The 55,808-nt window shown below is 67.3% G+C and carries 51 protein-coding genes (1 of these 51 running past the window's edge); 34 read left to right on the top strand and 17 right to left on the bottom strand.

What is annotated here, in order from left to right; genetic code table 11:
- The 8 genes from A9G05_RS20705 to A9G05_RS20670 all read left to right on the top strand — a co-directional run.
- Positions 1-604: the 3' portion of an AraC family transcriptional regulator gene (locus A9G05_RS20705; RefSeq protein ID WP_069562738.1), read on the top strand. 233 nt of this gene lie to the left of the window's left edge; 604 of the gene's 837 nt are visible here — the last part of the coding sequence; its start codon lies beyond the left edge, outside the window; its stop codon occupies positions 602-604.
- A gap of 47 nt (positions 605-651) precedes the next feature.
- Entirely contained in the window at positions 652-1,245 is a 594-nt protein-coding gene (locus A9G05_RS20700) for a LysE family translocator (protein ID WP_069562737.1), read from the top strand.
- An 80-nt stretch (positions 1,246-1,325) separates the two neighbouring features.
- A complete protein-coding gene (gene pcaQ / locus A9G05_RS20695) occupies positions 1,326-2,270 on the top strand; it encodes a pca operon transcription factor PcaQ (RefSeq protein ID WP_069562736.1) in 945 nt (314 codons plus the stop codon).
- A 130-nt stretch (positions 2,271-2,400) separates the two neighbouring features.
- Positions 2,401-3,123: a protocatechuate 3,4-dioxygenase subunit beta gene (gene pcaH / locus A9G05_RS20690; RefSeq protein ID WP_044399542.1), complete on the top strand. Its 723-nt coding sequence runs from the start codon at positions 2,401-2,403 to the stop codon at positions 3,121-3,123.
- A 12-nt stretch (positions 3,124-3,135) separates the two neighbouring features.
- Positions 3,136-3,741, top strand: a complete 606-nt coding sequence (gene pcaG, locus A9G05_RS20685; RefSeq protein WP_069562735.1) for a protocatechuate 3,4-dioxygenase subunit alpha — start codon at positions 3,136-3,138, stop codon at positions 3,739-3,741.
- A 13-nt stretch (positions 3,742-3,754) separates the two neighbouring features.
- Entirely contained in the window at positions 3,755-4,822 is a 1,068-nt protein-coding gene (gene zapE / locus A9G05_RS20680) for a cell division protein ZapE (protein WP_256548472.1), read from the top strand.
- Between the two features lie 336 nt (positions 4,823-5,158).
- Positions 5,159-6,001: an IclR family transcriptional regulator C-terminal domain-containing protein gene (locus A9G05_RS20675; protein WP_069562733.1), complete on the top strand. Its 843-nt coding sequence runs from the start codon at positions 5,159-5,161 to the stop codon at positions 5,999-6,001.
- A 221-nt stretch (positions 6,002-6,222) separates the two neighbouring features.
- Positions 6,223-7,572 (top strand): MFS transporter, encoded by a 1,350-nt coding sequence (locus A9G05_RS20670; RefSeq protein ID WP_069562732.1) that lies wholly within the window; start codon positions 6,223-6,225, stop codon positions 7,570-7,572.
- 7 nt (positions 7,573-7,579) lie between these two features.
- On the opposite strand, the gene A9G05_RS20665 is transcribed toward A9G05_RS20670, so the two are convergent.
- The 4 genes from A9G05_RS20665 to A9G05_RS20650 all read right to left on the bottom strand — a co-directional run bounded on the left by A9G05_RS20665 (position 7,580) and on the right by A9G05_RS20650 (position 13,211).
- On the bottom strand, positions 7,580-8,980 hold the full coding sequence (locus tag A9G05_RS20665) for an efflux transporter outer membrane subunit (RefSeq protein ID WP_069562731.1): 1,401 nt from the start codon (positions 8,978-8,980) through the stop codon (positions 7,580-7,582).
- The gene (locus tag A9G05_RS20660; protein WP_069562730.1) at positions 8,977-10,941 is read right to left on the bottom strand and encodes a MacB family efflux pump subunit; all 1,965 of its coding nucleotides are present in this window, start codon (positions 10,939-10,941) and stop codon (positions 8,977-8,979) included. The genes A9G05_RS20665 and A9G05_RS20660 overlap by 4 nt, the downstream gene beginning before the upstream one ends.
- Positions 10,938-12,068, bottom strand: coding sequence for an efflux RND transporter periplasmic adaptor subunit (locus A9G05_RS20655; protein WP_069562729.1), 1,131 nt, complete (start codon positions 12,066-12,068; stop codon positions 10,938-10,940). The genes A9G05_RS20660 and A9G05_RS20655 overlap by 4 nt, the downstream gene beginning before the upstream one ends.
- Before the next feature lie 120 nt (positions 12,069-12,188).
- Positions 12,189-13,211 carry a FecR family protein gene (locus A9G05_RS20650; RefSeq protein WP_069562728.1) on the bottom strand — a complete coding sequence of 341 codons (1,023 nt, stop codon included), beginning with the start codon at positions 13,209-13,211 and terminating at the stop codon, positions 12,189-12,191.
- Between the two features lie 178 nt (positions 13,212-13,389).
- Here A9G05_RS20650 and A9G05_RS20645 point away from each other — a divergent pair, with 178 nt between their 5' ends.
- From A9G05_RS20645 to A9G05_RS20630, 9 genes are all read left to right on the top strand, one after another.
- Positions 13,390-13,869 (top strand): sigma-70 family RNA polymerase sigma factor, encoded by a 480-nt coding sequence (locus tag A9G05_RS20645; protein WP_069562727.1) that lies wholly within the window; start codon positions 13,390-13,392, stop codon positions 13,867-13,869.
- Positions 13,870-13,981: 112 nt separating this feature from the next.
- Positions 13,982-15,316 (top strand): lysine N(6)-hydroxylase/L-ornithine N(5)-oxygenase family protein, encoded by a 1,335-nt coding sequence (locus A9G05_RS20640; protein ID WP_069562726.1) that lies wholly within the window; start codon positions 13,982-13,984, stop codon positions 15,314-15,316.
- A gap of 60 nt (positions 15,317-15,376) precedes the next feature.
- Entirely contained in the window at positions 15,377-17,629 is a 2,253-nt protein-coding gene (locus A9G05_RS20635) for an acylase (protein ID WP_305879755.1), read from the top strand.
- A 395-nt stretch (positions 17,630-18,024) separates the two neighbouring features.
- The gene (gene cdiI, locus A9G05_RS27400; RefSeq protein WP_171902734.1) at positions 18,025-18,435 is read left to right on the top strand and encodes a ribonuclease toxin immunity protein CdiI; all 411 of its coding nucleotides are present in this window, start codon (positions 18,025-18,027) and stop codon (positions 18,433-18,435) included.
- Between the two features lie 4 nt (positions 18,436-18,439).
- Positions 18,440-19,048: a hypothetical protein gene (locus A9G05_RS26750; protein WP_083272622.1), complete on the top strand. Its 609-nt coding sequence runs from the start codon at positions 18,440-18,442 to the stop codon at positions 19,046-19,048.
- 11 nt (positions 19,049-19,059) lie between these two features.
- Positions 19,060-19,476 carry a hypothetical protein gene (locus A9G05_RS27395; RefSeq protein ID WP_139131201.1) on the top strand — a complete coding sequence of 139 codons (417 nt, stop codon included), beginning with the start codon at positions 19,060-19,062 and terminating at the stop codon, positions 19,474-19,476.
- A gap of 161 nt (positions 19,477-19,637) precedes the next feature.
- A complete protein-coding gene (locus A9G05_RS27390) occupies positions 19,638-19,937 on the top strand; it encodes a hypothetical protein (RefSeq protein ID WP_139131200.1) in 300 nt (99 codons plus the stop codon).
- Positions 19,938-20,144: 207 nt separating this feature from the next.
- The gene (locus tag A9G05_RS27385; protein WP_139131199.1) at positions 20,145-20,498 is read left to right on the top strand and encodes a hypothetical protein; all 354 of its coding nucleotides are present in this window, start codon (positions 20,145-20,147) and stop codon (positions 20,496-20,498) included.
- Between the two features lie 70 nt (positions 20,499-20,568).
- Entirely contained in the window at positions 20,569-21,432 is an 864-nt protein-coding gene (locus tag A9G05_RS20630; protein WP_069562725.1) for a LysR family transcriptional regulator, read from the top strand.
- Between the two features lie 9 nt (positions 21,433-21,441).
- On the opposite strand, the gene A9G05_RS20625 is transcribed toward A9G05_RS20630, so the two are convergent.
- The 6 genes from A9G05_RS20625 to A9G05_RS20600 all read right to left on the bottom strand — a co-directional run bounded on the left by A9G05_RS20625 (position 21,442) and on the right by A9G05_RS20600 (position 30,657).
- Positions 21,442-23,388, bottom strand: coding sequence for a hypothetical protein (locus A9G05_RS20625; RefSeq protein WP_069562724.1), 1,947 nt, complete (start codon positions 23,386-23,388; stop codon positions 21,442-21,444).
- A 105-nt stretch (positions 23,389-23,493) separates the two neighbouring features.
- Positions 23,494-25,104 carry a GMC family oxidoreductase gene (locus A9G05_RS20620; protein WP_069562723.1) on the bottom strand — a complete coding sequence of 537 codons (1,611 nt, stop codon included), beginning with the start codon at positions 25,102-25,104 and terminating at the stop codon, positions 23,494-23,496.
- A gap of 92 nt (positions 25,105-25,196) precedes the next feature.
- Complete coding sequence (locus tag A9G05_RS20615) at positions 25,197-26,414, bottom strand: mandelate racemase/muconate lactonizing enzyme family protein (RefSeq protein WP_069562722.1); 1,218 nt, start codon at positions 26,412-26,414, stop codon at positions 25,197-25,199.
- Positions 26,411-27,715: a nitrate/nitrite transporter gene (locus A9G05_RS20610; protein WP_069562748.1), complete on the bottom strand. Its 1,305-nt coding sequence runs from the start codon at positions 27,713-27,715 to the stop codon at positions 26,411-26,413. The genes A9G05_RS20615 and A9G05_RS20610 overlap by 4 nt, the downstream gene beginning before the upstream one ends.
- 95 nt (positions 27,716-27,810) lie before the next feature.
- Positions 27,811-29,235 carry an aldehyde dehydrogenase gene (aldA, locus tag A9G05_RS20605; RefSeq protein WP_069562721.1) on the bottom strand — a complete coding sequence of 475 codons (1,425 nt, stop codon included), beginning with the start codon at positions 29,233-29,235 and terminating at the stop codon, positions 27,811-27,813.
- A gap of 90 nt (positions 29,236-29,325) precedes the next feature.
- Positions 29,326-30,657, bottom strand: coding sequence for an OprD family porin (locus A9G05_RS20600; RefSeq protein WP_083272621.1), 1,332 nt, complete (start codon positions 30,655-30,657; stop codon positions 29,326-29,328).
- A gap of 423 nt (positions 30,658-31,080) precedes the next feature.
- Here A9G05_RS20600 and fae point away from each other — a divergent pair, with 423 nt between their 5' ends.
- From fae to A9G05_RS20580, 4 genes are all read left to right on the top strand, one after another.
- The gene (gene fae / locus A9G05_RS20595) at positions 31,081-31,593 is read left to right on the top strand and encodes a formaldehyde-activating enzyme (RefSeq protein WP_069562719.1); all 513 of its coding nucleotides are present in this window, start codon (positions 31,081-31,083) and stop codon (positions 31,591-31,593) included.
- Between the two features lie 10 nt (positions 31,594-31,603).
- Positions 31,604-32,638, top strand: coding sequence for an aldo/keto reductase (locus A9G05_RS20590; protein ID WP_069562718.1), 1,035 nt, complete (start codon positions 31,604-31,606; stop codon positions 32,636-32,638).
- Positions 32,635-34,077 carry an NAD-dependent succinate-semialdehyde dehydrogenase gene (locus A9G05_RS20585; protein ID WP_069562717.1) on the top strand — a complete coding sequence of 481 codons (1,443 nt, stop codon included), beginning with the start codon at positions 32,635-32,637 and terminating at the stop codon, positions 34,075-34,077. Before A9G05_RS20590 ends, A9G05_RS20585 begins: the two co-directional genes overlap by 4 nt.
- Before the next feature lie 98 nt (positions 34,078-34,175).
- Positions 34,176-35,525, top strand: a complete 1,350-nt coding sequence (locus A9G05_RS20580) for an MFS transporter (protein WP_069562716.1) — start codon at positions 34,176-34,178, stop codon at positions 35,523-35,525.
- 66 nt (positions 35,526-35,591) lie between these two features.
- Here A9G05_RS20580 and A9G05_RS20575 read toward each other — a convergent pair whose 3' ends face one another.
- Genes A9G05_RS20575 through A9G05_RS20565 form a run of 3 tightly spaced genes read right to left on the bottom strand, consistent with a single transcriptional unit; the run spans position 35,592 to position 38,667 of the window.
- The gene (locus A9G05_RS20575; RefSeq protein ID WP_069562715.1) at positions 35,592-36,479 is read right to left on the bottom strand and encodes a LysR substrate-binding domain-containing protein; all 888 of its coding nucleotides are present in this window, start codon (positions 36,477-36,479) and stop codon (positions 35,592-35,594) included.
- Entirely contained in the window at positions 36,472-37,428 is a 957-nt protein-coding gene (locus A9G05_RS20570; RefSeq protein ID WP_069562747.1) for a LysR substrate-binding domain-containing protein, read from the bottom strand. The genes A9G05_RS20575 and A9G05_RS20570 overlap by 8 nt, the downstream gene beginning before the upstream one ends.
- A 60-nt stretch (positions 37,429-37,488) precedes the next feature.
- Positions 37,489-38,667 (bottom strand): HPP family protein, encoded by a 1,179-nt coding sequence (locus tag A9G05_RS20565; protein ID WP_069562714.1) that lies wholly within the window; start codon positions 38,665-38,667, stop codon positions 37,489-37,491.
- 234 nt (positions 38,668-38,901) lie between these two features.
- On the opposite strand from A9G05_RS20565, the gene A9G05_RS20560 reads away from it, so the two are divergent.
- From A9G05_RS20560 to A9G05_RS20545, 4 genes are all read left to right on the top strand, one after another.
- Positions 38,902-39,612 carry a lipoate--protein ligase family protein gene (locus tag A9G05_RS20560; protein ID WP_240920384.1) on the top strand — a complete coding sequence of 237 codons (711 nt, stop codon included), beginning with the start codon at positions 38,902-38,904 and terminating at the stop codon, positions 39,610-39,612.
- Between the two features lie 233 nt (positions 39,613-39,845).
- Positions 39,846-41,939 (top strand): LTA synthase family protein, encoded by a 2,094-nt coding sequence (locus A9G05_RS20555; RefSeq protein ID WP_139131203.1) that lies wholly within the window; start codon positions 39,846-39,848, stop codon positions 41,937-41,939.
- A 151-nt stretch (positions 41,940-42,090) separates the two neighbouring features.
- A complete protein-coding gene (locus A9G05_RS20550) occupies positions 42,091-42,342 on the top strand; it encodes a hypothetical protein (RefSeq protein WP_069562711.1) in 252 nt (83 codons plus the stop codon).
- 131 nt (positions 42,343-42,473) lie between these two features.
- Positions 42,474-42,782: a DUF2892 domain-containing protein gene (locus A9G05_RS20545; protein ID WP_069562710.1), complete on the top strand. Its 309-nt coding sequence runs from the start codon at positions 42,474-42,476 to the stop codon at positions 42,780-42,782.
- A 74-nt stretch (positions 42,783-42,856) separates the two neighbouring features.
- Here the strand turns inward: A9G05_RS20545 and A9G05_RS20540 are convergent, their stop codons facing one another.
- Together A9G05_RS20540 and A9G05_RS27715 are read right to left on the bottom strand one after the other, a co-directional pair.
- Positions 42,857-43,411: a hypothetical protein gene (locus A9G05_RS20540; RefSeq protein ID WP_069562709.1), complete on the bottom strand. Its 555-nt coding sequence runs from the start codon at positions 43,409-43,411 to the stop codon at positions 42,857-42,859.
- Positions 43,412-43,504: 93 nt separating this feature from the next.
- A complete protein-coding gene (locus tag A9G05_RS27715) occupies positions 43,505-43,645 on the bottom strand; it encodes a hypothetical protein (RefSeq protein ID WP_165672199.1) in 141 nt (46 codons plus the stop codon).
- Here A9G05_RS27715 and A9G05_RS20535 point away from each other — a divergent pair.
- The 5 genes from A9G05_RS20535 (at position 43,644) to A9G05_RS20515 (ending at position 47,160) form a co-directional block, all read left to right on the top strand.
- Positions 43,644-44,345: a DsbA family protein gene (locus A9G05_RS20535; RefSeq protein ID WP_069562708.1), complete on the top strand. Its 702-nt coding sequence runs from the start codon at positions 43,644-43,646 to the stop codon at positions 44,343-44,345. The genes A9G05_RS27715 and A9G05_RS20535 overlap by 2 nt on opposite strands.
- Positions 44,346-44,355: 10 nt before the next feature.
- Positions 44,356-44,745 (top strand): nuclear transport factor 2 family protein, encoded by a 390-nt coding sequence (locus A9G05_RS20530; RefSeq protein WP_069562707.1) that lies wholly within the window; start codon positions 44,356-44,358, stop codon positions 44,743-44,745.
- Positions 44,746-44,889: 144 nt separating this feature from the next.
- Positions 44,890-45,249 (top strand): response regulator, encoded by a 360-nt coding sequence (locus A9G05_RS20525; protein WP_069562706.1) that lies wholly within the window; start codon positions 44,890-44,892, stop codon positions 45,247-45,249.
- On the top strand, positions 45,249-45,851 hold the full coding sequence (locus tag A9G05_RS20520) for a chemotaxis protein CheC (RefSeq protein ID WP_069562705.1): 603 nt from the start codon (positions 45,249-45,251) through the stop codon (positions 45,849-45,851). Before A9G05_RS20525 ends, A9G05_RS20520 begins: the two co-directional genes overlap by 1 nt.
- A gap of 1 nt (position 45,852) precedes the next feature.
- A complete protein-coding gene (locus A9G05_RS20515; protein WP_069562704.1) occupies positions 45,853-47,160 on the top strand; it encodes an ATP-binding protein in 1,308 nt (435 codons plus the stop codon).
- A 15-nt stretch (positions 47,161-47,175) separates the two neighbouring features.
- Here A9G05_RS20515 and A9G05_RS20510 read toward each other — a convergent pair whose 3' ends face one another.
- Positions 47,176-47,853: a hypothetical protein gene (locus A9G05_RS20510; protein WP_139131198.1), complete on the bottom strand. Its 678-nt coding sequence runs from the start codon at positions 47,851-47,853 to the stop codon at positions 47,176-47,178.
- A 120-nt stretch (positions 47,854-47,973) separates the two neighbouring features.
- On the opposite strand from A9G05_RS20510, the gene A9G05_RS20505 reads away from it, so the two are divergent.
- From A9G05_RS20505 to A9G05_RS20490, 4 genes are read left to right on the top strand one after another with little or no spacing between them, the layout of a single operon-like run.
- Complete coding sequence (locus A9G05_RS20505; protein ID WP_240919477.1) at positions 47,974-49,260, top strand: ATP-binding protein; 1,287 nt, start codon at positions 47,974-47,976, stop codon at positions 49,258-49,260.
- Complete coding sequence (locus A9G05_RS20500; protein WP_069562701.1) at positions 49,253-50,602, top strand: HD domain-containing phosphohydrolase; 1,350 nt, start codon at positions 49,253-49,255, stop codon at positions 50,600-50,602. The genes A9G05_RS20505 and A9G05_RS20500 overlap by 8 nt, the downstream gene beginning before the upstream one ends.
- A 4-nt stretch (positions 50,603-50,606) precedes the next feature.
- Positions 50,607-51,149, top strand: a complete 543-nt coding sequence (locus tag A9G05_RS20495) for a response regulator (RefSeq protein WP_069562700.1) — start codon at positions 50,607-50,609, stop codon at positions 51,147-51,149.
- Entirely contained in the window at positions 51,149-52,792 is a 1,644-nt protein-coding gene (locus A9G05_RS20490; protein WP_069562699.1) for an EAL domain-containing protein, read from the top strand. The genes A9G05_RS20495 and A9G05_RS20490 overlap by 1 nt, the downstream gene beginning before the upstream one ends.
- A gap of 70 nt (positions 52,793-52,862) precedes the next feature.
- Here A9G05_RS20490 and A9G05_RS20485 read toward each other — a convergent pair whose 3' ends face one another.
- A complete protein-coding gene (locus tag A9G05_RS20485) occupies positions 52,863-55,448 on the bottom strand; it encodes a TonB-dependent receptor (RefSeq protein WP_069562698.1) in 2,586 nt (861 codons plus the stop codon).
- Between the last annotated feature and the right edge of the window lie 360 nt (positions 55,449-55,808).

Here is a 55,808-nt window from a genome sequence, read left to right as displayed (position 1 = left end):
CGAGGATGGCTTCACCTATTCCATGCTCTACCTGGAGCCGGACTGGCTGGAGCGCGAGCTGCGCAGCCTGTTCGAGGACGCTCCGGCCCATTGCCAGCCCAGCTTCGCGGGCACCCTCGCCAGCGACCCGCAGCTGGCGCTGGCGACGCTGACCGCCTTTCGCGCCCTGCACCAGCAGGAGCTGCGCATGCTGCGCCAGGCCGCGGTGGACCAGTTGCTGGTACGCATGACCGACCACCTGCACTGGCGCAGCCGGCAGCGCCAGGACCCGCGCCTGCCGCTGGTGGCGCTGCGGGCGCGGGACTACCTGCAGGCCCACCTGGGTGAGGACATCGGCCTGGACGACCTGGCGCTGGCCGTGGGGGTGGACCGCTTCCGCCTCAGCCGCGCCTTCAAGGCCGCCTTCGGCCTGGCACCCCACGCCTACCTGATCCAGCTGCGCCTGAGCCGGGCGCGGCAACTGCTGGCCCGGGGGCAGACGCCCGCCGAGGTGGCCAGCGCGCTCGGCTTTGCCGACCAGAGCCACCTGGGGCGCTGGTTCCGCCGGGCCTACCGGCTGACCCCGGCGGACTACCGTCGGCGCTGCACACGTCTTCCAGACTGAGCGGCCGACGGGCCGGAAGATGGGGACTCCCCACTCCGGAGCCCACCATGGACACGCTGTCACCCTTCGCACTCTTCGCCGTCGTCGCTTCCATCACCCCCGGCCCCACCAACCTGCTGGTGCTGGGCAACGCCGCGCGTTTCGGACTGCGCCGGGTGTGGCCCATCGTGCTCGGTGCCTGTTCGGCGGCCACCGCTGTCCTGGCCCTGGTCGGCCTCGGCCTGGGGGAGGTGCTGCTGCGGCTGCCGGCCCTGCAGCTGGCGATGAAGGTCGCCGGCTTCGCCTGGCTCTGCTGGCTCGCCTGGGGCCTGTACCGCAGCGCCGGCAGCGACCTCGGCCCGGACGCCGGCCGGCCCCTGGGCGTGGCCGGCGCGATGGGACTGCAACTGGTGAACCCCAAGGTGTGGATGACTGCGCTGGTGGTGATGGGCGTGTACCTGCCCGGCGCCGGGGACCTGGCCATCCGGGTGCTGCAGCTGGCGCTGGTGTTCCTGCTGGTGTCGCTGCCCTGCATGGGGGCCTGGGCCCTGCTGGGGGCGGGCAGCGCACGGCTGCTGCCGGGGCACCGGGCGCAGCGGCGGTTCAACCGGGCCATGGCGGTGCTGCTGTTCCTGTCGGCCTGCCTGGCGCTGGGAGGCTGACCGCTTGGCCATAACCAATTGGTTGGCCTGAGACCCATCTGACGCTAGGCTTGCGCGCATTGCCCTGCCTGGACCTGCCCGTGAATATCGACACCCGCATCAAGTTCCGTCACCTGGTGTGCTTCCTCGAAGTGGCGCGCCAGGGCACCCTGGCGCGCGCGGCGGACAAGCTGGCGGTCAGCCAGCCGGCCATCTCCAAGACCCTGCGCGAACTGGAGGACCTGCTGGGCGCCAGCCTGTTCGTGCGGGGTCATGGCGGGGTGACCCTGAGCGAGGCGGGGGTGGCCTTCATGCGCTACGCCGGGCCCTGTGTGCAGGCGCTGCGGGACGGGGTGAACAGCCTGCGCAGCGGCGAGCACGAGTCGGCCACGTTGCGCCTGGGGGTGCTGTCCACCGTGGAGAGCCTGCTGGTGCCCGAAGCGGTGCGCCGCCTGCATGCGCGCCACCCGTCCCTGGTGGCCAGCGTGGTCACCGGCCCCAGCGCCTGGCTGCTGTCGCAGTTGCACCTGGGCGAGCTGGACCTGGTGGTGGGGCGGATGACCGACAGCCCGCAGATCCAGGGGCTGGTGTTCGAGCACCTGTACAGCGAGTCGATGACCCTGGTGGTGCGCCCCGGCCACCCGCTGCTGGCGGCGCCCGTGATGCGCGAGGCCCTGCAGGGCTTCCCGCTGGTGCTGCCGCTGGCCGGGACCACCATCCGCAAGTACGCCGATGCTTTCTTCGTGCAGTGCGGTGTGGCGCAGCCGCGCCAGCGCCTGGAGACCCTGTCGGTGGCCCTGAGCCGGCGCTACGTGCAGACCGGCGAGGCGATCTGGATCGCCCCCTACGACGCGGTGCAACTGGACCTGCGTCGCGGTGAGCTGGTGGAGCTGGACCTGGGCATCCGCGAGCCCGGTGGCTCGGTGGGCATCTGCAGTAACGCCGCGCTGCCGCTGCCCCTGGCCGCCCACTGGTGCGTGGAGGTGCTGCGGGAGCTGGGGCAGGACTACCGGGACGGCAGCTATCCGGAATCGAGCGTCCCTTAGAGTGGTTGGCCATAACCAATTGGTTATGTCTGGCGGGCGTCTTTTCAGTTCACGGGCTGGGCTCCAGCGGCGAGACTGCCACCCGCCCGCTGCCTGGCAGCCTCCACAACTCGAACAACAGGAGACCGACATGGCCGATCTTCCCTCGGAAAGCCGTTTTGTCATCCGCGACCGTAATTGGCACCCCAAGGCCCTGACCCCCGACTACAAGACCTCCGTGCCGCGCTCGCCGCGCCAGGCGCTGGTGAGCATCCCGCAATCGCTGTCGGAGACCACCGGCCCGGACTTCTCCCACCTGAAGATGGGCGAGCACGACAACGACCTGCTGCTGAACTTCAACCACGGCGGCTTGCCCATCGGTGAGCGCATCGTCGTCTCCGGCCGGGTCATGGACCAGTACGGCAAGCCGATCCCCCACACCCTGGTGGAGATGTGGCAGGCCAACGCCGGCGGCCGCTACCGCCACAAGAACGACCGCTACCTGGCGCCCCTGGACCCCAACTTCGGCGGCGTCGGCCGTGCCCTGACCGACAGCGAGGGCCGCTACATCTTCCGCACCGTCAAGCCGGGCCCGTACCCCTGGCGCAACGGCCCGAACGACTGGCGCCCCGCGCACATCCACTTCTCCATCAGCGGCCCGTCCATCTCCACCCGGCTGATCACCCAGCTGTATTTCGAAGGTGACCCGCTCATCCCGCTGTGCCCCATCGTCAAGAGCATCGCCAACCCCGATGCCGTGCAGACGCTGATCGCCAAGCTGGACATGGGCAACGCCAACCCCATGGACTGCCTGGCCTACCGCTTCGACATCGTGCTGCGCGGCCAGCGCAAGACCCACTTCGAGAACCGCTGAGGAGCCACCCGCATGCCCATCGAACTGCTGCCGGAAACCCCTTCCCAGACCGCCGGCCCCTACGTGCACATCGGCCTGGCCCTCGAAGCCGCCGGCAACCCGACCCGCGACCAGGAGATCTGGAACCGCATGGCCAAGCCCGGCGCGCCGGGTGAACACATCGTGCTGATCGGCCACGTCTACGACGGCAACGGCCACCTGGTGCGCGACTCCTTCCTGGAGTTCTGGCAGGCCGACCACGAGGGCGTGTACGACACCGCCTTCGACCTGGAGAAGCCGTTCAACAGCTTCGGCCGCACTGCCACCACCTTCGACGCCGGCGAGTGGACCCTGCACACCATCAAGCCCGGCGTGGTGAAGAACGCCGCCGGGGTGCCCATGTCGCCGCACATCAACATCTCGCTGTTCGCCCGGGGCATCAACATCCACTTGCAGACCCGCCTGTACTTCGAGGACGAGGCCCAGGCCAACGCGGCCGATCCGGTGCTCAACCTGATCGAGCAGCCGCAACGCCGCGAGACGCTGGTGGCGCGCCGCTGCGAAGTGGAGGGGCGCCTGGCCTACCGCTTCGACATCCGCATCCAGGGTGAAGGGGAAACGGTGTTCTTTGACTTCTAGGGAACCGGCCCCCGTGCCCGACGCGCTGACCGAACCCATCGGGCAGCGCATCCAGCGGCATTTCGAGTCTGCGCTGGAGGCCCGGGGCTACCGGACCGACCCCGCGCAACGCACCGCCATTGCCCGTCTCGGCCAATGGCTGGAGGCGCTTGTGGCGAGGCGCAGCGGCTGGCTGCGGCGCCTGCCGGCCGGGCTCTACCTCTGGGGCGGCGTGGGGCGTGGCAAGAGCTTCGTCATGGATGCCTTCTTCGACGCGGCCCCGGTGCCGGGCAAGCGGCGGGTGCATTTCCACGCCTTCCTGCAGGAACTGCAGGGGCGCATCGCCGCCTTCGCCGGCCAGCCGGACCCGCTGGCCCTGGCCGCCCACGCGCTGGCCCGGGAGGCGCCGCTGCTGTGCTTCGACGAGTTCCACGTCCATGACATCGGCGATGCCGTGCTGCTCGGGCGCCTGCTCAAGGTGCTGGTGGAGGAGGGCGTCGGCCTGGTGTGCACCTCCAACTACCACCCGGACGGTCTGTGCCCGAACCCGCTGTACCGGGAGCGCTTCAAGCCCGCCATCGCCCTGATCGAGAAACGCTTTGAGGTGATCCACCTGGACGGCGGCGAGGATTACCGCCAGCGCGGCGGCGAGCGGGAAGCCTGGGGCGAGTACGCCTGGCCGCAATCGGCCTTTCCCGAGGGCTGGCTCGCTGCCCGCCTGGGGCTGACGGAGGTGGGCGCCCAGGTGCTGACGGTCAACCACCGGCTGCTGCCGGTGCAGGCGGCGGGCGCCGATCGGGCCTGGATCGCCTTCGACAGGCTCTGCCGGGACCCGCGCTCCAGCGCCGACTTCCTCTGGCTGTGTCGGCAGTTCCGGCACCTCGCCATCAGCGAGGTGCCGTGCCTGGGCGAGGAGGCCATCGACGTCCAGCAACGCTTCGTCAACCTGGTGGACATCGCCTACGACGCCGGCACGCGCCTGCTGTTGGCCAGCGAGGCGGACCTCGACGCCCTGTGCCGGGGCAGGCCGCACATGGATTTCTCCCGCACCCGCAGCCGGCTCCGGCAACTGCGCTCGGTACAACCCGACTCCATGGACTGAACATGCTGCAGAGTCCCGCCATCGTCGCGCCGATCTTCATCCCCATCGGCATTGGCCTCCTGTCTGCCTGGGGGGCTTCGGCATCACCCGGGCAAACATGTGCCAGCCCCGGACGCGCGGGTGGCGCGTCGGGGTGGTGGCGTCTGCGGGGGGAAGTGGGCACCGCCTTGTGGGCGTGACCCGACCGAGAAACGGCGCGGCACCTGACCGGACCGCGTGCTCCCCCGGCGGCGCAGAACCTACGGATGTCCGTACCAGGGGTCAATTGCGATTATCGAACTTCGGTTCGATAATCGGCCACCTGCTGCGACCGCGATTCCATACAGGACAACAACAATGACCGAAGAAACGCGTGCTCCCCTGACCCCCCTGGCGCCGCCTATCGTCGCCTCGCCGGCCAAGCGCATCGAGGCCTTCACCGGGGACCCCAACTTCATGACCTCCCTGGCGCGGGGCCTGGCGGTGATCCATGCCTTCCAGGAGCGCAAGCGCCACCTGACCATCGCCCAGATCAGCCACCGCACCGAGATTCCCCGTGCCGCTGTGCGCCGGTGCCTGCACACGCTGATGAAGCTGGGCTACGTCACCACCGATGGGCGTACCTACTCGCTGCTGCCCAAGGTGCTGACCCTGGGCCATGCCTACCTGTCTTCGACACCCTTGGCGGTGACGGCCCAGCCGATCCTCGACCGCCTCAGCGAGCAACTGCATGAGGCTTGCTCCATGGCCACCCTGGAGGGCGACGAGATTCTCTACATCGCCCGTTCCGCCACGCCCCAGCGGCTCATCTCGGTGGACCTCAGCGTCGGCAGCCGCCTGCCGGCCTACTGCACCTCCATGGGGCGCATCCTGCTGGCCGCCCTCGACGACGCGGCCCTGGAGGACTACCTGGAGCACGCCGACCTGCAGGTGAAGACCAGTCGCACCGTCTGCACCCCCGACGGCCTGCGCGCGAGCATCGACGAGATCCGCCGCCAGGGCTGGGTGATCATCGATCAGGAGCTGGAAATGGGTCTGCGCTCCGTCGCCGTGCCGCTGAAGGACTCCGCCGGCCAGGTGCTGGCCGCACTCAACGTGGGCACCCACGCCGGCCGCGTGTCCCGCCAGGAGCTGGAGAACCGCCTGCTGCCGGTGCTGCTGGAAGCCAGCAAGGAACTCAGTACCCGTCTGTTCCACTGAGGGGATGCGTGCACAGCCAAGGCGGCTGCGTCCGCCTGGCTGAACCTGTTCGTCTATCGAACGCTTTGCCGATTATCGAATTGAATGCTCCCGGCACTCTCCGTAACGTCTGCCCAGCCCGCGGCCAACGCCCGGGCGAATAACAACAACGAGAGTCCGAGCCTGCCCGGGCCGTGCCATCGCATGAGCGCGGGGTGCCAGGCTCCAGCAGGAATCCTTGCATGACCAGCCAAGCCCACGTCCCCGTTGCGGGCATCCTCGATGTCCAGCGCTTCATCAATGCCCAGCCGTTGTCCGCCTACCAGTGGCGCGTCGTCCTGCTGTGCTTCCTCATCGTCTTCCTCGACGGCCTCGACACCGCCGCCATGGGCTTCATCGCCCCGGCCCTGACCCAGGAGTGGGGCATCGACCGTGCCAGCCTGGGCCCGGTGATGAGCGCCGCGCTGATCGGCATGGTCTTCGGCGCCCTCGGTTCCGGCCCTTTGGCCGACCGCTTCGGGCGCAAGCTGGTGCTGGTGGGTGCGGTGTTCCTGTTCGGGCTGTTCAGCCTGTTCTCTGCCTTCAGCGCCAACGTCGAGCAATTGCTGGTGCTGCGCTTCCTAACCGGCCTGGGGCTGGGGGCGGCGATGCCCAACGCCACCACGCTGCTCTCCGAGTACACCCCCGAGCGCCTCAAGTCGCTGCTGGTGACCAGCATGTTCTGCGGCTTCAACCTGGGCATGGCGGGCGGCGGCTTCGTTTCCGCCAAGCTCATTCCGGCCTTCGGCTGGCACAGCCTGTTGCTGATCGGTGGCCTGCTGCCGCTGCTGCTGACCCTGGTGCTGCTGCTGTGGCTGCCCGAGTCGGCACGCTACCTGGTGGTGCGCAACAAGGGCGATGAGCGCGTTCGCCGCGTGCTGGCGCCCATCGCCCCGAGCGAAGTGGCCGTGGCCACCGGCTTCAGCGTGCCGGAGCAGCAGACGGTGCAGAGCCGCAACGTGTTCCGGGTGATCTTCTCCGGCACCTACAGCGCCGGCACCCTGCTGCTGTGGCTGACCTATTTCATGGGGCTGGTGATCGTCTACCTGCTCACCAGTTGGCTGCCGACCCTACTGCGCGACAGTGGCGCGAGCCTGGAGCAGGCCGCCTCCATCGGCGCGCTGTTCCAGTTGGGCGGCGTGCTCAGTGCGGTGGGTGTGGGCTGGGCGATGGACCGCTTTGACCCGCACCGGGTGATCGGCGTGTTCTACCTGCTGGCCGGGGTCTTCGCCTGGCTCGTCGGCCAGAGCCTGGGGCAGATGACCCTGCTGGCCACCCTGGTGCTGGTGGCGGGCATGTGCATCAACGGCGCGCAATCGGCCATGCCGTCCCTCGCGGCACGCTTCTACCCGACCCAGGGCCGCGCCACCGGCGTGTCCTGGATGCTCGGCATCGGCCGCTTCGGCGCCATCCTCGGTGCCTGGATCGGCGCCACCCTGCTGGGCCTGGGCTGGAACTTCGAGCAGGTGCTTACCGCCCTGGTACTGCCGGCCGCCCTGGCCACCGCCGCGGTGCTGGTGAAGGGACTGGTCAGCCACGCCGACGCCACCTGATCCCGCCTCAGCCCTCGGGCGGCTGCCAGCCGCCGCCGAGGGCCTTGTACAGGCTGACACTGGCCTGCAGTTGCGCGAAGCGCACCTGCACGGCGGCATCTTCTGCCTGGAACAGGCTGCGCTGGGTCTCCAGCACCGTCAGCCAGGTCTCCGCTCCCACCCGGTAACGGCGTTCGGCCAGTTCGAACGCCTGCCGGGCGCGGTCGCGTTCTTCGGCTTGCCAGCGTTGCTGGTGGGCGCTGCCCTCCAGGGCCAGCAGGGCACGTTCGACGTCGGCGAAGGCATTGACGATGGCGCCCCGGTAGGTGGCCAGCAGCTCCGCCTGGCGCGCCTGGCGTTGCTGGTGCACGGCGTCCAGGCGGCCGGCGTTGAAGATCGGCGCGCTGAGGGCCACGCCCAGGTTGGTGTAGGGGTTGCGCAGCAGGTCGGGGAACTGGTCGGCGCCACTGCCCAGGGCGGCGGTGAGGCTGAGGCTCGGCAGCAGGGCGGCGCGGGCCACGGTGATATCAGCCTCGGCGGCGGCCAGGCGGGCTTCGGCGGCGGCGATGTCCGGACGCCGGGCCAGCAGCGCGCTGGGCAGGCCGGGGTCGAGGGCCGGGTTGGCGAGGCGCTCGAAGCCCTGGTCGCTGACCTGCAACTGCTGCACGGGCTGGCCGAGCAGGGCGGCAAGGGTGACCCGGGCCTCCTGCCGCTGTTGCCGGAGGCGCGCGTGCTCGCGCTCGCGGGCGGCCAGCAGGCCCTGCTGCTGGGCCAGCTCCACGGCGCCGGCAGCGCCGGCGGCGTGCCGGGTCTGCACCAGCGCCAGGACCTGGCGGGCGTTGTCGCGGTTGTGCCGGGCGATCCGCTGTTGCTCCGCCAGGGCCTGGAGGCTGAGGTAGGCGCTGGCCACGGCGCTTTCCAGGGTCAGCTCCAGGGCGGCCTGGTCGAAACGGCTGGCGGCGTAGCCCTGTTCGGCGCTGGCCAGGGCTGCGGCCTTGCCGCCCCACAGGTCGAGTTCGTAGCTGGCGTTCAGCAGGCCGCCGAAGCTGTGGTAGCGCGGCTGTTCGCGGCTGGCATCCAACTGGCTGAAACCCGGGCCGCGCAGCAGGCGTTGCTGGTTGGCGCTGAGGTCTGCCTTGAGCTCGGGCAACAGCGGCGCGCGGGCCTGGGTGATGGCGGCCTGGGCCTGGCGCAGGCGGGCGCGGCCGGCGGCCAGGTCTTGGCTGCCGGCACGGGCCGTCTGCACCAGGCGCTCCAGGGCAGGGTCGTTGAAGTGACGCCACCAGTCGCGGACGCTGACGGCCGCATCCGGGACGGCTGCCTGCCACCGGGGCGGCGGGGTGAGGGCGGCGGGTTCGACCGGTGCCTGGCGGGTGCAGGCGGCCAGGGTCAGGCACAGCAGGGCGAGGAGGGGCTTGGCGTCGGTCATGGTTGGGTGAGTGCGGTTACCGGGTCGAGGCGCGCGGCCTTGCGGGCCGGCATGTAGCCGAACAGGACGCCGGTGGCCAGGGCGCAGCCGAAGGCGCCGAGGGCGGCGAGCAGGGAGAAGCCCAGGGCCACGTCGGTGAGCAGCAGCAGGCCGCCCACCAGGCCGGCCAGCAGCAGGCCGAGCCCGCCGCCGGTGACGGAGAGCAGCGAGGCCTCGGTGAGGAACTGGCGGAGGATGTCGCGCTGGCGGGCGCCGGTGGCGATGCGGATGCCGATCTCGCGGGTGCGCTCGCGCACGGTCATGAGCATCACGTTCATCACGCCGATGCCACCCACCAGCAGGGAGATGGCGGCGATGGCGCCGAGCATCAGCGAGAGGCTGTTGCGGGTGCTGGCCTCGGCCTGGATCAGGGCGGCGTTGTTGGTCAGCTCGAAGTCCCGCACGCCTCGGTGCAGGCGCAGCAGCAGGCGGTCCAGCGCCGCTTCGGTGGCCTGCACCCGGCTGGCGTCGGCAGCGGCCACCACGACGAACGCCGGGTCGGGCTTGCCGAACAGGCGGATGCTGGCGGCGGAGTAGGGCACCACCACCTGGTTGTCGGCGTCTTCGTCGCCGGAGCTGGCGCCCTTGGCCACCAGGGTGCCGATGACACGGAACGGCACCTGGCCGATGAGCAGGTCACGGCCCACCGGGTCGAGGCCGGGGAACAGGGTGTCGCGCACCTTCTGCCCGATCACTGCGACCGGCGCCGCTTCGGCTTCTTCCCGGGCGTCGAAATAGCGTCCGCTGGCCACCGGCCAGTTGAGGATCTCGGGGAAGTCCACGCCGTTGCCGCGCACGTAGGGGGTGATGTCGCGGTTGCCGTAGCGCACCAGCAGCTCGCCGCCGATCACCGGCATGATCCGCCGCACCTGGGGCAGGGCGGACAGCGCGGCGATGTCGTCGAGGGTGATGACCCCTTCCGGCAGCCGAGGCGCTGGGGGGTAGCCGGAGAGGTAGATGATGTTGGAGCCGAAGGCGCCCATCTGTGCCATGACCTGGCGCTTGCTGCCCTCGCCGATGGCCAGCATCACCACCACCGAGGCGACGCCGATGACGATGCCGAGCAGGGTCAGCGCGGTGCGGAAGCGGTTGACGCCCATCATCCGCCAGGCGGCGCGCAGGGCATCGAGCAGCTCGCCGGCCCAGGCGCCGGCCGGTGCGAGGCCGGGCTGCTCCAGGCGTTCGCGCAGTTGGCTGGCGGGCCGTGCCCGGGGGCTGATGGCGGGGTCGGTGCCGCTGTCGCTGATGATCTGCCCGTCGCGCACTTCGATCACCCGACGGGCCCGTGCCGCCACCTGGCGGTCGTGGGTGATCAGCAGCAGGGTGTGGCCTTCGGCGGACAGGGCGTCGAGCAGGTGCATGACGTCTTCGCCGCTCTGGCTGTCCAGCGCGCCGGTGGGTTCGTCGGCGAGGATCACGTGGCCGCCGTTCATTAGTGCACGGGCGATCGAGACCCGCTGCTGCTGGCCCCCGGAGAGCTGGTGCGGGCGGTTGTCGCTGCGGCTGCCCAGGCCCAGGCGCTGCAGCAGGTCACGGGCGCGGGCGGCGCGTTGCGGGGCGGGGGTGCCGGCGTAGAGGGCGGGCACTTCGACGTTCTCGCGGGCAGAGGCGGCGGGGATCAGGTGGTAGCCCTGGAAGACGAAGCCGAAGGCTTCGCGGCGCAGCCAGGCCAGGGCGTCGGCGTCGAGCTGCGCCACGTCGCGCCCGGCGAAGCGGTAGTGCCCGGCGCTGGGGCGGTCCAGGCAGCCGAGGATGTTCATCAGGGTGGATTTGCCGGAGCCGGAGGCGCCGACGATGGCGACGTATTCGCCGGCCTGGATGCGCAGGGAGACGCCGCGCAGCACCTCCACCTCGGGGGCGCCGTTGCCGCCGTAGCGCTTGCGGACGTCCTGCAGCTCCAGCAGGGGCGCTTCGCCGTTCATCCTTCGTGGGCCTCGTCGCCTACCAGCAGCCGTTCGCCTTCGGCCAGGCCGGCGAGCACCTGGACGCGCATGCGGTCCCGCAGGCCGATGCGCAGTTGGCGCTCCTCGACGGCGCCGCGCTCGTTCACCACCCGCACCCGGTCGCCGTCGCGCAGGGCCGCCAGGGGGATGGTGAGGGCGTTGCGGGCGTGGCCTTCGACGAACTGCACCTGGGCGGTCATGTCGGTCATCAGGGCGCCGTCAGGGTTGTCCACGTCCAGCAGCACGGTGTAGAGCACCACGCGGCCGCCACCGGCGGTGGGGCTGCCGCCGCCCTGGCTGAGCTGCTCCAGGGGCCGTGGTGGCAGCGGCAGGATCTGCCGCACCTTCGCGTCCCAGCGCCGTCCGCCGCCGCCCAGGGTGCTGAACCAGGCGGGCATGCCGGCCTGGATGCGGCCGATGTCGGCTTCGGACACCTGGGCCCAGAGAGTCATGGGCGAGAGCTGGGCGATGCGCAGGATGAGCGGGGTCTGCTGCTGGGCGTTGAGGGTCTGGCCGACCCGTGCGTCCAGGGCCACCACGGTGCCGGAGAGGGGCGCGTAGATGCGCGTGTAACCCAGCTCGGCCTCGTCGCTGCGCAGGGTGGCGCGGGCCTGGTCGATCTGGGCGCGGATCATGTCGATGCGGGCGCGGGTGGCGCGGACCTGGGCCTGGGCCACCTGCAGGTCTTCTTCACGGCCGGCGCCGCCGGCGAGCAGGGTGCGCTGTCGGGTGTGCTGCTGGTTGGCCAGGTCGTGCTGGGCGCGCTGTTCGGCGAGCTGGGCTTCGAGGGTCTGGATGGAGTAGCGCCCGGCATCCACCTTGGCCTGCTGGGTGGACGGGTCGATTTCCACCAGCAGGTCGCCCTGGCGCACGCTGTCGCCGGGCTCCACATGGAGCTTGAGGATCTGCCCGGAGGCCTGGGCGCCAACATCGACGTAGTGCCGGGGCTGCAGGGTGCCGAGGGCGCTGACACTGCTCTCCAGGTCCGCCAGGGTGACGGCGACGCTGTCCGGGTGGGCCGACCTTGGGGCCTGGGTCCAGGCCACCAGGGCCAGCAGGGGGAGGGCGAGCAGGGGCGCGGCGAGCAACTGTCGAGGTGTGGGCATGCGGGGCTTCCGGGCTGGCTGACGACCCGCGACCGCCGTTGCGACGACCACGGAGGGCTGCCTGGGAAACGGATGGAGGCTCGGGTGATTTAGTCCGGAGGGGTGGCCAGGGGCGCGGGCTCAGCGGGCGTGGATCACCACGCGGCCGTCGCCCCGGGTGGCCAGGCGGATCGGCAGCACCTTGGGCAGGGCCTTGACCAGGTTGCCGATGTCCTGGGTGCTGTAGATGCCGCCGATGCGCTGCTCGCCAACGCTGGCGTCGCCGAGCACCAGGGGGTGGTCGAGGTAGCGGTTGATCAGCGGCAGGGCGTCGGCCAGGGGCAGGTCGTCGAGCACCAGCTTGCCATTGCGCCAGGCCAGCGCCTTGCTCGTGTCCGCTGCGCCGACGTGGGGCTGCAGGTCGCCGGGGCGGAAGGCGGCCTGCATGCCGGGGGAGAGGTTGCTGTCGTTGCCGTGGCGGGCGCTGCGCACCTTGACCGAGCCTTCGGTGACGGTGACCACGACGTTGTCCTGGTAGGTCCAGACGTTGAAGCGGGTGCCGGTGACGGTGATCGAGCCTTCCCCGGCATTCACCACGAAGGGGTGCTGCGGGTCGCGGCTGACGTGGAAGTAGGCTTCGCCACGGGACAGCTCCACCCGGCGCTGGTCGATGAAGCTGGCGTAGCTCAGGCGGCTGCCGAGGTTCAGCTCCACTTCGCTGCCGTCGCCCAGGGTGAAGCGCTGGATGCTGGTGTCGGCGCTGTAGCGGTGGTAACTGTCCGGCACCCAGCCGGCCAGCCAGCCGCTGTAGGCCGCCAGGGGCAGGCCGACCACTGCCAATGCCAGGGCGCGGGCGTGGCGGGCCAGGAAGCCGCGCCGCCGCACGGGGGGGGGCGGGCGTTGCTGCGGGGGCGGGGCGAGCCGGGGTGGCGTCGGGCGTGCCGCGCTGCCGCTGGGGACGGTGCTGGGTGGCAGGTGGGCGCTGAGCTCCCAGATCTCCAGCATTTCCGCGTATTCCAGGGCGTTGGCCGGGTCGCTGTCGATCCAGGCCTGGAACTCGGCGCGCTCCTCGGCGGTGCAATCCTCGGCGTGCAGTCGCATGCACCAGTGGGCGGCGACTTCGACCAGGGGATCGCTGGTGGCGGGGGAGGTGGCTTTGTTCATCGGGCTTACCGGTTTGACCTGGGTTCCATGGTGATCTGGAGGCGATCCGTCATTGAGGCTTAAATCTTGATGAGAATTATTATAAATTTAGTTCATTTCAGACTGCCAGCATCGTAGGACGATGGGCGTTGATCTCGCTCAACTGGTGTGGCCGCGTGGAACGCGGCCGGGGGACGCCTTGGAAAACTACTATCGGGAGCTGCTGCGTTTCCTGCAGTCCAGGCTCGGAGACCGTCAGGCAGCAGCGGATGTCGCCCATGACGCGTATTTGCGGGTGATGGAGCGTGCGAGTCAAGAGCGCATCGAGTCGCCACGGGCCTTTCTCTACCGCACGGCACTCAATCTGGTGGTGGACGAACACCGGCGCAGCGTCATCCGCCGCAACGAGCCGCTGGAGGTGCTGGACGAGGAGGAGCGCTTCCACGCGCCGTCGCCCCAGCGCCTGCTGGCCCGCGATCAGCGCCTGTCGATGCTCGGGCGGGCCCTGGACGAACTGCCCCAGGCCTGCCGCGACGCCTTCCTGCTGCGCAAGCTGGAGGGGCTGTCCCACATGGAGATCGCCGAGCGCCTGGCGATTTCCCGCAGCCTCGTGGAGAAGCACATCGTCAATGCGATGAAGCACTGCCGGCTGCGCATGCGCGAGTGGGAGGCCGGTTGAGTCGCCGGTAAATTTCCCCGCCCAGTCCTCGTTCCTTGTCAGCAGGCGGCCACCGGGCCGTCCCCCATGACAGCCGCGGTCCGCGACGGCCCGCCAGCAGAGGACACAGGACATGACCCAGCCCCTCAACACCGCCATCCACGACCTGATCGGCATCGGCTTCGGCCCTTCCAACCTGGCCCTGGCCATCGCCCTGCAGGAGCGTGCCGCCAGCGGGCAGGGCGCCCTGGACGCGCTGTACCTGGACAAGCAGGCCGACTACCGCTGGCACGGTAACACCCTGGTGAACCAGAGCGAGCTGCAGATTTCCTTCCTCAAGGACCTGGTGACTCTGCGCAACCCCACCAGCCCGTACTCCTTCGTCAACTACCTGCGCCAGCACGACCGCCTGGTGGACTTCATCAACCTCGGCACCTTCTACCCCTGCCGCATGGAGTACAACGACTACCTGCGCTGGGTTGCCGGTCAGTTCGCTGACCAGTGCCGCTATGGCGAGGAAGTCCAGGCAGTGGAGCCGCTGCTGGAGGGCAAGCAGGTGCAGGCACTGCGGGTGGTCTCCCGCGATGCCAACGGCCAGTCCCAGGTACGCACCACCCGCGCGGTGGTGCTCAGCGCTGGCGGCACCCCGCGCGTGCCCCAGGCCTTCCGCCACCTCAAGGGCGATGCGCGGGTGTTCCACCACGCCCAGTACCTGGAGCGCATCCAGCAGCAGCCGTGCGCCAGTGGCCAGCCGATGCGCATCGCCATCGTCGGCGGCGGGCAGAGCGCCGCGGAGGCCTTCATCGACCTCAACGACAGCTACCCGAACGTACAGGTGGACGTGATCCTGCGGGGCTCCGCCCTCAAGCCGGCGGATGACAGCCCCTTCGTCAACGAGGTGTTCTCCCCCGAGTTCACCGACCTGATCTTCAGCCAGCCCACCGCCGAGCGTGAGCGGCTGATCCGTGAGTACCACAACACCAACTACTCGGTGGTGGACCTGGACCTGATCGAGCGCATCTACGGCATCTTCTACCGCCAGAAGGTCTCCGGCTCGCGCCGCCATGCCTTCCGCAACCTCAGTGCCGTGGAGCGGGCCACCGCCACCACCGACGGCATCGAACTGGTGCTGCGCCACATCGCCACCGGCGAGCAGAGCAGCCACCGCTACGACGCGGTTGTGCTGGCCACCGGGTATGAGCGCCAGGCCCACCGTGAGCTGCTGGAACCCCTGGCGCCCTGGCTGGGGGACTTCGAGGTGGCCCGCGACTACCGCCTGCGCACCGACGACAACTTCCGCCCCGCGCTGTACATGCAGGGCTTCTGCCAGGCCAGCCACGGCCTCAGCGATACCCTGCTGTCGGTGCTGCCGATCCGTGCCGACGAGATCGCTGCGTCCCTGCATCAGCACCTGGAGCCCGCCGGTGCTGCCGGGCGTACCGCGCCGAGCTACGCCATCGCCGGCTGACCACCCCCGCGCCGGCTTCGGTCGGCGCGTTCCCTTTCTCCGCGAGAACCTCCGATGCCCATGCGCACCCTTGTCGCCGGGGCCGCAGCCTTGCTGCTGGCACCGTGCCTGTCCCATGCCGCCGATGCCGGTGGCGACACCCTGATCCGCTGGACCGCCCACGGCGTGCCGCACATCCGCGCGGCTGACGAGCGTGGCCTCGGGCGTGGCATCGGCTATGCCTACGCCCGCGACAATGCCTGCCTGCTGGCCGAAGAGATCATCACCGCCCGAGGCGAGCGGGCCCGCTGGTTCGGCGCGGACGGGCAGTCCTCCGCCGGTCTGGCCAACGTCCCGTCCGACCTGTTCTTCACCTGGCTGAACGCCCCCGAGCAGGTCGCCAGTTTTCGTCGTGCCCAGACCGACGAGGTGACCGAGCTGCTGGTCGGCTATGCCGAAGGCTTCAACCGCTACCTGGGCGAAGCTGACGCCGGCCGCACCCACTGCCTCGGTCAGGCCTGGCTGCGCCCCATCGAAGTGGATGACCTGGTCCGCCTGACCCGGCGCCTGCTGGTGGAGGGCGGTGTCGGCCAGTTCGCCGAAGCCGTGGTGGGCGCCGCCCCGCCCGGGCGGCAACAGGCCGCGCGGGACAGCGGCCACACCCTCGCGCGGGTGGAAGGCTTCCGCCTGGACCGGGGCAGCAACGCCGTGGCCGTGGGCCGCCAGCGCAGCGCCGACGGTCCGGCCATGCTGCTGGCCAACCCGCACTTCCCCTGGAGCGGTGCGCTGCGCTTCTGGCAACTGCACCTGACCATCCCCGGCAAGCTCGACGTGATGGGTGCCGCGCTGCCCGGCCTGCCGGTGGTCAACATCGGCTTCGGCCAGCACCTGGCCTGGACCCACACCGTGGACACCTCCGCGCACTTCACGCTGTACCGCCTGGAACTGGACCCGAAGAACCCGACCCGCTACCGCGTCGACGGCCGCTACGAGCCCATGACCCGAACGCGCCTGCGCATCCAGGTGCGGCAGCCGTCCGGTGAGTTGGTCACCCAGTCCCACGATCTCTACGAATCCCGCTTCGGCCCGCTGCTGAACTGGCCCGGCAAGCTGGACTGGTCGGCCGGCGAGGCCTGGGCCCTGCGTGATGCCAACCTCGGCAACACCCGCGTGCTGCAGCAGTGGTACGCGATGAACCAGGCCCGCGACGTGAACGCCCTGCGCGCCAGCGTCGAGCGCCTGCAGGGCATTCCCTGGGTCAACACCCTGGCGGTGGATGACCGGGGCCGCGCGCTGTACATGAACCAGTCCGTGGTGCCTCACCTGCAGCCCCAGCGGCTCGCCGAGTGCGTCATCCCGCAACTGGCTGAGCAGGGGTTGCCCGCCCTGCACGGCAATCGCAGCGCCTGCGAATGGCAGCGGGAAGCCGGGGCCGCCCAGGCCGGCATCACCCCGGCCACGCAGTTGCCTGTGATGCTGCGCGAAGACTTCGTGCAGAACTCCAACGACAGCGCCTGGCTGACCAACCCGGCGAGCCCCCTGGCGGGCTACTCCCCCCTGGTGAGCCGGGAAACGCCGATTTCCCCCCGTGCCCGCTTCGCCCTGGGGCGCTTGCAAGGCCAGCAGCCGCTGCGGGCGGACGACCTGGCGGCAATGGTCACCGACAACCAGGTGGGCCTGGCCGACGAGTTGCTGCCGGAACTGCTGGCGCTGTGCAAGGCCCACGCGGGCGAAGCGGACCTGAGCCGCGCCTGTGGCGCCCTGGCCGGCTGGGATGGCAAGGCCCGAGTGGACAGCGGCCTCGGCATGCTGGTGTTCCAGCAAGCGGCCCAGGCCTTCCTCGAACTGGACGACGGCTGGCAGCACCCCTTCGACCCCGCGCGCCCGCTGGACACCCCCAGCGGCATCGCACCGGCCGCCCGCGAACCGCTGCGCCAGGCCCTGGTCGCCGCCAGCGAGGCCCTGGCCGCCTCGGGCGCCCCCGCTGATGCCCGCTGGGGTGACCTGCACCAGGTCACCCGCGGCGCCCGAACCTTCCCCATGCCCGGCGCAGATGGCCACCTGGGCGTCTACAACGCCATGCAGAGCGAACACCAGGGCGACCGCCTGGAAGTGGTCAGTGGCACCAGCTACCTGCAACTGGTCACCTTCGGCGACAAGGGCCCTCGCGCCCGAGGCCTGCTGGCCTTCTCCCAGTCCAGCGACCCCGGCTCGCCCCATTACGCCGACCAGACCGCCCTGTTCGCCGATAACCCCTGGCAGCCGCTGCCCTTCAGCGACAGCGAAATCGACGCTGACCCGGCATTGGAGCGCAAAGTGCTGCAGCGCGAGTGATGCTTGGCGGCACGTTCTGGTAAAACCTCGACTCAGCCAGCGCTATGCGCTGGCTGAGTTCTTTGTGGGTACGCATTGGGCGGGACTTTGTTGGGGGTAGGCGCCTGATTAATACGTCCGGGCTACTCGGCGAGTGAGTTTTCGAACGTAGTGGTGAAGGATTTTGCGGGTCACCAAAATGCGAGTCAGGTTATGTGACTTGAGTTCTTGGTGGAGGGATTAAAGATGCTTGATTGTTTTGAGATTTCCATCAAGCAAAGCTGGATTTGAATGGTGTTTTCTTGATGTCTGAGTGTGTCTTTAGATGTTTGGAGGATTTAAATTTGGTAGGCGGAAAGTCAGGGTTCTCTGCTAGTTGGTAATGTTTTATTGGTTTCCGTATGCGGAGGGGTTTTGTGAGGCGCTTATTTGGTTTGGTCGCCGGGGATTTTGAGATTGATGGTGTTATAAGGGGTTATTTCGATTGCATTTATGATGATGGTATTTTTTTAGATGCTCTCGATAATTTTTCTCGAGGGGAATCTTACGTGAGGGATGGTGTTTACTGTGTTTTTCCGGAGGTGTCTGATCCGGATTATGGTTTTTTTAAAGGGGTTCGGTTCGAGGTTGGTTATCCGTCTGCTGGTGGTAGGGCGATTGCGGTCAGTGTGGAAGACTTTGTTTCCTATCTTGAGTTGGCTTGCGCACGGTACATATCACTTCATCCAATGGATTGCGAACAAGTCAGCAGGCTGTTGAGTGTTGTCCGTGGTTCTGGATTGCCAAGGGTTTTCGGTGTCTCTATGGATAGTGGTGCGGAAGGATAGGTCCATGGATGACTTGAATGAAAATTGGGTGCCAGGGTTCGGAACGATCTACACCTGGTTTGCCATGGATAAAAATGGCAGGTTGGCAATGATGGTGAATAACTGTTTTGGTGACTTGCCGCGACAGTTGCTGAAGGTGCAAGGGGTTGAACTGCTTCTTGATCATATGAATGAATTCGTGTGGGAGGAGTCGGTAAACTTTACGAACTATCCCAAGGCCAAGAGTGGTGGTTTTAGCGTGGATCTCTACTCCGCCTCTGCTTGGCGGAGTTGCTCCTCTCGTGAAGAAGTCACCGAGCGCTTGCTAAAAGAACGTGTTCGCAGAGGGCTCTATGCGGATGCAAATATACCGATGAGCAAAGGGTTTTATATATATCACGGTGTGGAGGGGGGGGTTCCAGGAGAGGATTACCCAGTGGGGTGCGACGAGGTAACTGAAATGGGTGACTATTTTCGATATCTGGCGCCTGATGTTTTTGGTGGGGTTGAGGATTTCCCTGAGGCGTTACGTGGAGGTATTGCAGTTTCGGATTTTATTGATTTTTCTGTTGATCGCATCCTGTTTGGTCGGCATGTGAATGACTATTTTCCAAGGCTCTTTTCTGTAAGGTGAAGTCAGTGGAGATGACTGATGATTTTCTTGAAGAGCACGATCTGGATTGGTTTGCTCTTTTCAGTGACGGTGTCCTTGCTCACTTTGCGAGTGCTGGTCGGGGCGCTGTGCCCGCAAAAGTAAGGTGCTCTCTTTCGGGGTATGAAACGGTCTTTCGCTTTTTCGAGAAACTGGAGTCTCGATTCGAAGTGGAAGTCGCTGAGAAAACTATTCCAGAGTTTGCCTCGGCAGATCAGAGGAGTAGGTATTTGTCTTCCTTTTTGGGGATGGCTGAAAAAGGCTTGTGTAGTTATGATTTTTCAAATTCATGCTATCGATTGGTTGCCAGGCCAAGGGCTGGCGTGCGTGTCGATTTGCCAGATTCTATAAAGGAACGACTCACGGTTTTGCCGTTCGTGTTTTCCGAGCAAGTTCATTGGGTGAGTTAGTCGGGGCAATAGGGTAATCGAAATGTGGGGTGTTGATAGTGGATGTTATTGAGGTTTGTGGTTATCTAAGTGTGGGCAGTGTCAAACGCGTCTGCGTTGATCGAAGTGTCAGTCCTGAGTTTTCACCTTTTGTGCGAAGTGTAAGCATTGCAGACGGGTCGATGATCATCGTGGAATACGAAGATTATGGTTGTGAAGAAGGTGGGGTTTGTATCGAGTTTATCTATGAATCTATTGAATCAGCGATAACTGCTGCGGAAGCCTATCTGAAGGTTGGGGTGGGAGGGTTAGTCAATTTCACAAAAAGCGGTATATACCCTGAAAAACCCTGCGATAGAGGTTCTTCGTCAGATAGCTTTGAAGAGTCTTTGCGGAGTGGTCGCCTGGATCTACCAACGGGTTGGATAGAGAGGAGAATGCCTGTTGGGTATTGGAGGGATATGGTGGACGGTATTCGCTAGTTTTCGTGATCATATATATGCCGAGCTTATCGGGTGGGTATCTATAGTTTGAACTTGGCTTTTGATGTGCTTGGTGTGTAGGGCGTTCTGTTAAGGTCGCCATGGATAGTATTAAACGGTGAATTCAGGTGTTAGCGTGATCAAGAGGTTGATGCAGTCAATTAATTTTCATGTCACGGCCTCGGTAGTGGGCTTCGAGACGCTCTGATGAAATTGAAATTTTCCTGGTTGAGCGATGGGGCGGTTCGCGAGCCTGGTTGTGAGACAGATGTTTCCGGTCCCCAAGGGTTAGACTTATTGGGATTTCTTTTGACTGATGGTGGTGGACAACCATATGAAGCCACTATTGCTTGGCTGAAAGAGGGCCTTTCAAAAGTTAGAGCTGTAAAGCAGGGTGAATTGGAATCCCATAACTGGGATCGTGAAGATTGGGGTGTGGAAATAAGCAGGGAAAATTCCCGGATTTACTCGCTTCATGATGACGATTTTTTCTGCTTTCTAATGACTGATGAATTCGAAGCGGCTCTTTCTTCCTGGATAGCGTTTCTGCTGGAGGGGTAAGCGTTTCCTCTCAGCCTCTCACCCCCCCGACCCGCTAAGATAGCCACCCTTCAAAAGCCTGGGGATTGCCATGGATATCGACCTGGCACGCACCTTTCTCGAAATCGCCCGCAGCGGCAGCTTCGTCTCGGCGGCGGAGCGTTTGCATGTGACCCAGACCGCCATCACCGCACGGGTGCAGAACCTGGAGGGGCAGCTTGGTTGCCGGCTGTTCGTGCGCAACCGGGCCGGGGCGCGGTTGACGCCGGAGGGGGAGGTGTTCGTCGGGCACGCCACGCAACTGGTGAAGACCTGGGAGGCCGCCCGGCGTGACCTGCCGTTACCCAAGGGCTACCGCGACCTGCTGGCCATCGGCGGTGAGGTGAGCCTGAGCAACCCGCTGTTGCTGGGCTGGATGACTCGCCTGCATGAGCGGATTCCGTCCCACGCAGTACGGGTGGAGGTGGCAGCCGGCCAGCACCTGCAGCAGCAGATCGAGCTGGGGCTGCTGGATGCGGCGCTGGTCTACCAGCCCGAGTACTGGCCGGGCATGCAGGTGGAGTTGCTGTTGGAAGAGAAGCTGGTGCAGATCCGCTCCAGCCGTGCGCCCGAACCCTACGTGCAGGTGGACTGGGGCCCGCGCTTCCGCCAGCAGCACGATGCTGCGCTCCCTGACCTGGCGCGGGCGGCGGTCTCGGTGAACCTCGGGCCGCTGGCCCTGCAGTTCATCCTGCAGAACGGCGGCTCCGGCTATTTCCGCACGCGGGTGGTGCAGAGCTACCTGGACAGCGGCGTGCTGGAGCGGGTGGAGCGGGCGCCGGAGTTCACCTACCCGACCTACCTGGTTTATTCCCGTGACCGTGATTCGGCGCTGTTGCAACAGGCCATCGGCGTGCTGCGCGAGGTGGTGGCCGACGACATCGACTGGTCCCAGCGCTGGGATGCGGTGCTTTGAGCGGCGGGCTCAGGCCCGCCGCGCGATGGGGTGGGCGTCGCTGACGTTGTCGCGGTCTTCGAGGAACTCGGTGGGTGCGGTGCCGTTGGCATTGAGCTGGAACACCCGCGTCGGCGGCCCCTCGGCATCGAAGAACACCTGGCCCAACCCGGCGCCGTTCCACAGGCGTTCCCCCGCGCGGCTGTGGGCCGGTGTGTGGGGCACCACCTTCATGCGGCGGCGCTGGGTGAACCAGTTGAGCGGCGAGCGGGGTGCGTAGAGCCAGCGATTGAGGCGGTCGAACAGGTCCAGCAGGCGGTGGGGGAATTCGTTCTTCACGCCGCTGCTGGTGATCTGCCAGATCTGCGGGCCCTGCTGCCGGTGGCGGATGAGCACGCGGTAGACGAAGGAGTAGTGCACGTCGCCGGAGAGGATGGTGTAGCTGCCCGGCGTGCGGGAGTGACGGAAGATGTTGAGGATCACCTGGGCGGCACCGCGATGGGCCATCCAGTTTTCCGCATCCACCAGCAGCGGGTGGCCGAGCCAGGTGAACACGCGCTGCACCGCCTCGATCAGCTTCACGCCGAACACCGGGGCCGGTGACACGACGATGGCCGAGGGGTGCCCCAGCAGTGCCTGTTGCAGCTCGCACAGGGCCTCCCAGTCCAGCAGGCCGGACGGCCGCTTGAGGTTGACTTCGCTGCGCCAGCGGCGGGTGCGGGTGTCCAGCACCCGCAGGGGCGGCTGGGTGTCCAGTTCGTACTGCCAGCCGTTGAAGGCCAGCAGGCGGCCGATCAGGCCGTCAAGCTGCGTGCTGTCCAGCCGGCCATGGGCATCGGGGCTGGCGCACAGCGCGGCGAGGTCGTCCTGCAGGTCGTCGAAGGCGTCCGGGTCGTTGCCCCAGCCCTGGCACAGCAGGTAGGCGAGCAGGGCGTTGCCGATGATGCGGCGGGAGAAGGGGTGGCCGTAGGCTGTCTGCTCCCACTGGGCGGAGAGGTTCCAGTCATCGGTCACGTCGTGGTCGTCGAAGATCATCAGCGTCGGCAGGTGCGCCAGCGCCCGCGCCACGCCCGGCAGGCCGGTGACGAAGCCTTCGAGGCGCGTGGCTTCGAGGTGGTAACGTTCCGCTTCTTGCGCGCCGAGTGCGGGCATCTGCGGTGTCACCAGCGTCCAGGGCACCGGCGACCAGACCAGCAGGTACATGGCCAGCACCTCGGCGAGGGTGACGAGGTGATTCTCGGCGTTGCTGCTGGTGAAGATCGGCTTGCGCGCGCCGCCGAAGAAGCGCTCGCGCAGGGTTTCGTTGCTCTCCAGGGCCGGCAGCAGGTCGGCGCGCCGGTAGTAGCTGGCGGGGTGCTGGTAGAGCGCGTCGCTGTCGTCCACCACGGCGCCCTCCAGGTACTCGCCGTACAGGCCCAAACGCTCGATGAGCTGGTGGATGGCGCACAGCATCGGCCCGGCCACGTCGTCGGCATAGACCTGATCCCCGCTGAGCATGAGCAGCGCCGGGCGCTGTTCTGGCAGAGGGCGCTCGGCCAGCAGGCGGTCAGCACAGAGCAGCCCGTCGGGGGCGGGGTGATGGGGCTTGCGGCAGGAGCCATGGAGCAGGTGGTCGATGCGCGAGCGCAGCACGAAGTCGGGCCGGGTGGCCTCGCCGTAGAGCAGGTGCGGCGCCCACTCGGCAATGCCCTGGCCGTCGATCAGCAGGTCGTAGGCGATCGGCGTGTCCTGGGGCAGGGGCGCGTCCAGACGCAGGTCGATCAGGTGCACATGCGCGTGCCGGCCCACCGCAAGAATGCGGCATTGTCGCGCGTCCAGGCTGTGGCGCTGGGCCTGGCCGCTGGCTTCCAGCAGCAGGACGGGTTGCAGCGGGCGCGTGGCCACCAGCCAGAACACCAGGTGCCGGGGTTCGGCGCGGCGCAGCAGGGGGCCGGTCAGGACAGTGGGCAGAGCGGTCAGGGGAGCGTCGGCAGGCATCGGTACCACGGTTTCGGAGAGCGGTTGGGCATAGTACGACAGCGAAGCGGCGTGTTCATCGCCGCTTGGACCGCATCGAGCCACCCGGGTGCCGTGCCTGTGTCGTCAGGTATCCGCCAGGATCAGGTCGGCGCCTTTTTCCGCCACCATCATCACCGCCGCGTTGGTATTGCCCGAGGTGACGTTGGGGAACACCGAGGCATCGACGATGCGCAGGCCGGTGAGGCCGTGTACCCGCAGCCGGCTGTCCACCACCGAGGTGGCCGGGTCGGTTCCCATCGCGCAGGAGCCGCAGAGGTGGTAGATGGAGCCGGCGTTCTCGCGGAAGTACTGCAGCATGCCGGCCTCATCGGCCACCGATGGTCCGGGCAGCACCTCTTCGACGGTGATCGCCTTGAGAGCGGGGGCATCCATGATCTTGCGGATCAGGCGGCTGCCCTGGATCACCTCGTCGATGTCCTTCTCGGTGCTGAGGTAGTTGGGGCGGATCAGCGCAGCCTGGGCCGGGTCGGCCGAGGCGATCTCGATGGTGCCCCGGCTGGTCGGGCGGCACGGGTTGAAGCACAGCAGGAAGCCCGAGTAGGGCTCCGGCTTGAGGCGCGCCTTGCTGCTCCTGGGGATCTGGTACGACAGCGGGTTGAAGTAGAGCTGCAGGTTCGGTTGCGGCTGGTGTGCGTCGCCACGGAAGAAGCCGCCGGCCTGGTTCACGCTCATGGCCAGCGGGCCCTTGCGGGTCAGCAGGTACTGGATGCCCAGCCTCACCTGGCCCAGCAGCGAGCTCAGTTCGTCGTTCAGGGTGGGAACGTTGGCCTTGTAGTAGTAGCTGACGCAGAGGTGGTCCTGCAGGTTGCGACCCACCGCCGGCAGCTCGTGCACCATCGCAATGCCGTGACGGGCCAGCAGACCGCGCCCGGCGACGCCGGAGAGCTGCAGCAGCTTCGGGGTGTCCACCGCGCCGGCGGCGAGGATCACCTCCTTCCGCGCGTTGAACTGCCGCTCCACGCCATGCTGGCTGACCACCACGCCGGTGGCCCGCCGCGCGTCGTCGAACACCAGGCGCTGGGCCAGGGCATGGTGCTCGACATGCAGGTTCGGCCGCGTCAGTGCCGGGTGCAGGTAGGCGAAGCTGCTGGAGCAGCGCTGGCCGTTGCGGGTGTTGACGTCATAGAGGCCGGCGCCCTCGAAATCGGCCCCGTTGAAGTCCTCGCTGCGGGGGTAGCCCAGTTGCTGGCAGCCCTCGATGAAGGCATCGCAGATGGCATGGGTCTGGCCCTTCATGGGGCTGATGTGGATGGGGCCGTCGGCGCCGTGGAACTCGGTCTCGCCCAGGGGATGGGTTTCCAGCTTGCGGAAGTAGGGCAGCACGTCCTTGAACGACCAGCCGTCGTTGCCGCCCGCCGCCCAGTCGTCGAAGTCGTGAGGCTGGCCGCGCACGTAGATCATCGCGTTGATGGAGCCCGACCCGCCCTGCACCTTGCCGCGCGGAGCGTAGATGCGGCGCCCGGCCAGCTCGGGCTCCGGCTCGCTGTAGTACATCCAGTTGTAGGTGGGGTGGTAGTACATCTTGGCGAAGCCCACCGGCACCTTGAACCAGGGGGAGCTGTCCTTGCCGCCGGCTTCCAGCAGCAGCACCGAATGCTGGCCGGAGGCGCTGAGGCGGTTGGCGAGGATGCAGCCGGCAGAGCCGGCGCCAACGATGATGAAGTCGTACGTCATGGGTCGATTACCGCGTCGTTCAGGGTCAGGTTCGGGCTTGGCGAAGGCGCCTCGCCCCCGGCGTGCAGGCCGGTGGGCGAGGGCGGCATCGGTCAGCCCTTGGCGGGTGCGGTGTCGCGCACGTCCACGGGGTCGGGGGCCATCTGCAGGTGCAGGCGTTCACCGGTGTAGGGCGAGTGCCGGCGCACCACGTCCATGTCCAGTTCGACGCCGAGCCCCGGCTCGCGGGACGGGATGACGTAGCCGTCTTCCCAGTGCAGCGGCTGCTTCAGCACCTCGGCATGGAAGCCGCCCCAGGTCTCGATGCTTTCCTGGATCAGGAAGTTCGGCGTGCAGGCCGCCAGTTGGAAGCTGGCAGCGGCGCCGATGGGGCCGTTGTAGAGGTGCGGGGCGATCTGGGCGTAGTGGACCTCGGCCAGCGCAGCGATCTTCTTCGCCTCCAGCAGGCCGCCGCAGCGGCCCAGGTTCATCTGCAGGATGGAGACGCCGCCATCGGTCAGCAGCCGGTGGAACTCGTACTTGGTGGTCAGGCGCTCGCCGCTGGCGATGGGGATGCTGGTCTTGGCCGCGACCTGGCCCATGGCCTGCTCCTGGCCGGGCGGTACGGGCTCCTCGAACCACAGCGGGTCGTACTTCTCCAGGCGCTGGGCCAGGCGGATGGCTGAGGAAGGGACCATCTGCCCATGGGTGCCGAACAGCAGGTCGCAGCGGTTGCCCACGGCCTCGCGGATCTTGCGGCAGAAGGTTTCGCAGCGGTCCATCACCTCCAGCGACAACTGGTGCCCGGAGAACGCCGTATAGGGCCCGGCCGGGTCGAACTTCAGGGCGGTGAAGCCCTGGTCCCTGTAGGCCACCGCGCATTCGGCAGCCAGGTCCGGGTCGTCGTAGTCGTACTCGCCCCTGGCGTTCTTCGGGTAGAGGTAGGTGTAGGTGCGCAGGCGCTCGTTCACCAGGCCGCCAAGCAGCTCGTGGACCGGCTTGCCGGCGGCCTTGCCGATGATGTCCCAGCAGGCCATTTCCAGGCCCGAGACGACGCCCATCATGGTCAGGTCCGGGCGCTGGGTGAAGCCGCTGGAATAGGCGCGGCGGAAGAAGCGCTCGATGTGGTGCGGGTCGTGCTCCAGCAGGTAGCGGGCGAACACATCCTCGATCACCGGGACCATGGCCTGGGGGCCGAAGGTGGCGGCGTAGACCTCGCCGACGCCTTCGATGCCGCAGTCGGTCCTGAGTGTCACGAACAGCCAGTACATGCCGCCGATGTGGGGCGGTGGAACGGCGACGACGTGGGTTTCCAGGGAGATGATCTTCATGGGCGGTTGCCTGCCTTGTGGTCGATGCGTTTTTTCAGGGTGAGTGCGGCCAGCACGCCAAGGGTTCCGATGGCGGCGATGTAGCCGAAGTAGATCTGGTAGCCGGGGAAGCCCGGGAAGGCGTCGGCGATCCAGCCGTTGATCAGCGGGATGAACACGTCGGGCGAGTAACCCACCACCGAGATGATGCCGATGGCCAGCCCGGTGATGCGCAGGGGGATCTGGCAACTGTCGAGGATGGCCCAGTAGAGGCCACGGATGGCGTAGGTCAGCAGGCCGATGAAGATCACCAGGCCGATGAGCAGGGCCAAGCTGTCGAGCACCGGAAAGACGATGAGCCCGACCATGCCCAGGGTCGCCAATACCAGGGCGACGATCAGCACCGCGATGTTGGAGAAGCGATCCCCCAGGTAGCCGCCGCCGATCCCGCCGATCGGGCGCATCCACAGCTTGATGGTGGTGATGGTGCCGGCCATCACCGCGCTGAGGCCGAAGCCGCCCTCCTGCAGGTAGGCCGAGAAACTGTAAGTGGCCCAGAAGATGTGGTAGCCGCAGAAGACGATGGCGGCCACCAGCCACAGCTCGGGAATGCGCGCCAGGGTGCGCAGGTCCTGCAGCAGGTTATGGGCCTGGCGTTCTTCCCGGGCATCGGCGTTGGCCGCCTTCGGGTCCTTGACGCCGAGCATCAGCGCGCCGAGCAGCAGGCAGGTGAAGGCGTAGAGATAGACCACATGGGTAAAGCCCACCAGGTGGGACTGCCCCCGGGATTCGGTGGCGTAGGCGAAGAGGGCGAGGGCGACCGTGGCCAGCAGGGCTTCCACCAGCCCGCGTCCGCCGTCGAGGATGCCGAAGAAGCGGCCCTGCTCGCTGGCCTGGGCGATCATGTTCACCCGCTTGATCACCGAGGCCCAGAAGGTCAGCCCGGTGCTGATGCCCCAGCCGGCATAGATCACCAGCAGGCTGTCGAAGCCGGGCGCGGTGGCGTACCAGAGCGCCAGCAGGCCGGTGGCCACCAGGGAGAAGCTGATCAGCAGGCGGGGCGCGATGCGGTCGGCCAGCCAGCCGCTGGGCAGGTAGCTCACCAGGAACAGCGTGCCGAGCATGGAGTACAGGTAGCCCAGCTCGGTGTTGGTGATGGCGAACACCTCCAGCATGGTGCTCTGGTACACCTGCCGCAGGTAGAGCACCGGGTAGATGGCCCCGGCGGCGAGTACCAGCAGCATGAGCTGGAGATAGCGTTGGGTCTTGCCGTTCGCTCCGCGTGCGAGCGGAGCGTCGGCCTGGGCAGCGGTTCTGGACATGAGGGCATCCTTGGGCGCGCGCAGGGCGCACGCCTCGATCATTGTTCTTGTTGGTCGCCCGGCGTGCTTTGCCAGGCAGGGTGCATTGCCTGGGCTCAGTACTTCATGACCACCAGGCGGGTCTGGGTGAACTCGAGCATCCCGTGCTTGCCGTCGTCGCCGCCGAGCCCGGAGCGTTTCCAGCCCGCGTGGTAGCCCTGGTAGGGGTCGGCCGGGGTGCGGTTGACGTACAGCTCGCCGGCCTGGATGGCGTTGGCCACCCGCAGGGCGCTGCGGTAGTCCTCGGTGTAGAGCACCGAGGCCAGGCCGAACTGGTGGTCGTTGGCCAGGGCGATGGCCTCGTCCAGGTCGTGGTAGCGAAGCACCGGGAGGATCGGCCCGAAGCTTTCCTCGCGCACGATCTCCATGCCCTGGCGGCAGCCGCTGAGCAGCGTGGCCGGGTAGAAGTGCCCGGCGCCTTCGGGGATGAAGCCGCCGGTTTCCAGCACCGCGCCCTCGGCCAGGGCCCGCTGCACCAGGCCGTGGATCTGCGTGCGGGCACGTTCGCTGACCAGCGGCCCCATGCGCGTCGGGTCCTCGGCGCGGTCGCCGATGCGCACGGCGGCCATGCGCGCTTTGAGCAGGTCGAGGAAGCGGTCGTGAACGCTGTCGTGGACGTACACCCGCTCGATGGCGGTGCAGAGTTGCCCGCAGTGGGTGGTCTTGGAACGCACCAGGTCATCGGCGGCACGCTCCAGGTCGGCATCGGCGGCGATGATCGCTGGCGTCTTGCCGCCCAGCTCCAGGGACGGCTTGGCGATGTTGGCCTTGCAGTACTCCAGCACCATGCGACCGGCCTGCACGCTGCCGGTGAGGGTGATCATGCCCACCGCCGGGTGGGTGCAGAGGGCCGCTGCAGTGTCGTGGTCCATGGTCAGCAGGTTGAACACGCCCTCCGGCAAGCCGGCCTGCTGCGCCGCGCGGGCGATCTCGAAGGCCGACAGCGGGGTGTTGTTGCTGGGGCGCACCACCACGGCGTTGCCGGTGATGAGGGCCGGCGCCACTTTGCGCAGCAGGGTGTAGACCGGGTAGTTGAACGGGATCAGGCAGGCCACCACGCCGATGGGCTCGCGCTGCAGCAGCAGGGTCTCGTCGGGGGTGTCGCTGGGGATCACCTCACCCTCGATGCGGCGTGCCCATTCGGCGTGGTAGCGGGTGATCTCGGCGGCGTAGCGGGCCTCGTTGCAGGCATCCTCCAGGCTCTTGCCCGATTCGGCTGCCAATGCCGCACCGATTGCGTCGGCGTTGGCCAGCAGTGCATCGGCAAAGCGCCGCAGGTGCTCGGCGCGCTGGATGCTGGGCAGGCGTGCCCAGCCGGGTTGTGCGGCTGCGGCGAGGTCCACGGCGTGGTGAACCTCGTCCACCGAGGCTGCCGGCACACGGCCGACCAGCGCCTGGGTGGCGGGGGAGTGGATGGCGAAGTCGGCATCGCCGGTCGGGTCGACGAACTGGCCGCCGATGAAGTGCTTGCATGTGCGCATGGCTGTCTTACCTGGCTTGAAACGGTTGTCAGGAACCATCGGGTCATGCGCGCTGGAGCGGTGTCGGCGCTCCGGCGCGCAGGGTCACCTTCAGAAGATGTCGAGGGGGTACTGGGTGATGATCCGCACCTGGTCCACGTCGCCGTCCGCCTGGGCCGAGTTGGCGCGGTGGATGGTCTGCTGGAGTGCGATGGAGAGGTCCTTGGCGGGGCCGCCCTGGACCACGTACTTCACCTCGATGTCCCGTTCCCAATGCCGGCCGCCATCGCCCAGGCGGGCGTAGTAGGCGTAGGCACCCTTGGGGTCGACCTTGGAGTTGTCGATGCCGCTGCCCCGCAGGTAGCGGGTCATCAGGCTCAGGCCCGGCACGCCGTAGGGCGCCAGGTCCAGGTCGTAGCGCACCTGCCAGGAGCGCTCGTTGGGCGAGTTGAAGTCGGAGTACAGCACCGAGTTGGCCAGGTAGATGGAGTCGCCATCGCCCAGGTAGTCGAAGGGCTGGTCACCGTCGATGCGCTGGTAGGCCAGCATGAAACCGTGGGCGCCGAGGGTGAGGCGGGCGTAGGCGCTCCAACTGTCGGTGTCGATGCGGCCGGCGCGGGCATTGCCCTGGTCACGGGTGCGGTACAGGTTGGCGCCCAGGGCCAGGCTGCGGTGCTCGGCCAGCTCGATGCTTCTGCCGAGGCTCAGGTAGGTCTGGTCCCAGACATCCTCGAAGCGCGCCCGGTAGAGGCTCAGCAGGGTGCCGTCGGTGAAGCGGTAGTCCCCGCCGAAGTAGCTGGCCGACTCATAGGCGGTGCCACCGTACTCGGTGCTCATCTCGCCGTCGTGGTTGCTGCTGGCCTTGTTGCGTGCCGCGTGCAGGTGGCCGGCCATCAGGGTCAGGTCGTCCAGGCTGTGGTTCTCCGCGGAGACGCCGCGGAAGCTCTGCGGCAGCAGACGGCCGTCGCCGCGCTGGAACACCGGGGTGATGGGGAACAGGTCGCCGACCTTGAGTTCGGTGTCGAACGCCCGCAGCTTCAGCACGGCGCCCGCCGTCGAGTAGTGGTCCTCGGCGTGGTTGCGGCTGTCCAGCGGCAGCAGGTTGGTGCCGGAGGTGCCGCCGCCACTGTCCAGCTTGAACCCCATCAGCGCGTGGGCATCCAGGCCGACGCCCACCGTGCCGTCGGTGAACCCGGAGCTGTAGAGGGCCTGGACGCCGTGGGCCCATTCCTCCCGGTAGCTCTGGGCGCGGCCGTTGAACAGGCCGTCGTTGCGGCTGCGAAAGTCCCGGTTGAAGTAGAAGTTGCGGTTGATCAGCTTCAGCGAGCTGCCGTCGACGAAGCCTGTGCTGGCCGGTTCATCGGCCTTGCAGACCAGGGGGAGGGTGCAGAGCAGCAGGCCGGCGGCGGGCAGGGCCGCAGAGGCGCGAGCAAGGTAGGACACGTTGGCGATCCTCGAATAGTTGTTATGTGAGGCCGCGCCATGTTCGTCAGCCGTGGGTTGTCGGACAAACGATTAAATTCGGGGGTTAACATTCGAAAAACGCACGTTAGTGGCCATGAGGTTTAGTCATGGCCGCTTGAGTTTTTGTGGTTACTGACGGTGGGCGGGTGGGTGCTACAACTCGCCGAAGCTGGTTTCGCCGGCTCGGCTCATCCAACAACTACAACGAGCACCGTCACCATGAATGTCCTTTCCTTTCTCGGGTTCGGGAGGTCTCGGCTCGGCACCGTCGAGTGGTTGGAGCGACCGCCGCTGTCGCGTAATTCCAGTGTTTCGCCCCGCACCGTGCCCTCGCCAGCGGCGGCCTGATACGCGGCTCGCCATGGTGCAAGCACGATTTTTCCGCATCCCCGAGGAATCCCCATGAAACAGCTCGACCTCTACATCGGCGAGGGCTTCGAAGGCCCCGGCGTCAACGCCGCCCACATCAACCTGCTGATCGGCCCGCGCAACGGGCCGGCCGGCCTGGCCTTCGCCAACAGCCTGGCGTCCCCCAGCCAGGGCCATTGCCCCTTCATGGTCATCGCCCAGCCCAACGTGCCGGTCAAACCCATGACCCTGTACGTGAACAAGGCCGAGATCAGCGGCGACCTGCACGCCAACGCCACCTGGGGCGCCTCCCAGGCGGGTATCGCCAAGGCCATCACCGAGGCGCTGCTGGACGGCACCCTGCCGCCGGAGGCCGAGGACGAATGGGCCATCGTCACCGCCAACTGGGTCAACCCCGCCTGCGATGACCTGGATGCGGTCTACCGCAACAACTACACCGCCTGCCGTACCGCCATCCGCGCGGCGCTGGCCGGGCTGCCCACGCGCGCCCAACTGGCCGACGTGGCGGGCGCCATCGCCAACCCCTTCTACACCCCGAAAGCCTGAGGAGGCCGCCATGCAGTACGTCCGTCTCGGCCAGTCCGGCCTGCAGGTGTCCAAGCTCTGCCTCGGCACCATGAACATGGGCACGCCGCAGTGGAAGCCGTGGATCTTCGATGAGCGCCAGAGCGAGCCGATCGTCCGCCATGCCCTGGACAAGGGCGTGAACTTCATCGACCTGGCGGACTTCTATTCCGCCGGTGTCGGCGAGGAGGTGGTGGGGCGCATCCTCAAGCGCCTGGTACGCCGCGAGGACATCGTGGTCACCACCAAGGTGGGCTACGGCACCTGCGAGGGCGTGAACGCCAGCGGCCATTCGCGCAAGCACATCATGGACAGCATCGACGCCTCCCTGGCGCGCCTGGGCATGGATCACGTCGACCTCTACATGCTGCATTTCTTCGACGTGAACACCCCTGTGGAAGAGACGATGGAAGCCCTGCACGACATCGTCAAAGCCGGCAAGGTGCGCTACATCGGCGTGTCCACCATGCTCACCGGCCAACTGGCGAAGATCCTCATGGCCTGCGAGCGGCATGGCTGGGTCAGGCCCATCAACATGCAGTTGCAGCTCAACTGCGCCTACCGCGAGGAAGAGCGGGAGATGATCCCGTTCTGCCGCGACCAGGGCCTGGGCGTCTCGGTGTTCAGCCCGCTGGCCCGTGGCCTGCTGACCGGCGATGTGCAGTCCACCCGCAACCAGACCGACTTCTTCACCCAGCAGATGTACGCCGATGAAGCCTCCTTCGAGATCGCCCGGTCGGTGCAGCGGGTGGCGCGGCGGCGTGGCGTGTCCAACGCCCAGATCGCCCAGGCCTGGGTGCTCAACCACCCGGGGGTGGATTGCATGCTGGTGGGGGCGGACTCCACCGAGCAGTTCGACAGCGCCCTGGCAGCCCTGGACACCCGCCTGGAGGCGGATGAGCTGCACGAACTGGAGCGCAACTACACGCCCTGCGACCTGATCAACGACTACACCGCCGGCAAGCGCATCCTGCGTGTTCCGCGTCCGGCCGGAGAAACCTTCACCCTCAAGGAGGCCATCGCATGAGCCGGCTGCTGCGCAAGGGACACTACATCGACGGTCGCTGGTTGGAAGACGGCCCGCGCTACCCGGTACGCAACCCGGCGGACGGTACGCTGATCGCCGAGGTGGCGAAAGCCGGGGTGGCGGAAACCGATCAGGCCATCGCCGCCGCCCAACGGGCGCTGCCGGCCTGGCGCGGGCTCACCGCCAAGGCCCGCAGCCAGCCGCTGCGGCGCTGGTCCGAGCTGATGCTGGCCCACCAGCGCGAGCTGGCGGAGCTGCTCAGCCGTGAGCAGGGCAAGCCCCTGGCCGAGGCGATGGGGGAGGTGGTCTATGCGGCGAGCTTCCTTGAGTGGTTCGCCGAGGAGGCCAGGCGCGTCTATGGCGATGTCATCCCCAGTCACAGGGCGGACGCCCGCATCGTCGTCACCAAGGCGCCCATCGGCGTGGTCGCCGCCATCACGCCCTGGAACTTTCCCCTGGCCATGGTCACCCGCAAGGTCGGCCCGGCGCTGGCGGCCGGCTGCACGCTGATCCTCAAGCCGTCCGAGGAGACGCCGCTGTCGGCCTTTGCGCTGGCGGTACTGGCGGAAGAGGCGGGGATTCCCGCCGGGGTGTTCAACATCGTGTCCGGTGATGCCCCGGCCATCGGCAGCGCGCTGCAGGCTTCGCCGGTGGTGCGCAAGCTGTCGTTCACCGGCTCCACCGCCACCGGCAAGCTGCTGATGCGCCAGGCGGCCGACACCCTGAAGAAGGTCTCCCTGGAGCTGGGTGGCAACGCGCCTTTCATCGTCTTCGACGACGCCGACCTGGACGCGGCGATACGCGGGGCCATGGCCTCCAAGTTCCGCAATACCGGGCAGACCTGCGTCTGCGTCAACCGCTTCTACATCCAGGAAGGGGTCTACGAGGTCTTCACCGCCAAGCTGGCCGATGCCGTGCGCGCCCTGCGCGTGGGGGCCGCGCTGGAGGGCGAGAGCGACCAGGGTCCGCTGATCAACACGGCCGCCCTGGCCAAGGTGGAGCAGCACCTGGGCGATGCGCTGGAGAAGGGCGCCCGGTTGCTGTGCGGCGGTCGTCGCCATGCCCTGGGCGGCACCTTCTTCGAGCCCACCGTGCTGGCCGAGGCGACCCCGCAGATGCTCATCGCCCGCGAGGAAACCTTCGGCCCGGTGGCGGCCTGCTTCCGCTTCAAGGACGAGGCCGAGGTGCTGGCCCAGGCCAACGACACCCCCTACGGCCTTTCCGCCTACTTCTACAGCCGCGACATCGGCCGGGTCTGGCGCGTGGCCGAAGGGCTGGAGGTCGGGATGGTCGGCATCAACGAGGGGATCATCTCCACCGAGGTGGCGCCCTTCGGCGGCATCAAGGCCTCCGGCCTGGGCCGCGAAGGCTCGAAGTACGGCATCGAGGATTACCTGGAGATCAAGTACCTCCTGATGGGAGGGCTCGCGGTCGTTTGAACCGGGGGCTTTCACGGCCCGCTCGATCGTCAATCCGGGGCTCCACATGGAGCCCTGTTCCCAACGCTACGGCGAACAAAAACAAAAGGGAGCTGGACATGTCACCCACCATCAAGCTGGATGACGCGCCCCTCGGGCGCTTCCACATCCGTATCGCCGGCCTCACCTTCGGCGCGCACTTCACCGACGGCTACATCCTCGGCCTGATCGGCATCGCCTTCACCCTGATCAGCCCGCAGATGCAGCTCGACCCGTTCTGGCAGGGCCTGATCGGCGCCTCGGCACTGATCGGCCTGTTCCTCGGCAGCCTGCTCTTCGGCTGGATCTCCGATTACGTCGGCCGGCAGAAGATCTTCGTTGTCAGTTTCGTGCTGATCACCCTGGCCTCGGTGCTGCAGTTCCATGCCGAGACGGCGCTGCAGTTGTTCCTGCTGCGGGTGCTGATCGGCATCGGCCTGGGTGGCGACTACAGCGTCGGGCATACCCTGCTGGCGGAGTTCGCGCCGAGGAAGCATCGCGGCGTGCTGCTGGGCTCGTTCAGCGTGATCTGGACCTTCGGCTATGTCGCCGCCACCTTCATCGGCACCGCCATGCTGAGCCTGGGGGATGACGCCTGGCGCTGGATGCTGGCGTCCTCGGCGATTCCGGCGGCCATCATCCTCATCGCCCGCATCGGCACCCCCGAGTCGCCGCGCTGGCTGGTGAACCGGGGCCGGGTGGAGGAGGCGCGGGCCATCGTGCGCAAGCACATCGGGGCCAACGTGGTGCTGGACGACGAGCGTCCCCAGCGCAACCGCAGCGGCTACGCGGTACTGTTCAGTCGCGAGTACCGGACCCGCACGGCCTTCAACTGCCTGTTCTTTATCAGCATCGTGATGCCGTACTTCGCCATCTACACCTTCCTGCCGACCATCCTGGCGAAGATGGGGCTGGCCGAGGGCATGGGCACCGAGATGATGCTCAACGCCCTGCTGGTGCTGGGTGCCGTGGCGGGCATCGGCTGCACGCTGAAGTTCTCCCGGCGCGGCTTCCTCATCGGCTCGTTCTGGCTCCTGGCCCTGACGCTGCTCCTGCTGGCGGTCCTGCCCGGCAGCATGGCCTGGGCCCTGGTGCTGCTGTTCGGGTTGTTCACCCTAGTGCTGTCGGCAGTCAGCAACCTGGTGGGGGTGTTCCCGGCGGAAAGCTTCCCCACCGAGGTGCGCGCCAGCGGTGTCGGCCTGGCCACGGCGGCCAGCCGACTGGGCTCGGCCATCAGCACCTTCCTGTTGCCGGTGAGCGTGGCGGGCATCGGCCTCAACGCCACCATGGCGCTGCTGGCCGGGGTGCTGGTGTTCGGTGCCCTGGTGTCCATGGCCTGGGCGCCGGAAACCAAGGCCCTGTCCCTGGCGGAAGCCGGTGCGCCGGACGAGGAGGGCGGCACGCTCGGGCGGGTGGCAAAGACCGCCTAGCGGCCTTGGGCCGAGCACCCGGACTGAAGTCCGGGCTACGGGACCGATCCATACCGTAGCCCGGCGTCAGCCCGGGGCGTGGGTGGTGCTCTGTGCCTCGATCCACTCGCAGAACACGCTCACCTTGGACAGCCCCTGGCTGCTCGCGGGCACGTCCAGCCAGTAGCCGTAGGGGCCTTCCACCTCCACCGGGCTGATGGGCAGCAACTGCCCGGTGGCCAGTTCGTACTCGATCATCTGCCGGTCGATGACCGCCAGCCCGCCGCCGGCCAGCGCGGCATGGATCACCTGGTCGAGGGTGCTGAATTCCAGCCCCTGGCTGGGGTCGACAGCGTCGCCCCCCGTGGCTTCCAGCCAGTTCTCCCAGACCTGCAGGTGCTTGCCCTCATGAAGGATGTGCAGCAACGGGTGCTCGCCCAGCGCAGGCGGCCTGCCGTGCTCGAACAGTTCCGGGGCGGCCACCGCCAGGTGACGCTCCAGCACCAGCAGGTGGCTATGCCAGCCCGCTGCCGGTGCCTGGCCGAAGCGGATGCGGCAGTCGATCTCGCGCTGGCTGTCGGGGCCGGAGTCGTTGCGTACGTTCAGGGCGATGTGCGGGTAGCGCCGGGTGAACCCCTTCAGCCGGGGCGAGAGCCAGCGGGTGGCGTAGGTGGGGGGCGCGTGGATGCGCAGGCGCTGGCGCAGGTTGGGCGCGCGCACCTCCGCCAGCGCCTTCTGCATGCGGTCGAAGGCTTCGGTCAACCCGGGCACCAGGATTGCGCCGGCCGAGGTCAGGGTCAGGCCCTGGGGGGAGCGGGTGAACAGGCCCACGCCCAGGTAGTCCTCCAGTTGTCGGATCTGCCGGCTCACGGCGCCCTGGGTCACATTCAGGGCGTTCGCGGCGCGGCCGAAGCTGCTGTGCCGGGCGACTTCCTCGAAGACCCTCAAGGCATTCAGCGATGGCAGTTCACGCATGTTGAGGTTCCCCTTCGCTGGCGGCCAGCGAGGGCTCCAGGTGGCGGGCCGAGAGCCAGATCTCCTGTTGCAGCCAGGTGCGGAACACCTGCAGGGCCGGGGAGTCGCTCAGCTCGGGGCGGGTCACCAGCCAGTAGGACTGATGGCCCTCGACGTGCACGTTGAGCAGTTGGGTCAATTGGCCGGAGGCCAGTTCCCGCTGGACCATGTGCCAATCGGCGATGGTGATGCCGAGGCCATCGAGCGCGGCGCCGATGGCCAGGTCCAGCAGGTCGAACTCGTAGCCCTCGCGGGTATCCACGCCGCGGATGCCGGCGGCGTCCAGCCAGTGCTGCCAGGTCTGGTAGCGCCGTTCTTCGCTGGCCAGCACATGCAGCAGGGGCATGCCGTCGAGGTCCGGGACGCCGTTCTGGTTGCCCAGCCTGGCCAGGAGGTTCGGCGCACAGACGGCGATGTGCCGCTCCTGCATCAGCAGGGTGGCCTCCAGTTGCGCCCACTCGCCATCGCCGAAGCGGATGGCGCAGTCCAGGGTGCCGGTCTCGGCCAGGCTGTCCTGCAGGCGGGTGGTGATGCTCAGTTCCAGCTCCGGGTGCTGCGCCCGCAGGCGTCCGAGGCGTGGCAGCAGCCAGCGGCGGGTGAAGGTGGGCGGCGCGTTGAGGCGCAGCCGATTGAGGTGGCTCTTCTGCTGGATGGCGCGAACGGCTACCTCGATGCGGTCGAACGACTGGTTCAGGGCGTCCAGCAGCTTGCGTCCGGCGCGGGTCAGTTCCAGGTGGTGGTGGCGGCGGATGAGCAGGGTCTCGCCCATCTGCTCCTCAAGCTGGCGCACCTGCCGGCTGACGGCACTCTGGGTGACGTTGAGCAGCTCCGCTGCGCGGGTGAAGCTGCCGGTGTGACCGGCGGTTTCGAATGCCTTCAGGGCATTCAGTGGAGGGAGTCTGCGCTTCATGACCAGGCCCGCCTTCAGGGAAAGGCCCCGGAGCATATGCCAGGTCGGTGCCGGTCCGCATCACACCGCGCGTTGCAGGGCGGGGGCGCCGAGCGGCGCCGGGGCCACCTCCTTCAACCAGTGCCGGTAGAGCCCGCCGATGAGGTCGCTCTGGGTCACCAGGCCCACCAGACGGCCCTGTCCGTCCTGCACGGGCAGGCCGTGCAAGCCCTGGTCGGAGAGCAGGGAGACGAGGGCGCCGATGTCGGTGTCGGGGCGCACGCTGCGCACCTCCCGGGTCATCAACTGACGCACGCGCACCTGCTGTGGGCGCAGGCGGGCGAGCAGCGAGACGGACGGGTCGCGGTGGCCGTGGTACAGCAGGTCGGTGGGGGTGACCACGCCCACCAGGGCGCCGTCGGCGTCCAGCACCGGCAGCAGCTTGATGCGGTGCTGGCGGAACAGCTTCCAGGCGTCGGCGAGGCTCGCGTCGGGGGAGAGGGTGCGCAGGTCGCGGGACATGATGTGTTCGGCGGTGACCCGGCCCATGCCGCGCCGCAGGGCGACCCGTTCGGTCTGGCGCAGCAGGCGTTCGAGGTCGTCGCGGGTGATGTCGACGAACTCGCCGAAGTCCGCCAGGGCCTGGTCGAGGTCGGCTTCGGCGAAGCTGGCCCGCTCGCTGGGCAGCGGGTCGTCCGTGAGGTGGCTGTCGTTGCGCGGTTGCGCCGGGGCGTTGACCAGGGCGCCGCGGGTGAGGCGGTTGTAGGCCAGGGCGCTGATGATCAGCACCGCCGAACCCATCAGCACCGGCCAGGCCACGCCGAAGCCCAGGGTCTCGAATGCCGGGCCACCCAGGGTTACGGCCACGGCCAGGGCGGTACCGGGTGGGTGCAGGCAACGCAGGCCGTACATGGTCAGCACGGTGAGCGCCATGCTCAAAGTGGCGGCCAGCACCGTGTGATCGATCCACAGGCCGCAGGCGCTGCCCACCAGGGCTGCCACCAGGTTGCCGAGCAGCACCGACCAGGGCTGTGCCAGGGGGCTGCTGGAGACGGCGAACAGCAGCAGCGAGCTGGCGCCCAGGGGCGCGGCCAGGCGCAGGGTGACGTCGAGGCTGAACAGGTGGCTGGTGACCAGGCAACACAGGGCCAGGCCGACGCAGGCGCCAAGGGAGGCGCGCAGCCATTCGGTGGGTGGTGCGCTGCGGGGGACGGGGGCGAGGCGCCTGGACCAGCGGCGCCAGCGGCTTTCCGGGGGCATGACGAGTCTCGTAAAAAAGGGGGCCGGAGCGGCCCCCGCAGAAGTCCCACTGCGTGCGCGGGATCGGTGGCCTCGCCGGGGCGACGAGGCGAACGGGGCGCATCCTAAGGGCGCGTGATCCATCGCTGCCAATGAATGTTATTGCAGCTTGAGTGCAGTTTTTTTGAAGTCAAATACCCGGCAAGGCGAGCCGTGCCGGCGTAGCATGCGGTGCGAGCCAGGCAGAGGAGGGGCGTGATGCAACGGCTGGAGGTAGAGGCGGGGCTGGCAGCGGAACGTGCGTTGCTGGAGCAGGTGCACCGAGGGGAAAGGGAGGCCGGGTTGCTGCTCTGGCGGCCGCTGGACCGTGCCCTGGTGATGCCCGCACGCATGAACCGCCTGCCGGGCTTCGAAACGGCGCGGGCGGGCTGCGAGACGCTGGACTGGCCGGTCTCACTGCGGGATACCGGCGGCGAGCCGGTGCCGCAGTCGCCTGGGGTGCTGAACATCGCGCTGGCCTATGCGGCGCCGACCGGGGAGAGCGAACTGACCCGGATCGAGACCGCCTACCTGCGCCTGTGCCGCCCATTGTGCGATTGGCTGGCGGGGCAGGGGCTGGAACCGGGTATCGGCGAGGTGCCAGGGGCCTTCTGCGACGGGCGCTATAACGTGCAGCTGGGCGCGCGCAAGCTGGTGGGCACGGCCCAGCGCTGGCGCCGCCGCAGCCAGGACGGGCGCAACGTGGTGCTGGTGCACGGGGCGATGCTGGTGGAGAACGAGCGCGAGGCGATGGTGGCGCTGGTCAATGCCTTCTATGTCGGCTGCGGCCTGGCGGATCGTTGCGAGGCGGCGAGCCATGTGGGCTTGGCCGAGCACCTGGAGCGGCCCTGGGATGCTGTGCCCACCCTCTCATCCGCTGTCCGGCGGGCGTTGACGGAAGACGGAATTCCCTTGCCGGATGCCTGATGCAAAAAAGTTGCTGCAGGGCCTTCCCAGCCCCCACCGGGTAGGCACTATCATCGCCGCTCCCCAGTGCCCGCACCGCAGGCTGCCTGAAGGCACCGCACCCGCTGTTGCTGTGCCGGACCCGCACGGAGCATCCGTTATACCCGCCAGGACGGCGCTGCATGGGTTCCCGCCAGCCGCCGCGCGTGACGCCTCGACCCAACCCGCCGGGCCTGTTCGCATTCTTTCGATGGATGGACACCGCCCCCATGAGTTCAAGCCGTAGCCCGATCGGGTCGTATCGCCCCACGCTGCGCAGTCACCTGGCCTTCACCGTCTATTGCGGCCTGGTCTTCCTGGTTCTCTACACGCTGCTGCGCGGGGCCTTGCTGATCTACAACCGCGAGCTGATCGGCAGCACTCCGGCCTCGACCTTCGTCGAGGCCTTCATCAACGGCTTCCGTTTCGACCTGCGCCTGACCATCTACGCCCTGGCGCCGTTGCTGCTGTCCATCCCCTTCGTCACCGCCATGTCGTTGCGCCGGCTGCACCTGGCCTGGCTGACGGTGTTCGCCAGCCTGACGCTGTTCTTCGGCATCCTCGAACTGGACTTCTACCGCGAGTTCCACCAGCGCCTGAACGGCCTGGTGTTCCAGTACATGAGCCAGGACCCGAAGACCGTGCTGAGCATGCTCTGGTACGGCTTCCCGGTGGTGCGCTACCTGCTGGCCTGGGTCCTGGTGACCTGGCTGCTGTTCAGGCTGTTCCGCTACCTGGATCAGGTCACCCGTCCGGCCCGTGGCGGCCTTGAGACCGCGCCGAGCCTCGGCGGACGCAGCAGCGTGGCACCCTGGTACGTGCGCGCTGGCGTGTTCGGCCTGTGCCTGGTGCTGGCTGTGGCGGCCGCCCGGGGCACCTTGCGCCAGGGCCCGCCGCTGCGCTGGGGCGATGCCAATACCACGGATTCGGCCTTTGCCAACCAGTTGGGCCTGAACGGCACGCTGATGCTGGTCAACGCCGCTCAGGCGCGCTTCTCGGAGACCAATCAGAACGTCTGGAAGGCCACCCTGCCGGATGAGCAGGCGCTCTCGGTGGTGCGCGAGATGCTGCTGACCCCGCAGGACCGCCTGGTGGACCCGGCCACCGCCGCTGTGCGCCGCGTGTTGACGCCCGAGGCCGAGCGCACCCTGCCGATCCGCAATGTGGTGGTGATCCTGATGGAGAGCTTCGCCGGCCACTATGTCGGCGCGTTGGATGGCAAGGGCGACATCACCCCGAACTTCGACCGCCTGAGCAAGGAAGGGCTGCTGTTCACCCGCTTCTTCTCCAACGGCACCCACACCCACCAGGGCATGTTCGCCACCATGGCCTGCTTCCCCAACCTGCCGGGCTACGAGTACCTGATGGAGCAGCAGGAGGGGACCCACAAGTTCACCGGCCTGCCGCAACTGCTGAGCGCTCGCCGGTACGACGACCTCTACGTCTACAACGGTGATTTCGGCTGGGACAACCAGATGGGGTTCTTCGGCAACCAGGGCATGCGCAACTTCATCGGGCGCAATGACTTCGTCAACCCGGTGGTGTTCGACCCCGCCAGGGGCGCCTCCGACCAGGACATGTTCGACCGCGCCGCCCAGGAGCTGCGTGACAACCATGGCAAGAAGCCCTTCTACGCCCTGCTGCAGACGCTTTCCAACCACAAGCCTTACGTGCTGCCCGACCCGTTGCCGATGCCGGCTGTGACCGGCTTCGGCTCCAACGACGAGCACCTGACGGCCATGCGTTATTCCGACTGGGCCCTGGGGCAGTTCTTCGAGAAGGCCAAGCAGTCGCCTTACTACAAGGACACCCTGTTCGTGCTGGTGGGTGACCATGGTTTCGGCGCGCCCGAGCAGCTCACCGACATGGACCTGTACCGCTTCAACGTGCCGCTGCTGCTGATCGCCCCCGGCATCCAGGAGAAGTTCGGCGCCCGTACCGAGGTGGTGGGCAGCCAGGTCGATGTGGTGCCCACCATCATGGGCCGCCTGGGTGGCGAGACCCGTCACCAATGCTGGGGCCGCGACCTGCTCAGCCTGGCGCCGGAGGACAAGGGCTTCGGTGTGATCAAACCTTCCGGCAGCGACCAGACCGTGGCCATCGTCAGCGGTGACCGCATGTTGATGCAGCCCCGTGGTGGCGAGCCGCAACTGTTCCGCTACCAGCTCAACAGCGAGGGCCAGGGTGCCGCTCGTATCGACGACCCGGCGGCGATCAAGGCCCTGAGCGCGCGCCTGGAAGCCTTCCTGCAAGTGGCCACCAGGAGCCTGCAGGGTGACACCGCCGGCCTGGAGGACCCGAAGCGCTAGCAGGCCGTTGCAGAACGACCAGCCCGTGCGCTTCGTCGGTTGCCGCGCGTGCAGCGCGCGGGCGGGCCTAAGGTGAAGGTCCGGCGTCCACCCGGCGCCGGACCCACCGGGAAGGCTCCATCGGGCCTTCCGCCCCAGAGGAGGCCGCGCCATGAACGCCAGCAACCACTGCACCTACCGTGACCACGTCATCACCGCCCACCTGATCGAGCACCCCGGCATTCCCACCCCCTGGGCCGGCGGGGTGCATATCACCGCGCCGGACGGCCACCGTACCCGACGCATTCCATTGCCCGCCGATGCCGCCTTCCTGGCAGAGGAGGACAGCGCCCGCCGCGCGTCCATCGCTCATGGTCGCTGGCTGGTGGACCGCAGCCTGGACCAGGGCATGCACCTCGGCTGAGGCGCTTCGTCCCGTTGCCTGAACCGCAGCCAGCTTTGGGCGGTCGCTGAGAAGGAGGGCGCCGGATTTGCCGGTGCTGCCTGTCTGGACAACCGCCCGGCATGACGTTGCCCGGGCCAGGAGGATCGACCATGGTCGCGTTCGAGCCGCAATCTCGTGATATCGCCACCCCTGATGCCGGGAACGTGCAGGGCTGGGAGCGGATGTTGTGCATCGGCACCGGCGTAGCGATGCTGGGCTCCGGCGTGCACCGGGGCGGGCCGGCGGGCTGGTTGCGCGCCGCCCTGGGCGCCGTGGTGCTGGCCCGGGGCCTGAGCGGTCGCTGCCCGGCCAAGCGGGTGATCGTCGAGCGCCGTTCCGAGCTGGAAGCGCTGCGGGCTCGTATCGAGGAGGCCGCCGGCAAGCTGGCGGACTGGGAGAAGGCACAAGCGAAGGGGTGAACTCGGCCGGCAGGGCCGGAAACGAAAACGGCAGCGTCAAGGCGCTGCCGTTACGTTACACCTCTGGCGGGCGCTTACTTGCCGTAGTTGCGGCGGAACTGCGTGATCAGCTTCTCGGGCTTGGGCTCTTCCTTGGTAAGCACGTACACCACGCGCTGGCCATCCGGGCCGCCGCCGATGTCGACGTAGCTGAAGGTGGGTTCGCCGATCTTGTACATGTCCATCATGTCGCCGTAGCGGCTGAACACGTAGATGATGCCGTCTTCGTCGCGCATCTCGCCGTAGAAGGGTTGGGCCGGCGGCAGGCTAACGTCGAGGAAGCGCTGGGCGCTGGTCTTGGCTTCCTTGCCCTGGTCCTCGGCCTTGAGCACCAGGATGATCTCGCGACCGAAACCGTCCTGCTTGCCGGTGTCCTTGCGCACGGGGGTGGCACCGTTGGCGACGTAGTTGCGGTAGGTGGCGTAGTCGTCGAAGACGAACAGTTCCTTCTCGGTACGGATCTGGTACCAGTCCTCGTTGTTCAGGGCCTCCACCTTGGCCGGCGCGGCCGGCTGGGTGGCGCAGGCGCCGAGCGCCGCGGCCACCAGGGCCAGGCTGAAACTGCGGATGAAGGTCTTGGTGTTGGGCATTGCGGTTCCTCCCCGGTCATGGTGAGACGCGAATCTGCCCGAGTCCTGTGACGGCCAAATGATAGCCAGGTGCTGGCACCGTGACAGCCGGGATCAGGCTGGCTGCAGCGGCTTTATCTGATCGAAGGTTGCAACAATCATTTGATCCTTTCGGGTTTTATCTACCGAAGCAGAGCCAATACAGTGGCGCACCCCGGCCAGCAGGCCGTCTTTCCCGATCTCGGAGGTGCCCATGGCCACTGCCACCCTGCATTACTTCCACGACCCGTTCTGCGGCTGGTGCTACGGCGCCGCGCCTCTGGTGGCGGCTGCCCGCGCGGTGTTGCCGGTGCGTGCCCACGGCGGCGGCATGCTCGCTGGCCCGGCCCGCCAGCATGGCGGCGAGCAATGGCGGGGCCATGTGCTGCCCCATGACCGGCGCATCGCCCAGATGACCGGCCAGGTATTCGGCGAAGCCTACCTGGACGGGCTGCTGCGGGACCCGGAGGCGGTGTTCGACTCGCTGCCGCCCATCGCCGCCGTACTGGCGGCCGACACCCTGGCGGGCAAGGGCCTGGACATGCTCGCGCGACTCCAGGTGGCTCATTACGGTGAGGGGCGGCGCATTGCCGAGGCGGCGGTGCTGGTCGCCCTGGCGACTGAACTCGGCCTGGAGCCGACGGCGTTCCGCAGCGCCCTCGACCAGGCGCTGGCCCATGACGTGGTCGGGCACATCAGCGAGACCCGTCGTCAGATGGCGCGCCATGGGTTGAGCGGCTTCCCGTCCTTTCTGCTGGAAGTGGACGGCCGCTTCGAGCGGGTGGATGCCTCGGCCTTCCTTGGCCAACCGGCCCAATGGAGCGCATGGCTGGCCCAGCGTCTCCAGGCGCAGGGCGCTGCCTCGGCCAGCGAAGCAGTGGGTGGCCCGAGCTGCGGGCTCGATGGCTGCGCGTGAGGTGAGCACGATGAAGAGCAACCTGCAGATCATTGCCGACCACTACGAGGCTTCGGCGCGCGGCGACCTGGCCGGGATGCTGGCAGAGGTGGCCGCCGACGTGCGCTGGACCGAGATGGACGGCTTCCCCTGTGCCGGTACCTGGGTTGGACCGGAGCAGGTGGTGGCCCAGGTGTTCAGCGTGCTGGCGCGGGATTGGGACGGTTACCGCTTCGAGCTGGAGGCCCTGGTGGACGGCGGCGCCAGCATCGTCGGCATCGGCACCTACCGGGGCGTACACCGCGCCACCGGCAAGGCCATGGCAGCGCGCGTGGCCCATCATTGGCAGCTCGAAGGCGGCCGCATCACGGCCTTCGAACAGTTCACCGACACCCTGCGGGTGGCCCAGGCCATGGCCTGACGCCCTGGGGTGGCGCATTCGGCGAAGCCGGCCACACTTGGGGTCACGAGCAAGGGGTCTGGCCGTCCGACGATTGACGCCATCAAAATGACATCGCTGGACTACGCTCATTCACAGGGACCTCTCTTCAACGGAGGCACGTGTATGAAAGTCCTGATTGCCGATGATTCCAGCCTCTCCCGCAAGCTGGTGCTCAAGGCCCTCCCCGAACTGCTGACCGAAGAGGTGAGCCAGGCCGCCAATGGCCAGGAAGTGCTCGCCGCTTACGAGGCCGGCCAGGCGGAGATCATCTTCCTCGACCTGACCATGCCGGTGATGGATGGCTTCGAAACCCTGGAGCGCCTGCGCAAGTCCGAGGCGGAGGCCATCATCATCGTGGTCAGCGCCGACATCCAGCCACTGGCCCGGCAGCGGGTGATGGAGCTGGGCGCGGCGGCCTTCATCAAGAAGCCGATCACCAGCGAAGCGATGAATGCTGTTCTCCATGAAATCGGAGTGGTGTGATGGACAGGCTCACGGAGGACCAGCGCGACGCGCTGCAAGAGCTCATGAACGTGGCCATGGGACAGGCCGCCGACCAGTTGGCACGCTTGACCGACACCTTCGTGGTGCTCTCGGTGCCACGCATCCACAGCGCGTTCAGCCTCAGCGATGCCCAGGTGCCGGAAGAGCTGGGCGGCTGCCAGGTTGTGGATGTCACCCGCCAATCCTTTCTCGGGCAGATGCGCGGCGAGGCGTTCGTCTGTTTCGGCTGCCACGGTGCGGACCAACTCGCCGACCTGATGGGCTATGACGAGCACGACACTCAGCAGCGCGAGGAACTGATGCTCGACGTCACCAACATCCTCAGTGGCGCCTGCATCAACAGCCTGGCGCAGCAGTTCGAGATTCCGGTGAGCTATGGCGCGCCCTCGGTGTTCTCCCGCCACGCTTCGTTCCAGGAGGCACTTGGGGCCAAGTCCCTGCAGGACCACCGGGCGCTGATCATGGAGATCCGCTTCGAGGTCGAGGCTTGCGAGTTCACCTGCGACTTGCTGCTGTGCATCGCCGAGGAGACGGTGGGCAGCGTGCTGGCGGTCATCGACCGGCTGCTGAGCGAGCTGTGACATGAGCGCTCCAGGCTCCCCAGGTCCGTCCTCCCAGGTGCTGGAAACCGTGCTGGAGAACATCAACCTGGGGGTGCTGGTGGTGGACCCGGACTGCCGCGTGCTGTTCTGGAACCGCTTCATGGTCATCCACGGCGGTCGCATCCCGGAGGACACGATCGGGCGCTCGTTGTTCGAGCTGTTCCCCCAGTTGCCCGAGCGCTGGCTGCGGCAGAAGGTGCGGGGGGTGCTGACCCTGCGCAACCTGGCCTTCACCACCTGGCAACAGCGGCCGCACCTGTTTCCCTTCGGCGGCACCCGGCCGATCACCAGCCAGCTGTCGAGCATGTACCAGAACTGCACCTTCTTCCCTCTGGAGAACGAGCAGGGCGAACCGGTGGCGGTGTGCATCACCGTTGCCGATGCCACCGACACCGCTGCCCGCCAGCAGGACCTGGAGCGCCTCAATGCCCTGCTGGAAGTGGAAAAGGAGCAACAGGCGCAGTTGATCCGCCGTCTGGAAGAAGCCCAGGCGCAACTGTTGCAATCGGAGAAGATGGCCGCCATCGGCCAGCTCGCTGCCGGTGTGGCCCATGAGATCAACAACCCGGTGGGCTTCGTCTACTCCAACCTCAACAGCCTGCGCGGCTATCTGGAGCAACTGATGGGGCTGGTGGACGGGCTGCAGGCGAAGATCGAGACCTGTGGCGATGCGGCCCTGGTGAGCGAGTGCCGGGCGTTGAAGCAGGCCGCTGACTACGACTTCCTGCGTGAAGACACGCCGATCCTGCTCAAGGAATCCTGCGATGGGCTGGAGCGGGTCAAGCGCATCGTCAAGGACCTTCGGGACTTCTCCCACGTGGACAACGGCGAGTGGCAGATGGCCGACCTGCACCAGGGACTGGACAGCACGCTGAACGTCATCTGGAACGAAATCAAGTTCAAGGCCAAGGTGGTCAAGCACTACGGCCAGTTGCCGCCGGTGCAGTGCATCGCTTCGCAGATCAACCAGGTGTTCCTCAACCTGATCGTCAACGCGGCCCAGGCCATCGTCGAGCACGGCACCATCACCCTCACCACCGGCACCCAGGGCGACGCGGTGTTCATCGACATCCAGGACGACGGCCCCGGCGTGCCGGAGGAGCTCAGAAGGCGCATCTTCGAACCCTTCTTCACCACCAAGCCGGTGGGCAAGGGCACCGGGCTCGGGTTGTCGGTTTCCTACAACATCATCGAGCGCCACCACGGCACGCTCAGCGTCATTTCGCCACCCGGAGGGGGCGCCTGCTTCCGCATCGTCCTGCCACGCCAGCAGCCGCCGGCCGATTGAAGGGCTGCCCGGCTGTCATTCCTCCAGATAGGCCTCGAACAGCCCGCCCAGGGTGTCCTCCGGCGAGCGCATGTACTCGAGGATCTCCGCTGCCAGCACATCCAGCAGGACCACGCCATTGACGCTCTGTTCCGCCCGGCTGGCTGAGCGCAGGCGTTCCGCCATGGCCAGATTCACCTCCCGCAGGCCTCGATAGAGTGTCAGCAGGCCTTCCGTGCCGTAGTCCGCCGGGAGGGCGTGCTGTTGACGCAGGTATTGGCCGATGAGGTAGGTGCCAAGGGCGCGGAACAGGGTTTCCGCCGCATCGCTGAAGGGTTGATGGAAGTGCGCCATGGGGATCAGCGGGCGGGTGCGTGGGCAGCCCGAACTGGCACCGATCAGGCCGATCAGCGAGCTGAGCGCACGCTGCAGGGTGGTGGTCTGCTCCAGATGCCGGCCGTGCCAGTCGATGCTCACCCGCACCGTATCGAAGGAGCGGCGGCCTTCCAGGGCCTTCAGCGGCACCGCCAGGGCAAGCGCGAATGGGCAGAACGGTGTGGTTTCTGCCTGCAAGGGGCAGTTCCTGCACTGGCAATGTTCCAGCCGGGCCCACTCGGGGGGAATGTCCGGGGACGGGGAGGGGGCATCGAGAGCGGCCTCGCCGCCATCCTCGAAGGCCAGGTGGTAGTGCGCTAGGGAATTCGTCGCGTGCATGGGACCTCCTGGCGTGAAACGGTTTCCGACGAAGTGACGGTGATATGACGTCAAATTGCCATCACCCGCAATTCGCCTGCCTATACTCAGCTTAGGTCCGATGTGGGCGGGTGTTATTCCATGAGCTCAACGGTTATTCAGCAGCAGATGGTCGCCGCGGTGGAGCAGATTCCCGCCGGCTTCCTGCTGCTGGATGGGTCGCAACGGGTTCTCTACTGCAACGCTTTCATCCGCCAGCGCTGTTCGCGTGACCTCTCCGGGATTGTCGGCATGCACCTGGTGGAGGCGTTCCCCGAAGTCGATACGCCGTGCTGGCACGGCCTCTTCGACCAGATCAGGCGGGGCGGCCAGGCGGTACAGACCATCTGGCACGACCAGCCTTACCTGATCCTTCTCAGCAGCCAGCCGGACGACGACGAGCCGACGCCGCTGCCGATGCTCCAGGCCACCCTGCTGTACTGCGTCGAGTCCGGCGTGGATGAACCGCTCTATGGCCTGGCGATTTTCGACAGCAGCCGTGCGGCGGCCAACCCGGCGCTGCAGCATGCCTTGATTGCACTGCGGAGCAAGCATGGCGAGCTGAACGAACTGAGCATCAAGCTGCAGGCCGCCAATCGCCAGCTGCTGCAATCGGAGAAGATGGCTGCCATCGGCCAGCTCGCCGCAGGTGTCGCCCACGAGATCAACAACCCTGTGGGCTTCGTCGCCAGCAACCTCAAGACCCTGGTGGGCTACGTGCAGCAACTGCTGCAACTGGTGGACCAGATGAGCGAGTGGGGCGGTCTGGAGCTGGAGCGGCTGAAGACGCAGTTCGACTACGACTTCATCCGCGACGACATCAACGGCCTGCTGGGCGAGTCCGCCGATGGCGTGGAGCGGGTCAAGCGCATCATCTCCTCGCTGCGCGACTTCTCCCACAGCGGGGATGAGCGCTTCGTGCCGGCTGACCTGCATGACGGCATCCGCAGCACCCTCAACGTGGTCAACAACGAGGTCAAGTACAAGGCCGAGGTGGTCTGCGACTTCGGAGAACTGCCTCTGGTGGAGTGCATTCCCGCGCAGATCAACCAGGTGGTGATGAACCTGCTGGTCAACGCCGCCCAGTCCATCGAGAGCTTCGGGCACATCGTCATCCACACCGAGCACTGCGGTGACGATGTGCTCATCGAGATCAGCGACAGTGGCTGCGGCATTCCCGAAAGCCAGTTGATGCAGATATTCGACCCGTTCTTCACCACCAAGCCGGTGGGCAAGGGCACCGGGCTGGGACTCGCGCTATCGTTCAGCATCGTGGAGAAGCACGGCGGCAGCCTGACGGTCACCAGCGAGGTGGGCCAGGGCTCGACCTTCCGTATCCGTCTGCCGATCCACCAGGGAGCAACCAGCGGAGGAGCGCACCATGACTGAAGCCCACGAGAGCCTGCCGCGTCCGCGCGTCCTGCTCGTCGATGACGAGGAGAACATCCTCAACAGCCTCCGACGGTTGCTCCGGGGCCAGCCTTATGACCTGGTCATGGCCCACAGTGGCGACGAGGCGCTGCAGTTGTTCGAGACCCAGCCCGTCGACCTGGTGGTGTCCGACGCACGCATGCCCGGCATGGATGGCGCCACGCTGCTGGCCGAGATTCACAAGCGCGACCCGGGCTGCATGAGCGTGCTGCTCACCGGCTACGCCGACATCAACACCATCATCACCGCCATCAACGAAGGGCAGATCTACCGCTACCTGAGCAAACCCTGGAACGACGACGAGTTGCTGCTGACCATCCGCCAGGCCCTGGCCTACCAGTTCGCCGAGCGCGAGCGCGAGCGCCTGCAGCACCTGACCCAGGAGCAGAACCAGCAGCTCAAGAGCCTCAACGAGACCCTGGAGAAGCGCGTCCAGGCGCGCACCTCCGAGCTGCAGCAGACGGCCGACATGCTCGACCTTGCTTACGAAGAGCTGCGCCGCAGCTACGCGCTCAGCACCGAAGTGTTCTCCCTGCTGGTCAACCAGCGCCTGCCTCGGGAGAAGCAGACCAACCAACAGATCATCGCCCTGATACGCGCCTTCGCCGCCGACCTCGGCATGCCCGAGGACCAGGCCCGCGACCTGAGCATGGCCGCCGCGCTCTACAACATCGGCAAGCTGAGCCTGCCGGATGCGCTGATCATCGGCCCTTCGGACCTGATGCACAGCAAGGACCGCGACCTCTACCGGCGCTACCCCTCCCAGAGCGAATCGGTGCTGATGGCGCTGGAACCGCTGCACGACGCCGCACGGCTGATCCGCCACCATCAGGAGCGCTGGGACGGCTCCGGCTTCCCCGATCACCTGCGCGGCAACGACATCCCCCTGGGTTCGCGCATGCTCAAGCTGGCGGTGGATTTCGTCGAACTGCAATGCGGCCTGGTGCTGGAGCGCCGCCTCAATCGCGACGAGGCCCTGCTGTTCATCCGCAAGTACGCCGAGCGGCTGTACGACCCGGAGCTGGTGGAGCGCTTCATCACCATCTGCTCCACGGCGATGCCCGACGTCACCATCGGCGATCCCGATGTACGGGCAGTGGACACCCGGCACCTGGAGCCCGGCATGGTGCTCGCGCGTAACCTGCACGCCGACAACGGCATGCTGCTGCTCAATGAAGGCAAGGTCCTCTCAGACCTGCTGATCCGCAAGCTGATCGCCTTCGAAGGCATCGAATCGGCTTCCTACACCCTGTTCGTCCGTGAGCCAGAAGCGGCCAAGCCCCGCGCTCACCTGGAGTGATGCCATGTCCAGATTGCTGCTGCTGGATGACGAGCCCGCCGTGGTCAATGCCATCTGCCGCGAACTGCGCGGGGAGAGCTGGCAGCTCGACACCTTCACCGATCCCCAGGAGGCGCTGGAGGCGTTGTCGCAGAACACCTACGAGCTGATCCTCTCCGACCTGCGCATGCCCGAGCTGGACGGCATCGCCTTCCTCCAGTTCGCCAAGCAGCTGCAACCCGACGCCCTGCGCCTGCTGCTCAGTGGCGACAGCGACCGTGAAACGCTGGTGCGCGCCATCAACCGGGCCGAGGTCTACCGCTTCATCTCCAAGCCCTGGGACGCCTACGAACTGCGCAGTACCCTGCACACCTGCCTCGAACTGCAGCACAGCCAGGTCGAGCGCAAGGCGCTGCTCGAACGGGTCGCCCAGCAGCAGCACGCCATCGATGCCCACGAGGCGCACCTGCGCAAGATGCGCCAGGAACACCCCGAGATATTCGCCGTCGCCCGGAGCGAGGACGGCGCCATCCTGCTTGAGGACGAGAGCGAACCGGAGCCTCGCTGATGGACATCCAAGAACCTGTTTCCGCCTCCCTGGCGGACAGGATTGCCACCCAGGGGCCCTGCGCCCCCGGCGCCTTGCTGGCATTGATCGACCTCGACGACTTCCACACACTCAACGCCCACCACGGTCTGGAAACCGGCGACCTGGTGATGCTGCACCTCGAAGACCGCCTGCGCGCCGCCCTGCGTGACGGCGAATGGCTGTGGCGCAACGGCCCGGACAGCTTCCTGCTGGGCGTGCCGGATGGCCGCGACACCCCCGACCGCCTCGGCGCCTCCCTCTGCGCCCTGGTGGAAGCGCCGCTGGAACTGGCCGGCCAGGTGTTCCACCTGCGTGCCAGCGTCGGCCTTGCGGTGGCCTGGGTGCGCGACCGCACCTTCGCCAGCCTCTACAGCCGCACCGAACTGGCCCAGCGCGAAGCACGCCGCGAGGGTGGCGGGCGCTACCGCTATTTCGACGAAGCCCGCTTGATCACAGCCCGGCGCGAGGCTGAACTCTGCGGCCAACTGCGTGCCGCGCTGCGGGAAGAGCAACTGGTGCTGCACTATCAGCCGCAGATCGACTGCCAGACCGGCGAAGTCTGCGGCTACGAAGCCCTGGTGCGCTGGCAGCACCCAACCCGGGGCCTGCTGGGGCCGGACAAGTTCATCCCGGTGGCGGAGCGGCTGGGGCTGATGGTGGACCTCGGGCAATGGGTGCTGGGCCGCGCCATCGCCGACGCCCGCGCGCTGCTGACGGAAAGGCACGCCACCCTGGCCGTCAACCTGTCGCCCTCCCAACTGCGCGACCGCCAACTGGTGGGCTTCATCCAGCGCACCCTGCAGCGCCACGGCCTTGAGGCCTCGCGGCTGGAGCTGGAGATCACCGAGTCCTGCCTGCTGGATGACGAAGCCCAGGTGCGCGAGCAACTGGCCGGGCTGCGCCGCCTCGGGGTACGCCTGGCCCTGGACGACTTCGGTACCGGCTTCTGCAACCTCGGCTACCTCCAGGCCCTGCCGGTGGACCGGGTCAAGGTGGACCGGCGCTTCCTCACCGGCACCGGCGAGGACGCCCGCGCCCTGGCCCTGTTCCGCGCACTGATGGCCATGCTCCAGCACCTCTCCGTGGAAGTGCTCTGCGAAGGCGTGGAGCAGGAAGCCCAGATGCGCCTGTTGCAGAGCCTGCGTTGCAACCAGTGGCAGGGCTACTTCGCCGCTCGGCCCATGCCCCTGGACGCGGTGGCGCCCTGGCGTGGCCAGACCCGACACTGGTTCCCCCGCCCCGCCTGCGCCGACCACCCCGACGCCCCCACGCTGCTGCTGGTGGACGACGAACCCGCCGTACACGGCGCCCTGCGCCGCGTATTGCGGGGGCGTGGCTGGAAGGTGCTGTGCGCCGGCAATGCCGAGGAAGCCTTCGCCCTGCTGGCCAGTCAGCCTGTGCAGGTGATCATCTCCGACCACGCCATGCCGGGCATCACCGGGGTGGAACTGCTCAGCCGCGCACGCCAGCTCTACCCGGCGTGCCGGCGCATCCTCCTCACCGGCCACAACGACGCCCAGACGCTGATGCAGGCCATCAGTCAGAGCGCGGTCTGTCGCTTCATCACCAAGCCGTGGAACGACGCGCACCTGGTCCAGGCGGTGGAGTTGGCGTTGCAGTAAAAGACGAGCTGCATGGCTGCCGCGCTGAAAAAAGGGGCCCTTGGGCCCCTTTGTCGTGTCGAGCGGTTGCTCAGATATCCCACACCAGATTGACCGCGAAATTGCGCCCCGGCTGGGTCAGCCGATCGAGGTTGGCCGGGCTGGTCACGCCGGCTTCGCCCACACCGTCGTAGCCCCGCACGTCATCCCACAGCCAGTACTTCTTGTCGGTGAGGTTGTAGAGGCCCGCGTTCACCGTCAGGTCGTCGGTCAGCTTGTAGTAACCGGTCAGGTCGAGCACGCCGAAGCCCGGGGTCTTGAACTGGCTGCTGCGGCCATCCGGGGCGTTGAAGTCGCCCTGGTCGATGCGGGTCTTGCGCTTGGCCAGGGTCCAGCTCAGCAGGGTGCCGTAGGTGTCCTGCTCGTAGCCCAGGCCGAACACGCCGGTCAGCGGGTTGACGCTGTTCAGCGCCGCGCCGGTGTCGTCATCACGGCCCCGGGCGTAGGCGATGGAGGCCTGGCTGTAGAGACCGGCCGGGGCGCCCAAGGCGTCCAGGTTCAGTCGGCCCTTGGCCTCGATGCCACGGATGCTGGCGTGGGCGATGTTGACGCTCTTGAAGGTGGCGCCGCTGGTGGCGACGCTGGCGTTCTCGTCGATGAAGTCGCGGTACTCGTTGTAGAAGGCCGCCACGTCGAAGCTGCCGGCATCGAACTGGCCGCGCAGGCCCGCTTCCACGCCACGGCTCTTTTCCGGCTCCAGGTTGGGGTTGGGCTCGACCACGTAGCCGCCGGCGATGTTCTCGAAGCGGCCGTAGAGCGCTTTGGCGCTCGGTGTGCGGAAGCCTTCGGCGTACTGGCCGAATGCGGTGTAGTGCTCGTCGAACTCGTAGGTGACGCCGAACTTGGGCGAGACGCGGTCCCAGGTCTGGGCCTTGTCGCTGAAGGCGGTGACGTTGGCGTTGCTGATGGTGGCGAGGAACTCGTCGGTCAGCTCGGGCTTCAGGCGGGTGTAGTCGTAGCGCAGGCCCGGCAGGAAGGTCCACTGGTTCCAGCGGATCTGGTCCTGCAGGAACAGGCCGTAGGTCTGGATGGTCGGGTCCGGGAAGTCGCTCTGCGCAGCCAGTACGTCACTGGCGCTTATCTGACCAACGCGGTTGGTGCAGCTGCCCACCGAGGCGGCACAGACGCCGGTGCCGCTGCGCAGGCCGGTGACCTGCTCGCGCTTGAGGCTGGCGCCGTAGGTCAGCAGGTGCTCGGTCTCGCCCAGGGAGAAGGCCTTGTCGAACTGTGTATCGAGCACCCAGAGGCGGTCCTTGTAGGTGGTCTCGCGGTAGCGCATCACGTTGCGTGAGCCAGGAACGTAGTGTTCGACCGTACTTTGGTCGGTCTTGGCCAGTTGGTAGTTGAGGCTCCACTTCAGGTTGTCTGCCAGCAGGCTGTCCAGGGCCAGGGTGTGCTCCAGGCCGAAGCGCTCGCGGGTGATGGTGTCGTTGCCTGTCCGGGAGCGGTACCAGTTGAAGGCGTTGTTGCCGATGAACGGCCCGCCCACGGCGCTGAGCTGGTTGGTGTCGCGGTCGTCCTTGTATTTCTCGTAGGTCAGTTGCAGGCGGTCGGTGTCGTTGTAGTTCCAGCCCAGCTTGGCCAGCAGGTTGGTGGTGCGCACGTCTTCCGGGTTGGCTTCGGCGCGGTCCAGGCCGGTGCCGCCATGGCCGCCGAAGGACTCGGTCTCGTGGCCATTGCGCTGGGAGAGGTGCAGCAGGGCGTCGAACTGCTCGTGACGGCCGGCGACGGTGCCGGAGGTGAGCCAACTGTCATCGGCGGAGCTGTAGCCGGTCTTCAGACGGGCGCCGGTGTCGCGGCCGGGTTTGATGATGTCGTCGGCGTCCAGGGTGAAGTAGCTCACCGCACCGCCGATGGCGTTGCTGCCGTACAGGGCCGAGGCCGGTCCCCGGAGGATCTCCACGCGCTTGACGATCTCCGGGTCCACGTAGTTGCGGTGGGTCTGTGCGTAGGGGCCGTAGAAGAAGCTGCTGGGCACCTCGACACCGTCCACCTGGGTCAGCACGCGGTCACCGTCGATGCCGCGGATGTTGTAGCCGGTGATGCCGGCACGCTGGCCGGCGCCGCTTACCGAGACGCCGGGCTCGCCACGCACCAGGTCCTTGATGTTGTTGACGTTGCGGCGGTCCAGTTGCTCGCGGCTGGCCACGCTGACGCTGGCGGGGACTTCGCTGGCAAGCTGTTCCTGGCGGGTGGCGGTGACAGCCAGGGGCTGCAGCTCCATGGCCAGGCCCGGGGTGACGGCCTTGAGCAACACCACGCTGCGTTCGCCCACCAGCTTGTAGTCCAGCCCGGTGCCGCTGAGCAGGCGTTTCAGGGCCTGCTCGGCCGGCAGCCGGCCGCTGACGCCCGGGGACTGGATGCCGCTGGCCAGGTCTGCCGAAAGCCCCACCTGCCAGCCGCTGGTGGCGCTGAAGGCGTTGAGCGCATCCACCAGCGGCTGGCGGGCAATGGTGAAGCTGTAGCCGCCCTGGCTGGCCAGTTGGCCGGTGGCCTGGGGCGCGGTGCCTTGGGCGCTGGCGGGGGCACTGCCCATGGCGATGGACAGGGCCAGCAGTGACAGGCTGGCGGGGCGGGCGAGGCGACGCAGGGCAGGGGAGGTGGAACGCGTGGTCATGGGTTCGGCTCTCTTCGGTCCGTCTGATGATACGCATCTAATGCGAATCAGTTGCATTGGCATCTGACCAGACGAACTTCCCGCCGCAATCGCGTAAAAAAACTTTCAGCCGGTGCTGACGCAGAGCTGCTGCGTGCCTGGAACCGGCCTGGGCGACTTCCCGGAAAAGGCAGCCGCGCCGTTGGCGCATCGAGGATCAATCCGCTCCCACCGGGTGCTGCCAGGTAGGTTGGGGCATTCCCTGCATGGCCGCCAGGTACGGGGCATCGATGCGGTTCGCCGGGCTCACCGCATCCTACGGGCTTCACACAAAGGGCAGCGCGCCATTGGCTCGGCGCGGGGTGGATGGCGCTTTTTCTA

This window comes from Pseudomonas sp. ENNP23, from assembly GCF_001728945.1.
Taxonomy (GTDB): domain Bacteria; phylum Pseudomonadota; class Gammaproteobacteria; order Pseudomonadales; family Pseudomonadaceae; genus Metapseudomonas; species Metapseudomonas otitidis.
The sequence above is the reverse complement of the archived record's forward strand: the minus strand, read 5'-3'. Positions and strand labels throughout refer to the sequence as shown.

What these genes read in the sequence shown, in the direction of transcription:
- A9G05_RS20525 (WP_069562706.1), top strand. Translation starts at nt 44,890, where the DNA reads ATGAAAGTCCTGATTGCCGATGATTCCAGCCTCTCCCGCAAGCTGGTG.
- A9G05_RS20580 (WP_069562716.1), top strand. Translation starts at nt 34,176, where the DNA reads ATGTCACCCACCATCAAGCTGGATGACGCGCCCCTCGGGCGCTTCCAC.
- A9G05_RS20515 (WP_069562704.1), top strand. Translation starts at nt 45,853, where the DNA reads ATGAGCGCTCCAGGCTCCCCAGGTCCGTCCTCCCAGGTGCTGGAAACC.
- pcaH (WP_044399542.1), top strand. Translation starts at nt 2,401, where the DNA reads ATGGCCGATCTTCCCTCGGAAAGCCGTTTTGTCATCCGCGACCGTAAT.
- A9G05_RS26750 (WP_083272622.1), top strand. Translation starts at nt 18,440, where the DNA reads ATGGATGACTTGAATGAAAATTGGGTGCCAGGGTTCGGAACGATCTAC.
- A9G05_RS20590 (WP_069562718.1), top strand. Translation starts at nt 31,604, where the DNA reads ATGCAGTACGTCCGTCTCGGCCAGTCCGGCCTGCAGGTGTCCAAGCTC.
- A9G05_RS20535 (WP_069562708.1), top strand. Translation starts at nt 43,644, where the DNA reads ATGGCCACTGCCACCCTGCATTACTTCCACGACCCGTTCTGCGGCTGG.
- A9G05_RS20620 (WP_069562723.1), bottom strand. Translation starts at nt 25,104, where the DNA reads ATGACGTACGACTTCATCATCGTTGGCGCCGGCTCTGCCGGCTGCATC.
- A9G05_RS20570 (WP_069562747.1), bottom strand. Translation starts at nt 37,428, where the DNA reads ATGAAGCGCAGACTCCCTCCACTGAATGCCCTGAAGGCATTCGAAACC.
- A9G05_RS20640 (WP_069562726.1), top strand. Translation starts at nt 13,982, where the DNA reads ATGACCCAGCCCCTCAACACCGCCATCCACGACCTGATCGGCATCGGC.
- A9G05_RS20530 (WP_069562707.1), top strand. Translation starts at nt 44,356, where the DNA reads ATGAAGAGCAACCTGCAGATCATTGCCGACCACTACGAGGCTTCGGCG.
- A9G05_RS20665 (WP_069562731.1), bottom strand. Translation starts at nt 8,980, where the DNA reads ATGACCGACGCCAAGCCCCTCCTCGCCCTGCTGTGCCTGACCCTGGCC.
- A9G05_RS20615 (WP_069562722.1), bottom strand. Translation starts at nt 26,414, where the DNA reads ATGAAGATCATCTCCCTGGAAACCCACGTCGTCGCCGTTCCACCGCCC.
- A9G05_RS27385 (WP_139131199.1), top strand. Translation starts at nt 20,145, where the DNA reads ATGAAATTGAAATTTTCCTGGTTGAGCGATGGGGCGGTTCGCGAGCCT.
- A9G05_RS20555 (WP_139131203.1), top strand. Translation starts at nt 39,846, where the DNA reads ATGGACACCGCCCCCATGAGTTCAAGCCGTAGCCCGATCGGGTCGTAT.
- A9G05_RS20625 (WP_069562724.1), bottom strand. Translation starts at nt 23,388, where the DNA reads ATGCCTGCCGACGCTCCCCTGACCGCTCTGCCCACTGTCCTGACCGGC.
- A9G05_RS20610 (WP_069562748.1), bottom strand. Translation starts at nt 27,715, where the DNA reads ATGTCCAGAACCGCTGCCCAGGCCGACGCTCCGCTCGCACGCGGAGCG.
- A9G05_RS20500 (WP_069562701.1), top strand. Translation starts at nt 49,253, where the DNA reads ATGACTGAAGCCCACGAGAGCCTGCCGCGTCCGCGCGTCCTGCTCGTC.
- A9G05_RS20505 (WP_240919477.1), top strand. Translation starts at nt 47,974, where the DNA reads ATGAGCTCAACGGTTATTCAGCAGCAGATGGTCGCCGCGGTGGAGCAG.
- A9G05_RS20670 (WP_069562732.1), top strand. Translation starts at nt 6,223, where the DNA reads ATGACCAGCCAAGCCCACGTCCCCGTTGCGGGCATCCTCGATGTCCAG.
- A9G05_RS20495 (WP_069562700.1), top strand. Translation starts at nt 50,607, where the DNA reads ATGTCCAGATTGCTGCTGCTGGATGACGAGCCCGCCGTGGTCAATGCC.
- pcaG (WP_069562735.1), top strand. Translation starts at nt 3,136, where the DNA reads ATGCCCATCGAACTGCTGCCGGAAACCCCTTCCCAGACCGCCGGCCCC.
- A9G05_RS20700 (WP_069562737.1), top strand. Translation starts at nt 652, where the DNA reads ATGGACACGCTGTCACCCTTCGCACTCTTCGCCGTCGTCGCTTCCATC.
- A9G05_RS20520 (WP_069562705.1), top strand. Translation starts at nt 45,249, where the DNA reads ATGGACAGGCTCACGGAGGACCAGCGCGACGCGCTGCAAGAGCTCATG.
- A9G05_RS20660 (WP_069562730.1), bottom strand. Translation starts at nt 10,941, where the DNA reads ATGAACGGCGAAGCGCCCCTGCTGGAGCTGCAGGACGTCCGCAAGCGC.
- A9G05_RS20650 (WP_069562728.1), bottom strand. Translation starts at nt 13,211, where the DNA reads ATGAACAAAGCCACCTCCCCCGCCACCAGCGATCCCCTGGTCGAAGTC.
- A9G05_RS27715 (WP_165672199.1), bottom strand. Translation starts at nt 43,645, where the DNA reads ATGGGCACCTCCGAGATCGGGAAAGACGGCCTGCTGGCCGGGGTGCGC.
- A9G05_RS20630 (WP_069562725.1), top strand. Translation starts at nt 20,569, where the DNA reads ATGGATATCGACCTGGCACGCACCTTTCTCGAAATCGCCCGCAGCGGC.
- fae (WP_069562719.1), top strand. Translation starts at nt 31,081, where the DNA reads ATGAAACAGCTCGACCTCTACATCGGCGAGGGCTTCGAAGGCCCCGGC.
- A9G05_RS27390 (WP_139131200.1), top strand. Translation starts at nt 19,638, where the DNA reads ATGATCATCGTGGAATACGAAGATTATGGTTGTGAAGAAGGTGGGGTT.
- A9G05_RS20485 (WP_069562698.1), bottom strand. Translation starts at nt 55,448, where the DNA reads ATGACCACGCGTTCCACCTCCCCTGCCCTGCGTCGCCTCGCCCGCCCC.
- A9G05_RS20565 (WP_069562714.1), bottom strand. Translation starts at nt 38,667, where the DNA reads ATGCCCCCGGAAAGCCGCTGGCGCCGCTGGTCCAGGCGCCTCGCCCCC.
- A9G05_RS20550 (WP_069562711.1), top strand. Translation starts at nt 42,091, where the DNA reads ATGAACGCCAGCAACCACTGCACCTACCGTGACCACGTCATCACCGCC.
- A9G05_RS20545 (WP_069562710.1), top strand. Translation starts at nt 42,474, where the DNA reads ATGGTCGCGTTCGAGCCGCAATCTCGTGATATCGCCACCCCTGATGCC.
- A9G05_RS20585 (WP_069562717.1), top strand. Translation starts at nt 32,635, where the DNA reads ATGAGCCGGCTGCTGCGCAAGGGACACTACATCGACGGTCGCTGGTTG.
- A9G05_RS20575 (WP_069562715.1), bottom strand. Translation starts at nt 36,479, where the DNA reads ATGCGTGAACTGCCATCGCTGAATGCCTTGAGGGTCTTCGAGGAAGTC.
- A9G05_RS20490 (WP_069562699.1), top strand. Translation starts at nt 51,149, where the DNA reads ATGGACATCCAAGAACCTGTTTCCGCCTCCCTGGCGGACAGGATTGCC.
- A9G05_RS20635 (WP_305879755.1), top strand. Translation starts at nt 15,377, where the DNA reads ATGCGCACCCTTGTCGCCGGGGCCGCAGCCTTGCTGCTGGCACCGTGC.
- A9G05_RS20540 (WP_069562709.1), bottom strand. Translation starts at nt 43,411, where the DNA reads ATGCCCAACACCAAGACCTTCATCCGCAGTTTCAGCCTGGCCCTGGTG.
- aldA (WP_069562721.1), bottom strand. Translation starts at nt 29,235, where the DNA reads ATGCGCACATGCAAGCACTTCATCGGCGGCCAGTTCGTCGACCCGACC.
- A9G05_RS20655 (WP_069562729.1), bottom strand. Translation starts at nt 12,068, where the DNA reads ATGCCCACACCTCGACAGTTGCTCGCCGCGCCCCTGCTCGCCCTCCCC.
- A9G05_RS27395 (WP_139131201.1), top strand. Translation starts at nt 19,060, where the DNA reads ATGACTGATGATTTTCTTGAAGAGCACGATCTGGATTGGTTTGCTCTT.
- A9G05_RS20675 (WP_069562733.1), top strand. Translation starts at nt 5,159, where the DNA reads ATGACCGAAGAAACGCGTGCTCCCCTGACCCCCCTGGCGCCGCCTATC.
- A9G05_RS20510 (WP_139131198.1), bottom strand. Translation starts at nt 47,853, where the DNA reads ATGCACGCGACGAATTCCCTAGCGCACTACCACCTGGCCTTCGAGGAT.